53 protein-coding genes and 2 pseudogenes (2 of these 55 running past the window's edge) are annotated in these 56,182 nt (G+C 59.8%); 19 read left to right on the top strand and 36 right to left on the bottom strand.

Annotation, left to right across the window (positions count from 1 at the left end; translation table 11 throughout):
* Positions 1-121 carry the start of a 2-hydroxyacid dehydrogenase gene (locus tag FUU19_RS13055; protein WP_230489900.1) on the bottom strand. It extends 872 nt beyond the left edge of the window, so the window shows 121 of its 993 coding nt (coding positions 1-121); it begins with the start codon at positions 119-121; the stop codon falls past the left edge of the window.
* Between the two features lie 143 nt (positions 122-264).
* A complete protein-coding gene (locus FUU19_RS13050) occupies positions 265-555 on the bottom strand; it encodes a putative quinol monooxygenase (protein ID WP_197834425.1) in 291 nt (96 codons plus the stop codon).
* A 139-nt stretch (positions 556-694) separates the two neighbouring features.
* Between FUU19_RS13050 and FUU19_RS13045 the strand changes: the two genes are divergently transcribed.
* The 4 genes from FUU19_RS13045 (at position 695) to FUU19_RS13030 (ending at position 4,982) form a co-directional block, all read left to right on the top strand.
* Positions 695-1,519 (top strand): LysR family transcriptional regulator, encoded by an 825-nt coding sequence (locus tag FUU19_RS13045; protein ID WP_197834426.1) that lies wholly within the window; start codon positions 695-697, stop codon positions 1,517-1,519.
* 324 nt (positions 1,520-1,843) lie between these two features.
* A complete protein-coding gene (locus FUU19_RS13040; RefSeq protein WP_197834427.1) occupies positions 1,844-4,456 on the top strand; it encodes a YdbH family protein in 2,613 nt (870 codons plus the stop codon).
* Positions 4,453-4,650, top strand: coding sequence for a YnbE family lipoprotein (locus FUU19_RS13035; RefSeq protein ID WP_025302979.1), 198 nt, complete (start codon positions 4,453-4,455; stop codon positions 4,648-4,650). Before FUU19_RS13040 ends, FUU19_RS13035 begins: the two co-directional genes overlap by 4 nt.
* An 8-nt stretch (positions 4,651-4,658) precedes the next feature.
* A complete protein-coding gene (locus FUU19_RS13030; RefSeq protein ID WP_197834428.1) occupies positions 4,659-4,982 on the top strand; it encodes a YdbL family probable chaperone protein in 324 nt (107 codons plus the stop codon).
* A gap of 118 nt (positions 4,983-5,100) precedes the next feature.
* On the opposite strand, the gene azoR is transcribed toward FUU19_RS13030, so the two are convergent.
* Positions 5,101-5,706 (bottom strand): FMN-dependent NADH-azoreductase, encoded by a 606-nt coding sequence (gene azoR, locus FUU19_RS13025; RefSeq protein ID WP_141968576.1) that lies wholly within the window; start codon positions 5,704-5,706, stop codon positions 5,101-5,103.
* A gap of 269 nt (positions 5,707-5,975) precedes the next feature.
* Between azoR and hrpA the strand changes: the two genes are divergently transcribed.
* Positions 5,976-9,863, top strand: coding sequence for an ATP-dependent RNA helicase HrpA (gene hrpA, locus FUU19_RS13020; RefSeq protein WP_230489898.1), 3,888 nt, complete (start codon positions 5,976-5,978; stop codon positions 9,861-9,863).
* Here hrpA and FUU19_RS13015 read toward each other — a convergent pair.
* Complete coding sequence (locus FUU19_RS13015; protein ID WP_230489897.1) at positions 9,841-10,998, bottom strand: MFS transporter; 1,158 nt, start codon at positions 10,996-10,998, stop codon at positions 9,841-9,843. The two genes, hrpA and FUU19_RS13015, sit on opposite strands and share 23 nt — an antisense overlap.
* A gap of 101 nt (positions 10,999-11,099) precedes the next feature.
* Between FUU19_RS13015 and FUU19_RS13010 the strand changes: the two genes are divergently transcribed.
* On the top strand, positions 11,100-11,876 hold the full coding sequence (locus tag FUU19_RS13010) for an AraC family transcriptional regulator (protein ID WP_230489895.1): 777 nt from the start codon (positions 11,100-11,102) through the stop codon (positions 11,874-11,876).
* Positions 11,877-11,914: 38 nt separating this feature from the next.
* On the opposite strand, the gene FUU19_RS13005 is transcribed toward FUU19_RS13010, so the two are convergent.
* From FUU19_RS13005 to asr, 3 genes are all read right to left on the bottom strand, one after another.
* Positions 11,915-12,727 (bottom strand): trypsin-like serine peptidase, encoded by an 813-nt coding sequence (locus FUU19_RS13005; RefSeq protein WP_141968584.1) that lies wholly within the window; start codon positions 12,725-12,727, stop codon positions 11,915-11,917.
* 127 nt (positions 12,728-12,854) lie between these two features.
* Positions 12,855-12,935: a small membrane protein YdgU gene (gene ydgU / locus FUU19_RS24810; protein WP_455677416.1), complete on the bottom strand. Its 81-nt coding sequence runs from the start codon at positions 12,933-12,935 to the stop codon at positions 12,855-12,857.
* 86 nt (positions 12,936-13,021) lie between these two features.
* A complete protein-coding gene (gene asr / locus FUU19_RS13000; RefSeq protein WP_025302975.1) occupies positions 13,022-13,297 on the bottom strand; it encodes an acid resistance repetitive basic protein Asr in 276 nt (91 codons plus the stop codon).
* A gap of 185 nt (positions 13,298-13,482) precedes the next feature.
* Between asr and FUU19_RS12995 the strand changes: the two genes are divergently transcribed.
* Positions 13,483-14,388, top strand: coding sequence for an alpha/beta fold hydrolase (locus tag FUU19_RS12995; RefSeq protein ID WP_197834121.1), 906 nt, complete (start codon positions 13,483-13,485; stop codon positions 14,386-14,388).
* Between the two features lie 166 nt (positions 14,389-14,554).
* Here the strand turns inward: FUU19_RS12995 and FUU19_RS12990 are convergent, their stop codons facing one another.
* The 4 genes from FUU19_RS12990 to folM form a co-directional block, all read right to left on the bottom strand.
* Positions 14,555-16,054 carry a carboxypeptidase M32 gene (locus FUU19_RS12990; protein ID WP_202669556.1) on the bottom strand — a complete coding sequence of 500 codons (1,500 nt, stop codon included), beginning with the start codon at positions 16,052-16,054 and terminating at the stop codon, positions 14,555-14,557.
* 35 nt (positions 16,055-16,089) lie between these two features.
* Positions 16,090-17,394: a two-component system sensor histidine kinase RstB gene (gene rstB, locus FUU19_RS12985; RefSeq protein ID WP_230489894.1), complete on the bottom strand. Its 1,305-nt coding sequence runs from the start codon at positions 17,392-17,394 to the stop codon at positions 16,090-16,092.
* The gene (rstA, locus tag FUU19_RS12980; protein ID WP_141968592.1) at positions 17,391-18,116 is read right to left on the bottom strand and encodes a two-component system response regulator RstA; all 726 of its coding nucleotides are present in this window, start codon (positions 18,114-18,116) and stop codon (positions 17,391-17,393) included. The genes rstB and rstA overlap by 4 nt, the downstream gene beginning before the upstream one ends.
* A 75-nt stretch (positions 18,117-18,191) precedes the next feature.
* On the bottom strand, positions 18,192-18,914 hold the full coding sequence (folM, locus tag FUU19_RS12975) for a dihydromonapterin reductase (RefSeq protein WP_141968594.1): 723 nt from the start codon (positions 18,912-18,914) through the stop codon (positions 18,192-18,194).
* Positions 18,915-19,098: 184 nt separating this feature from the next.
* Between folM and FUU19_RS12970 the strand changes: the two genes are divergently transcribed.
* Complete coding sequence (locus FUU19_RS12970) at positions 19,099-19,509, top strand: hypothetical protein (protein ID WP_025302970.1); 411 nt, start codon at positions 19,099-19,101, stop codon at positions 19,507-19,509.
* Positions 19,510-19,610: 101 nt separating this feature from the next.
* Here FUU19_RS12970 and FUU19_RS12965 read toward each other — a convergent pair whose 3' ends face one another.
* The 4 genes from FUU19_RS12965 to ydgH all read right to left on the bottom strand — a co-directional run bounded on the left by FUU19_RS12965 (position 19,611) and on the right by ydgH (position 23,336).
* Complete coding sequence (locus FUU19_RS12965) at positions 19,611-20,006, bottom strand: pyridoxamine 5'-phosphate oxidase family protein (protein WP_141968598.1); 396 nt, start codon at positions 20,004-20,006, stop codon at positions 19,611-19,613.
* A 33-nt stretch (positions 20,007-20,039) separates the two neighbouring features.
* Entirely contained in the window at positions 20,040-20,525 is a 486-nt protein-coding gene (locus tag FUU19_RS12960; RefSeq protein WP_197834123.1) for a DUF2753 family protein, read from the bottom strand.
* 224 nt (positions 20,526-20,749) lie between these two features.
* Positions 20,750-22,141, bottom strand: a complete 1,392-nt coding sequence (locus FUU19_RS12955; protein WP_141968602.1) for an amino acid permease — start codon at positions 22,139-22,141, stop codon at positions 20,750-20,752.
* 244 nt (positions 22,142-22,385) lie between these two features.
* Entirely contained in the window at positions 22,386-23,336 is a 951-nt protein-coding gene (gene ydgH, locus FUU19_RS12950) for a DUF1471 family protein YdgH (RefSeq protein ID WP_147823852.1), read from the bottom strand.
* 537 nt (positions 23,337-23,873) lie between these two features.
* Here ydgH and pntA point away from each other — a divergent pair.
* Both pntA and pntB read left to right on the top strand, forming a co-directional pair.
* On the top strand, positions 23,874-25,403 hold the full coding sequence (pntA, locus tag FUU19_RS12945; RefSeq protein WP_141968606.1) for a Re/Si-specific NAD(P)(+) transhydrogenase subunit alpha: 1,530 nt from the start codon (positions 23,874-23,876) through the stop codon (positions 25,401-25,403).
* 10 nt (positions 25,404-25,413) lie between these two features.
* A complete protein-coding gene (gene pntB / locus FUU19_RS12940; protein WP_025302964.1) occupies positions 25,414-26,808 on the top strand; it encodes a Re/Si-specific NAD(P)(+) transhydrogenase subunit beta in 1,395 nt (464 codons plus the stop codon).
* A gap of 64 nt (positions 26,809-26,872) precedes the next feature.
* Here pntB and uspE read toward each other — a convergent pair whose 3' ends face one another.
* The gene (gene uspE, locus FUU19_RS12935; protein WP_063989987.1) at positions 26,873-27,835 is read right to left on the bottom strand and encodes a universal stress protein UspE; all 963 of its coding nucleotides are present in this window, start codon (positions 27,833-27,835) and stop codon (positions 26,873-26,875) included.
* A gap of 126 nt (positions 27,836-27,961) precedes the next feature.
* On the bottom strand, positions 27,962-28,726 hold the full coding sequence (gene fnr, locus FUU19_RS12930) for a fumarate/nitrate reduction transcriptional regulator Fnr (RefSeq protein WP_004938278.1): 765 nt from the start codon (positions 28,724-28,726) through the stop codon (positions 27,962-27,964).
* 392 nt (positions 28,727-29,118) lie between these two features.
* On the opposite strand from fnr, the gene FUU19_RS12925 reads away from it, so the two are divergent.
* Together FUU19_RS12925 and FUU19_RS12920 are read left to right on the top strand one after the other, a co-directional pair.
* Entirely contained in the window at positions 29,119-29,454 is a 336-nt protein-coding gene (locus tag FUU19_RS12925) for a hypothetical protein (RefSeq protein WP_230489893.1), read from the top strand.
* Positions 29,455-29,470: 16 nt separating this feature from the next.
* Positions 29,471-29,998, top strand: a complete 528-nt coding sequence (locus FUU19_RS12920; RefSeq protein ID WP_230489892.1) for a glycine zipper family protein — start codon at positions 29,471-29,473, stop codon at positions 29,996-29,998.
* Here the strand turns inward: FUU19_RS12920 and ogt are convergent.
* The 11 genes and pseudogenes from ogt to FUU19_RS12865 all read right to left on the bottom strand — a co-directional run bounded on the left by ogt (position 29,995) and on the right by FUU19_RS12865 (position 40,988).
* Positions 29,995-30,525, bottom strand: coding sequence for a methylated-DNA--[protein]-cysteine S-methyltransferase (ogt, locus tag FUU19_RS12915; RefSeq protein ID WP_230489890.1), 531 nt, complete (start codon positions 30,523-30,525; stop codon positions 29,995-29,997). The two genes, FUU19_RS12920 and ogt, sit on opposite strands and share 4 nt — an antisense overlap.
* 219 nt (positions 30,526-30,744) lie before the next feature.
* Positions 30,745-31,056 (bottom strand): hypothetical protein, encoded by a 312-nt coding sequence (locus FUU19_RS12910; RefSeq protein ID WP_141968612.1) that lies wholly within the window; start codon positions 31,054-31,056, stop codon positions 30,745-30,747.
* A gap of 307 nt (positions 31,057-31,363) precedes the next feature.
* Positions 31,364-32,218 (bottom strand): tagatose bisphosphate family class II aldolase, encoded by an 855-nt coding sequence (locus tag FUU19_RS12905; protein ID WP_025302961.1) that lies wholly within the window; start codon positions 32,216-32,218, stop codon positions 31,364-31,366.
* A 9-nt stretch (positions 32,219-32,227) separates the two neighbouring features.
* Positions 32,228-33,394 (bottom strand): SIS domain-containing protein, encoded by a 1,167-nt coding sequence (locus FUU19_RS12900; RefSeq protein ID WP_202669551.1) that lies wholly within the window; start codon positions 33,392-33,394, stop codon positions 32,228-32,230.
* A gap of 26 nt (positions 33,395-33,420) precedes the next feature.
* A complete protein-coding gene (agaR, locus tag FUU19_RS12895) occupies positions 33,421-34,191 on the bottom strand; it encodes a transcriptional repressor AgaR (RefSeq protein ID WP_202669550.1) in 771 nt (256 codons plus the stop codon).
* Positions 34,192-34,523: 332 nt separating this feature from the next.
* Positions 34,524-35,429, bottom strand: coding sequence for an ROK family protein (locus FUU19_RS12890; protein WP_202669993.1), 906 nt, complete (start codon positions 35,427-35,429; stop codon positions 34,524-34,526).
* An 18-nt stretch (positions 35,430-35,447) separates the two neighbouring features.
* Complete coding sequence (locus FUU19_RS12885) at positions 35,448-36,731, bottom strand: Gfo/Idh/MocA family protein (protein ID WP_197834127.1); 1,284 nt, start codon at positions 36,729-36,731, stop codon at positions 35,448-35,450.
* Between the two features lie 19 nt (positions 36,732-36,750).
* Complete coding sequence (locus FUU19_RS12880; RefSeq protein WP_202669549.1) at positions 36,751-37,863, bottom strand: ABC transporter ATP-binding protein; 1,113 nt, start codon at positions 37,861-37,863, stop codon at positions 36,751-36,753.
* Positions 37,864-37,884: 21 nt separating this feature from the next.
* Positions 37,885-38,703, bottom strand: coding sequence for a carbohydrate ABC transporter permease (locus FUU19_RS12875; RefSeq protein WP_004938251.1), 819 nt, complete (start codon positions 38,701-38,703; stop codon positions 37,885-37,887).
* 10 nt (positions 38,704-38,713) lie between these two features.
* On the bottom strand, positions 38,714-39,655 hold the full coding sequence (locus FUU19_RS12870) for a carbohydrate ABC transporter permease (RefSeq protein ID WP_025302955.1): 942 nt from the start codon (positions 39,653-39,655) through the stop codon (positions 38,714-38,716).
* A gap of 78 nt (positions 39,656-39,733) precedes the next feature.
* Positions 39,734-40,988: pseudogene (locus FUU19_RS12865) on the bottom strand (ABC transporter substrate-binding protein).
* A gap of 465 nt (positions 40,989-41,453) precedes the next feature.
* On the opposite strand from FUU19_RS12865, the gene FUU19_RS12860 reads away from it, so the two are divergent.
* The 4 genes and pseudogenes from FUU19_RS12860 to FUU19_RS12845 all read left to right on the top strand — a co-directional run bounded on the left by FUU19_RS12860 (position 41,454) and on the right by FUU19_RS12845 (position 46,675).
* Positions 41,454-43,124 (top strand): DUF4091 domain-containing protein, encoded by a 1,671-nt coding sequence (locus FUU19_RS12860; RefSeq protein WP_230489888.1) that lies wholly within the window; start codon positions 41,454-41,456, stop codon positions 43,122-43,124.
* Positions 43,125-43,279: 155 nt separating this feature from the next.
* Positions 43,280-45,001, top strand: coding sequence for an ornithine lipid synthase OlsF (gene olsF, locus FUU19_RS12855; RefSeq protein ID WP_049295692.1), 1,722 nt, complete (start codon positions 43,280-43,282; stop codon positions 44,999-45,001).
* 101 nt (positions 45,002-45,102) lie between these two features.
* Entirely contained in the window at positions 45,103-45,885 is a 783-nt protein-coding gene (locus FUU19_RS12850) for an N-formylglutamate amidohydrolase (protein ID WP_230489886.1), read from the top strand.
* A 76-nt stretch (positions 45,886-45,961) separates the two neighbouring features.
* Positions 45,962-46,675, top strand: a pseudogene (locus FUU19_RS12845) (flagellar brake protein).
* Between the two features lie 43 nt (positions 46,676-46,718).
* On the opposite strand, the gene pdxY reads toward FUU19_RS12845, so the two are convergent.
* Genes pdxY through FUU19_RS12830 form a run of 3 tightly spaced genes read right to left on the bottom strand, consistent with a single transcriptional unit; the run spans position 46,719 to position 48,532 of the window.
* Positions 46,719-47,561, bottom strand: a complete 843-nt coding sequence (pdxY, locus tag FUU19_RS12840) for a pyridoxal kinase (protein ID WP_230489884.1) — start codon at positions 47,559-47,561, stop codon at positions 46,719-46,721.
* Between the two features lie 3 nt (positions 47,562-47,564).
* Complete coding sequence (locus FUU19_RS12835; protein WP_141968633.1) at positions 47,565-48,281, bottom strand: glutamine amidotransferase; 717 nt, start codon at positions 48,279-48,281, stop codon at positions 47,565-47,567.
* Entirely contained in the window at positions 48,278-48,532 is a 255-nt protein-coding gene (locus tag FUU19_RS12830; protein WP_141968635.1) for a hypothetical protein, read from the bottom strand. The genes FUU19_RS12835 and FUU19_RS12830 overlap by 4 nt, the downstream gene beginning before the upstream one ends.
* A gap of 66 nt (positions 48,533-48,598) precedes the next feature.
* Here FUU19_RS12830 and FUU19_RS12825 point away from each other — a divergent pair, with 66 nt between their 5' ends.
* On the top strand, positions 48,599-49,903 hold the full coding sequence (locus FUU19_RS12825; RefSeq protein WP_230489883.1) for an aminotransferase class I/II-fold pyridoxal phosphate-dependent enzyme: 1,305 nt from the start codon (positions 48,599-48,601) through the stop codon (positions 49,901-49,903).
* Here the strand turns inward: FUU19_RS12825 and FUU19_RS12820 are convergent.
* The 3 genes from FUU19_RS12820 to nudI form a co-directional block, all read right to left on the bottom strand.
* Positions 49,900-50,886 (bottom strand): MsnO8 family LLM class oxidoreductase, encoded by a 987-nt coding sequence (locus FUU19_RS12820; RefSeq protein WP_230489882.1) that lies wholly within the window; start codon positions 50,884-50,886, stop codon positions 49,900-49,902. The genes FUU19_RS12825 and FUU19_RS12820 overlap by 4 nt on opposite strands.
* A 139-nt stretch (positions 50,887-51,025) precedes the next feature.
* Positions 51,026-51,862, bottom strand: coding sequence for a D-alanyl-D-alanine endopeptidase (gene pbpG / locus FUU19_RS12815; RefSeq protein WP_230489881.1), 837 nt, complete (start codon positions 51,860-51,862; stop codon positions 51,026-51,028).
* Positions 51,863-51,955: 93 nt separating this feature from the next.
* A complete protein-coding gene (gene nudI, locus FUU19_RS12810) occupies positions 51,956-52,381 on the bottom strand; it encodes a nucleoside triphosphatase NudI (protein WP_197834134.1) in 426 nt (141 codons plus the stop codon).
* Between the two features lie 230 nt (positions 52,382-52,611).
* On the opposite strand from nudI, the gene FUU19_RS12805 reads away from it, so the two are divergent.
* Positions 52,612-54,042, top strand: a complete 1,431-nt coding sequence (locus FUU19_RS12805) for an SH3 domain-containing protein (protein WP_230489880.1) — start codon at positions 52,612-52,614, stop codon at positions 54,040-54,042.
* Between the two features lie 65 nt (positions 54,043-54,107).
* Here the strand turns inward: FUU19_RS12805 and FUU19_RS12800 are convergent, their stop codons facing one another.
* Positions 54,108-54,860: a hypothetical protein gene (locus tag FUU19_RS12800; RefSeq protein ID WP_230489878.1), complete on the bottom strand. Its 753-nt coding sequence runs from the start codon at positions 54,858-54,860 to the stop codon at positions 54,108-54,110.
* Positions 54,861-55,117: 257 nt separating this feature from the next.
* On the opposite strand from FUU19_RS12800, the gene FUU19_RS12795 reads away from it, so the two are divergent.
* Positions 55,118-56,146: a transporter gene (locus FUU19_RS12795; protein ID WP_197834138.1), complete on the top strand. Its 1,029-nt coding sequence runs from the start codon at positions 55,118-55,120 to the stop codon at positions 56,144-56,146.
* Here the strand turns inward: FUU19_RS12795 and FUU19_RS12790 are convergent, their stop codons facing one another.
* A protein-coding gene (locus tag FUU19_RS12790) for an SRPBCC family protein (RefSeq protein ID WP_202669539.1) crosses the window boundary here: on the bottom strand, positions 56,147-56,182 show its 3' portion. Its footprint extends 498 nt past the window's final position; the window shows 36 of its 534 coding nt (coding positions 499-534); its start codon lies off the right edge, out of view; the stop codon is at positions 56,147-56,149.

Below are 56,182 nucleotides of genomic sequence, written 5' to 3'. Positions count from 1 at the left end.
TTTTGGCGGTTTTTTTGCTGAGTAAAAAGTCGAAGAATTCCAGCTCATAGCCAAATTGCTGATTCACCAGTTCGAGATATTTACGGTCATACTGTTTGGTACTGTATATCGCCAATTTCATCGTGGTTTCTCCACCGTGATTTTGTGATCAATTTAACAGATTTTAGTAAATTCGACAATTGGTTAGCAGTTTGTCCAGCGTGGGGTTTGTTCGATCAGACAGGGGGGATGAAACCGGCCCGTATTGGGCCGGTTCACGCAATGTTAGCGAGCGATTTCCGTGTAATGATGCTCATCGTAGTCATGGGTTAAATACCCGTTGACGGCATCGTTAAAGGCGATCCAATGCGGTGTTTTCTGGTGTGCCGAAAGCGCCGCCTTATCGTCCCAGTTTTCGATCAGCGCGTAGCTGTTTTCATCGTTCTGGCATTGCCAAAGCTGGTAAAAATAGCAGCCGGTTTCTTTATTGGATTCCTGCACCATGGTAGTGAGCAGGCTGAGAAACTCAGGTCGCTTGGCCGGGTTGACCTGAAAAAAGACGTTGAGCGTGATCATGGTTTATTTCCTCGGTCGGTAATGAAACTGGAATTTCCAGGGGACAGCATTGTGCTGACAGCGAGGATTTTACGGGCTTGATGGCTGACTAAAAGTGAAATAAAGTTCGTGAATAATTCACTTTTGGTGAAGGCTTGATATGTTTAAACGTGCCCAGTTAGCCACCTTTTGCATGGTGGTTGAGTCGGAGAGTCTCACGGCAGCGGCGGAGAGGCTGTTTTGCGTGCCCTCTAACGTGACCAAGAAATTAAAAGAGTTGGAAACGGCGTGTGGCGTTACGCTATTCGATCGTGAGCGCAATCGGTTGTCGCTTACGCCGGAAGGCCGGGCGCTTTACCATAAGGCCAAGCGCTTTTTGGCTATCGAAGAGCGGGCGCGCGCGCAGCTTGAACAGGATCCGGTGCAGGGTGAACTGAAGCTTGGCGCGCTGGATATCGCCTTGAGTCATCATCTGCCGCAAAAGTTGGCGCATTACCGTGCGCAGAACCGCCGCGTTCAACTGAGTGTGGTGCAGGGCTATTCGCTGGATCTGGAGTTTCAATTGCAAAAAGGGACTCTGGACGTGGTGTTTTCAGATGGGCCGATAGAACATCCGCAGCTGCAGAGCCGGCGTGCTTTTCAGGAGCGTTTGGTCTTCATTGGCGGGGCGTATCAGCCGGCGTTGTTGGCAAAAAGCGATCTCTATGTCTATTCGCGGCAATGCCACTATCGCCATCTGGTGGACGCCTGGCTGCAGAAGCAGCAAGTCATCCCCGCCGCGCTGCTGGAGGTGGAATGCTATGACGTGATATTCGCCTGCGTAAGCGCGGGGTTGGGGTATGCGTTTGTCCCTGAAAGCCTGGCGCGACAGCGGGAGGTTGCGTATATCGAGTGCGGGAATGAAATGCGCAGCGATATTTACGCTATCTGGCGTAAAGCGAGCGACAGCCGCATAGTACAGGCTTTTATTGAGGCCGTGATTTGAAATTCGCGACAAAAAAATCCCCACGGGGGTGTGGGGAATGGCTTCTCTAGTACACAGTTAGCTAGCAGCTAAACTTTTATTAGAATGCTTGCAAGACTATTAATCATCAATGGTAACGACAATAACAAAAGTCTGAAAACTGTCCCATTTATGTGATGTATATGTAACGAAAATCTACAACCCCGCATACGTTTGCGCCAAAAAGGTGCAAATCGCCTCCGTGACCGCACTCAGCTTCACCCTATCTCAAATTCGTGCCATCATTATTGTCAATTCAGGCATAGACTTAACGAATGCCTAACTCAGGAACGAAGCAATCATTTAATGACCAGGCGATTAAAAGTATTCATAGGGACGGTGGCGGGTTGCGCAATCCTGTTGCTGGCGTTGTGGCAAACCTTGCCGCGCTGGCTGCCGGGGGTGTTATCGCATTGGTTGCCGGCGGGAAGCCGGCTGGAGTTGCAGGGTAAGTTGCATTGGCGCCAGGGCGGCCTGGCGTTGGCGGGGGCGCGTTTCACCGCGCAAGATTGCCTGCTGGCCAACGTCGGTCCGACACGGTTGGCTTATCGCCAGGGCCGCTGGCAGCTCTTGAGCGACAAGGTCAGCGTCGATAGCGCCTGTTTGTCAAAACTGCCGGGCGGCGACGCCAACAGCGCGCCGCTGGCGCTCGATCAACTGCAGCAACAGCTGCCGCCGTTGGACCTCACCATTAATGACCTGACGCTCATTCCCTGGCAGCGCTATGCCGGCAAGCTGCAGCTTTCTTCCGGTTCCGACGGGCAACGCCTGTATTATCAGGGGCCGAATCTCAGTGCCGAGGCGCAGCTGGATGAAAAACAGCAGCTGACGTTGCATAGCCTGACCGTCGTCCCGCCCAACAGCGCGCAACCGCTGCACCTCGCCGGCAAGATAACCATTCCTCTGGATCTGGCCAGCCTGCCGACGCAGGGCGCGCTGCAGGGGGAAATGCAGACCGCCTATCTGGAAAAGCCTGTGTTGCTGGACATGCGCTGGCAACAGCAGCAGGGCGTGTTGACGGTGAGCGAAAAAGGCGACGACCGGCCGCTGGCGGTGCTTCCGTGGGAAGTGACCCCGCAGCGGGTCAGCATCAAGCAGGGCGAGTGGCGTTGGCCATACAGCGGGCAGCCGTTGAACGGCGGCCTGAGCATCGCGCTGCACGACTGGAGCAAAGGGCTGGATGAAGCGGAGATCAGCGCGCGGCTGAACGTGATCACCGCCGGTCACAACGGCAAGGGCAATGCGGTGCTTACCCTCGGGCCGGGCAAGGTGGGGTTGACCGACAGCGATTTGCGTTTCCAACTGACCGGCCAGGCCAATCTGGCCGACTTCTCCACCACCGCGTCGATCCCGGGCGTGCTCGGCGGCAGCATTCTCAACCCGACGCTGGTGCTGCAGCCCGGTTCGCTGCTGCGCCTGTGGGGCAAGGTGACGCCGGAAATGACGCTGGAAGAGGCGCGTTTACCGTTGGCCGGCGTGAAGGTGACGGCCGCCGGTATCACCGGCCACCTGCAGGCGATTTTGAGCGCCAGCGACAGTTATTGGGGGCGCTTCAAGCTGCACCTGGACGGCCAGGCGCAGGATTTCTGGCCGGATAAGGGTGACTGGCAGTGGCGTTACTGGGGCAACGGCCGGTTGCCGCCGCTGCAGGCCGCCTGGGACGTCGCCGGCAGCGGCCGCTGGCAGGACAGCGAGCTGGTGCTCGACAAGCTCTCCACCGGCTTCGACAAATTGAAGTACGGTCTGGTGACGGTCGCCGCGCCGCGCCTGAGCCTCAACCAACCGCTGCGCTGGCAGCGTGATGAACAAAGCCCGCAGCTCAACGGCGAATTCCAGCTGGCGGCGGATAAGGTCAGCTTCAGCGACGGTGGCCATCTGCCGACGCCGGTGCTGGCGCTGCAGGTGAACGGCCGTTCGCCGGACAGTTTCCAGCTGCAGGGCAAACTGCAGGCGCAGCAGATCGGGCCGATCGCGCTGCGCGGCCGCTGGGACGGCGAGCGCCTGCGCGGCGAAGCCTGGTGGCCGAAACAGTCGCTGAAGGTCTTCCAGCCGCTGCTGGCACCGGATCTCAATCTCACGCTGCGCGACGGCGAGTTTTACGCGCAGTCGGCGTTTTCCGCCGCCCGCGAACAAGGATTTGAGGCCGGCGGCCACTGGGTGGTGAAAAATGGCGGCATGTGGCTGAAGGACGGCGAAATGAGCGGCCTGGATTTCATCCTGTCGTACCGGTTCAAGCAGCATCAGTGGCAACTGGGGGCTAAACAGCCGATATCGCTGCGCATCAAGTCCTTTACCAACCTGTTTGAAATGCAGAACATTTCCGCCGATCTGCAGGGCACCTATCCTTACAGCGAAGGGCAGCCGCTGACGTTGAGCAACGTCGGCGTGGACATGCTCAACGGGCATATCAGCCTGTCGGCGCTGCGGTTGCCGCAGCATGACGCCGCGGTGTTGAAGCTGGACAAGGTCGATCTCAGCGCGCTGTTCACCGCCCTGAAACCGAAGCAATTCGCCATGTCCGGCCGGGTCGACGGCGAGCTGCCGCTGTTCCTGAACCACCCGAAATGGCTGGTGCAAAACGGCTGGATCGCCAACGCCGGCACCCTGACGCTGCGGCTGGACAAAGACATGGCCGACGCCATCGGCAGCAACAACCTGGCAACCGGCGCGGCGATCGACTGGCTGCGCTATATGGAAATCAACCGTTCGCACGCCCGGGTCGATCTCGATAACCTGGGCGAGCTGACGCTGAGCGCGCGCATCGACGGCATCAACCCGCAGAAGAGCGCCAAGCGCGAGGTGATCCTGAACTATCGCCATCAGGAAAACGTGTTTCAGCTGTGGCGCAGTTTGCGCTTCGGCGACAATTTACAGGAGTGGCTGGAGCAGGCCCTCTCACAACCTGGGGAACAACAATGAAAATCATGAGTGTGTCGACGCTGGCAGCGGTGCTGTGCGTTTCGCTGCTGAGCGGCTGCGTGCCGCGCATCGAGGTGGCGACGCCGAAGGATCCGATCACCATCAATATGAACGTCAAGATCGAGCATGAAATTCATATCAAGGTAGATAAGGACGTCGAAAACCTGCTGAAAACCCAAAGCGGTCTGTTCTAGGAGCCGACATGAAAAAACGTTATTTGTGGCTGGTCGGTGCCGCCTGGTTGTTCAGCGGCATGGCGATGGCGTTGACGCTGGATGAGGCGAAGCAGCAAGGGCGGGTGGGTGAAACCCTGAGCGGTTATATCGCGCCGGTGAAGCAGGATGCGGAAACGCTGGCGCTGGTGAAGCGCATCAACGCCGGCCGCGCCGATAAATATCAGGAAGTGGCGGACGGCAACCATATCGCCGTCGATGAAGTGGCGCGCATGGCCGGGCAGAAGCTGGTGACGCGGGCGCAGAGCGGCGAGTATGTGCGCGGTATCAACGGCCAGTGGCTGAAGAAATAAAAAAAGCGCGCCGTCTGGCGCGCTAAATGATACGGATAGATGATTATTATGAGGGTAGTGCAGGTTTGACAGGACTTGCCTTTTGTCCGGCAGGGGCTCGGCGCGCCTGCGCAGGGTCTTAGGCAGCAACCACCTGAGACAGGGCCGCCTTGGCGTCTTCCTGTGCTTTGGTCGCCACTTCCGGGCCGTAGGCGATGCCTTCCGCGAAGACAAACTCCACATCGGTGATGCCGATGAAGCCCAGGAACAGACGCAGGTAAGGTTCTACCAGGTCGGTCGGGGTGCCTTTATGGATGCCGCCGCGGCTGGTCAGGATCACGGCGCGTTTGTTTTTCACCAGGCCTTCCGGACCGTTTTCGGTATAGCGGAAGGTCACGCCGGCGCGGGCAACCAGGTCGAAATAGTTTTTCAGCTGGGTCGGAATGTTGAAGTTGTACATCGGTGCGGCAATCACGATGACATCATTGGCCTGCAGCTCGGCGATCAGTTCGTCCGACAGGGCCAGCGCTTCTTTTTGACGCGGGGTCAACGGAGCATCGGAAGGGCGCAGCGCGCCAACCAGTTCGCCATCCAGGACCGGGATTGGCTGCGCGGCCAGATCGCGAATGGTGATGGTATCGCCACTGTGGGCGTTGCTCCATTGCTCTACGAAGAAATCGGCCAGTTGGTTAGACTGAGAGTAGGTCGCCAGGATGCTTGATTTCAGAACCAATACGTTGCTCATCGATAATTCCTTACGTTGTGACAGTGACATCAGGACTCAGCGTCCCTTGCATGAAGTACATGCTATTCACATTCCCCCCACAGTGATAGCGCAATATTTCGAGATCTCCGTTCAATTTTATTGAATGACATGACGACGCTTTACTCGCGGAAGTAGGGGGAGAAAGCCGTTTGTGATAGGCTGTGCGGCTAAAGCAAAAAAATCGCTAAAAAAACATTAAACCGTTGCCAAGCCTGGCCTTGGCGGCGAAGAAACAAGGAACACCGAACGTGAAATCTCCGCTCGAGGCACTGCCGGCCCAACTGGGCGAGCTGATGCTCCGCGATCAACAACGCCTGCGTCGTCGCCTACAGGGCGCACGAAAAATCAAAAATCCCGATGCCCAGCTGGCGGTTGCCGCCGAAGTGGAAAGCGACATCGCGGCGGCGCGGCAAAAAGTTCAGGCGCGCGCCGCGTCTTGTCCGCGCATTACCTATCCGGAAAGCCTGCCGGTCAGCCAAAAAAAGCAGGACATTTTAAACGCCATTCGCGATCACCAGGTGGTGATCGTCGCCGGGGAGACCGGCTCGGGGAAAACCACCCAGTTGCCGAAGATTTGCCTGGAGTTGGGGCGTGGGGTGAAAGGGCTGATCGGCCATACCCAGCCGCGCCGTCTGGCGGCGCGCACCGTCGCCAACCGTATTGCCGACGAGCTGGAAACCTCGCTCGGCGGCAGCGTCGGCTACAAGGTGCGCTTCAACGATCAGGTGGGAGAAAATACCCTGGTCAAACTGATGACCGACGGTATTTTGCTGGCTGAAATTCAGCAGGACCGCCTGCTGATGCAGTACGACACGCTGATCATCGATGAAGCGCACGAGCGCAGCCTCAACATCGACTTTATTCTCGGCTACCTGCGCGAACTGTTGCCGAAGCGCCCGGATCTCAAGGTGATCATCACCTCGGCGACCATTGATCCGCAGCGCTTCTCGCGCCATTTCAACAATGCGCCAATCATCGAGGTTTCCGGCCGCACTTACCCGGTGGAGGTGCGCTACCGCCCGGTGGTCGACGACGGTGACGATACCGATCGCGACCAGCTGCAGGCGATTTTCGATGCGGTGGACGAACTTGGGCGCGAAGGGCCGGGCGACATTCTGATCTTCATGAGTGGCGAGCGCGAGATCCGCGATACCGCCGACGCCCTGAACCGCCTCAATCTGCCGCATACCGAGGTGCTGCCGCTGTACGCGCGCCTGTCGAACAGCGAGCAGAACCGGGTGTTCCAGTCGCACCACGGCCGCCGCATCGTGCTGGCCACCAACGTGGCGGAAACCTCGCTGACGGTGCCGGGCATCAAGTACGTCATCGATCCGGGCACCGCGCGCATCAGCCGCTACAGCTTCCGCACCAAGGTGCAGCGCCTGCCGATCGAACCGGTGTCGCAGGCCTCCGCCAACCAGCGTAAAGGGCGCTGCGGCCGCGTCTCGGAAGGGGTGTGCATCCGTCTGTACTCCGAGCAGGATTTCCTCTCGCGGCCGGCGTTTACCGATCCGGAAATTCTGCGCACCAACCTGGCGTCGGTCATTTTGCAGATGACCTCGCTGGGGCTGGGTGACATCGCCGCGTTTCCGTTCGTCGAGGCGCCGGACAAGCGCAATATTCAGGATGGCGTGCGCCTGTTGGAAGAGCTGGGGGCGATCGCTACCGCCGACAACGGCCACTATCAGCTGACGCCGCAGGGCCGGCAGCTGGCGCAGTTGCCTATCGACCCGCGTCTGGCGCGTATGGTGCTGGAAGCGCAGAAGAGCGGCAGCGTGCGCGAGGTGATGATCATCACCGCCGCGCTGTCGATTCAGGATCCGCGTGAGCGCCCGATGGACAAGCAGCAGGCCTCGGATGAGAAACACCGCCGCTTCGCCGACAAAGACTCGGATTTCCTGGCGTTCGTCAACCTGTGGGATTATCTGCAGGAGCAGCAAAAGGCGAACTCCTCCAGCCAGTTCCGCCGGCTGTGCCGCAACGATTTCCTCAACTACCTGCGGGTGCGCGAGTGGCAGGATATCTATACCCAGCTGCGCCAGGTGGTGAAAGAGCTGGGGCTGCCGATCAACAGCACGCCTTCCGACTACCGCAGCGTGCACACCGCGCTGCTGACCGGCTTGCTGTCGCACATTGGCCAGAAGGATGCGGACAAGCAGGAATTTACCGGCGCGCGCAACGCCCGCTTCTCGATCTTCCCCGGCTCCGGCCTGTTCAAGAAGCCGCCGAAGTGGACCATGGTGGCCGAACTGGTGGAAACCAGCCGCCTGTGGGGACGCATCGCCGCCCGCATCGAACCGGAATGGATCGAGCCGCTGGCTCAGCACCTGGTGAAACACAGCTACAGCGAGCCGCACTGGTCGAAGTCGCAGGGCGCGGTGATGGCCAGCGAAAAGGTCACGCTGTTCGGTCTGCCGATCGTTGCGGCGCGCCAGGTCAACTACGGCTCCATCGATCCGTTGCTGTGCCGCGAGCTGTTTATTCGCCATGCGCTGGTGGAGGGCGACTGGCAGACGCGCCACGCCTTCTTCCGCGAAAACCAAAAGCTGCGCGCCGAAGTGGAGGAGCTGGAGCATAAATCGCGCCGCCGCGACATTCTGGTGGACGACGAAACGCTGTTCGGCTTCTACGATCGCCGCATCCCCAACGACGTGGTTTCCGGCCGTCATTTCGACAGCTGGTGGAAGAACGCGGCCAAACAGCAGCCGGACTTGCTGAACTTCGAAAAAGAGATGCTGATCAAGGACGGCGCCAACAAGATCAGCGCGCTCGACTACCCGAACTTCTGGCATCAGGGCAACCTCAAGCTGCGGCTGAGCTACCAGTTCGAACCGGGCACCGACGCCGACGGGGTGACGGTGCACATTCCGCTGCCGATCCTCAATCAGGTGGAGGAGCAGGGCTTTGAATGGCAGATCCCGGGCATCCGCCGCGAGCTGGTGATTGCGCTGATCAAGTCGCTGCCGAAGCCGGTGCGTCGCAACTTCGTGCCGGCACCGAACTACGCCGAGGCGTTCCTTGGCCGCGTAACGGCGCTGGAATTGCCGCTGCTGGACGCCCTGGAGCGCGAACTGCGGCGCATGACCGGCGTGACCGTGTCACGTGATGACTGGCAGTGGGATCAGGTGCCCGATCATCTGAAGATGACTTTCCGCGTGGTGGGCGAGAAAAACCAGACGCTGCGCGAAGGCAAAGACCTGGCCGCGTTGCGCCTGCAGCTGAAAGAGAAGGTGCAGGAAACGCTGTCGGCGGTGGCCGACGACGGGCTGGAGCAGAGCAATCTGCATGTCTGGAGCTTTGGCCAACTGCCGGCGTTTTACGAGCAGAAGCGCGGCGGCTATTCGATGAAGGCTTACCCGGCGCTGGTGGATGAAAAGGACAGCGTGGCGATCCGCCTGTTCGACAGCGAAAGCGAGCAGCAACAGGCGATGTGGCAGGGCACGCGCCGCCTGCTGCTATTGAATATTCCTTCGCCGATCAAATACCTGCATGAAAAGCTGCCGAACAAGGCCAAGCTGGGGCTCTATTTCAACCCGTACGGCAAGGTGCTGGAGCTGATCGACGATTGCATTTCGTGCGGCATTGACAAGCTGATCGCCGAACACGGCGGCCCGGTCTGGCAAGAGGAAGACTTTGCACGGTTGCAGGAGCAGATCCGCGCCGAGCTGAACGACACGGTCGTTGAGGTGGCCAAGCAGGTTGAGCAGATCCTGACGGCGGTCTTCAACATCAACAAACGGCTGAAGGGCCGGGTGGACATGTCGTTGGCGCTGGCGCTGTCGGACATCAAGACCCAGCTCGGCGGGCTGGTCTACCGCGGCTTCGTGACCGGCAACGGGTGGAAACGCCTGCCGGATACGCTGCGTTACCTGCAGGCGATCGAGCGCCGATTGGAAAAATTGGCTATCGATCCGCACCGCGACCGCGCGCAGATGTTGCGGGTGGAGCAGGTGCAGCAGGCCTGGCAGCAGTGGCTGAACAAGCTGCCGCCGAAGCGACAGCAGGAGGAAGAGGTAAAAGCGGTGCGCTGGATGATCGAAGAGCTGCGCGTCAGCCTGTTCGCACAGCAGCTGGGCACGCCTTACCCGATCTCCGACAAGCGCATTCTGCAAACTATCGAGCAGCTTTCGGGCTAAGCTCAGGCGCGCCGGCCGGCAAGCGGCCGGCGCACCACAGGCTCAACAGGCCGCACAGCAGCAGCGTGGCGGCCAAATCCTGCCCGCGCGCCGCGATCGTCAGCCCCAGACCGATCAGCAGGTAGTACAGCAGCCCAAATAACGCACCGGCGGTGCCGAGTTGCTGCCGGTAGCGGGTCAGCGCCTGGCTCAGCACATTCGGGATAGCCAACCCGAACACCAGCATCACCAGCCCACAGGGAAGCAGCATCCACAGGCTGTGTTGCCACCAGAACAGTGCCACGCCGCTGGCTACCGCCAGCAATCCCCCCAGCAGGATCTGACGTTTGGCGCTGACGCCGCGCGCCAGCAGGTGGCGGTTTAATAGCGCCCCCGCCAGGCTGCCCAGTGCCAGCATCACGCCCGAGTAGCCAAACTGTTGGCTGCTCAATCCCAGCCTTTCGAACATGAATGGCGCCAGGCTGAAGTAGCTGAACACCATGATATTGAAGCTGGCGACCAACAGTGCCGAACACCAGATGTGCCGATCGCGCAGCATCGTCGTCAGGGCAATGCCCGGTGCGGCGTCCGTTGCGATCTGCCGCTGCCGCGTTTCCGGCAACGTGCCGTAGCTCCACAGCAGCAGCGCCAGCGCCCAGGCTGCCTGTGCGATGAAGATCGCAGCGCTGCCGCCCCAGGCGACCAGCGCGCCGCCGGCAAACATCCCCAGCAGCGGGCTGATGGAGAGCGCGATGCCGACCAGCGCGAACATGCGCCCCAGCGCCGGGCCTTGATAGACATCACGCAGCATGGTTTGCGTGACGATTGAACCGACCGCGGCGCCGAAGGCGATCAGCGCACGGGCGGCCAGCAACAGCGTGAAACTGCCGCTCAGCAGCGCAATGCCGGCGCCGACCAGATAGAGCGCCAGGCCGGCCAGCATCGCCGGACGGCGGCCGAAGCGATCGCAGAAGACGCCCCAAAAGGCGACGCCGAGGGCGAAGGCGAAGAAATAGATGGATAACGTCTGCCCGGCCTGCGCGGCGCTGATACCGAAATCGCTGCGGATGGCGGTAAGCGCCGGGCTGTACAGCGTTTCCAGGATCTGCGGCGTCATGATGGCGGTGACGAGCAGCGGTAAAGATAAGCGTTGCATGATGCCCATTCTCCCTAAAAGTTAAGGCGGCCAGTATAGGGAGCGGCGTTTTGTTCGATTACAATCATTAGGACAAAAAACAACAGATATAGGACAATCCGATGGCGCTGATTCAACAGCATCACCCGTTCGACCCGGATCGGCTGCCGGCACCGGTGCTTGGCATCGCGGCCGAACTGGCGGAGCACGACTCCGGGCTGCATTGGCATCAGCGTTCGCAGCTGCTGTATGCGCCGCAGGGGTGCATGACGGTCACGTTGGCGCAGCAGTGGTTGATTTTGCCGCCGACGCGCAGCGTCTGGATACCGGGCGGCATTGCGCATCGGGTGCAGCTGCGCGGCCGCGTCGCTTATCGCTCGCTGTATTTCGATCCGGCGCTGACGGCCGTCATGCCGCCACAGGCTGCGGTGCTGGCGGTGAACCCGCTGTTGGCGGCGATCGTCGAGCGCATCGCGCACTGGCCGCTGGACTATGCGTTGGCGCAGCCCCAGGCGCGCGATTTGCTGGCGGTGTTGATCAATGAGCTGGGCGGGGCGCAGCGAGAGAAGACCCAACTGCGGCTGCCGCAGGACAGGCGTCTTGCCGCCTGGCTGGCCACGCTGCCGGAGAGCGACGAGTTACCAGCGTTGGCGGCGTTGGCGCAGCGCTTGAATCTGCACGCTAAAACGCTAACGCGGCTGTTTCAGCGAGAAACCGGCCTGAGCTATCAGCAGTGGTGCCAGCAGTGGCGTCTGATGCGCGCAATCGAGCTGCTGGCGGCGTTGCCGTCGGTCAGCGCGGTGGCGCAGCGGTTGGGGTTTTCCAGCGACAGCGCGTTTATCGCCTTTTTCCGTCAGTTCACCGGCACCACGCCGCGGCGCTATATGCAAGGGGGCTGATAAAGCACAACGGCGCATAATGCGCCGCTGCGAGAGGATTATTTGCCTGCGGCCAGGGCGTCCAGCGCTTCGCGGATGCCGGGCACCGCCAGGGCGCGGTTATCGGCGCGATAGCGATCTTTCGCCGCCGGCGCCGAACTTTGGATGGCGATCAGCTGCCAGCCGTCGGCGGTTTTCAACAGCAGCGGTGAACCGCTGTCGCCGGGCAGGGTATCGCACTGGTGTGACAGTACGCCTTGCTGGGCCCAGCCGGTGACCTTGCAGTTTTGGTGGCTGTAAAGGTCATCCAGATGATCTTCCGGGTAACCCGCTTGGGTTATCAGCCGTTTGGCCTGTTTCAGGGCCTGAGTCAGCGCCTTGCTGTCGCCTTGCCACAGCGGCAGCGGGGCGATCGGCAGCGGCTTTTTGTCTTTCAGACGGATCAGCGCAAAGTCATAGGCGGCAGCGGCGGGCGGCACGATCCAGCCATCGCCGTCCGGCTTCAGCTTTTTGCCCAGCTTGCTGTCGACCAGGGTCTCGATATTGCCGGTTTGATACTGCCAGGATTTATCGCCTGCCACAAAGCGCAGGGCGATGGCCTTATCCAGTTGCCCGGGCGGTGCCAGCACGCAGTGGCCGGCGGTTAACGCCAGGTGCGGGGAGATCAGCGTGGCGGTACACAGATTGCCGCTGGCGGTTTCGATCTGGCCAATGGCCTGCCACGGTTGGGCGGCGGTATCCGTGACCTTGATTCGTTCATCTTTGCCGAAAAACAGACGCGTTTGCTCGGCCTTGGACGGGCCGTCGGCGCGTGCCGCCTGAGCAGCGATGAGTGGGAGTAAGCACAGCAACGGTAAAACGGATATGCGCATAGATCTCTTGCCTGACAAATACGGATCATCCATAAACACACTGAATGCTAACTATAGACTGATTTAGCAGCCATGTGGATGGGCAATAATTGATTTTTCAATAATTTCCCGCCGGCGACGCGGCAGGCTACAGGTAAAAAAAGACGGCGATCAGTCCACAAAGGATCAGGGCGGTCAGAACGATCTCGAACAGGTAGCGGCGCAGCATCAATGAGAACCCCCCGATGAAAAAACACCCGGCGAACCGGGTGTCGTACACGTCAAGCCTGAAGCGGTGAGGGGACCCTCACGTCATTACGCTTTTTTGTGGCTGGCTTTCTTGTGGTGCTTTTTAGCCGCCTGGGCTTTTTGAGCCGGGGCTTTCTTACCGGCTTTTTTGTGATGCTTTTTGGCCGCCTGAGCTTTCTGAACCGGGGCTTTCTTGCCGTGGTGTTTCACCTGAGCTTTAGCCGGCGCAGCGGTGGCGGTGGTTGCGGTAGCCGCAGGTGCGGTGGTGGCAGCTTCGGCAGCGAAAGCCACGGAAGACAGACCCATTGCAGCGGCAACAACCAGAGCTAATACTTTTTTCATCGCAGAATCCTCAACATGACTTTTGGGTATCAACCCCACTGCGGGGCCGTTGAAATGATAGTAGGCAAATGGCGCCCGGCTTTCCGTGAGTGATTGGTTTCGGCTTGTAACCTAATGTACAGGGCGGCGGCGGCAAAGGGGATTGCTGCTATAATGACCGCCAGGCGCGATAAAAGGGATTTAAAATGAAAGAGATAACGATTCGCTGTGGCGTGACGGAACAGGGCGAGGTGCCGCTGGCCTATGAGGACTGGGGCGATGAGACGCACCCGCCGCTGCTGCTCATCATGGGCATCGGCGCGCAGCTTCTGTTGTGGCCTGACGATTTCTGCCGCGCCCTGGTGGCCAAGGGGTTTCGGGTGATCCGTTATGACAACCGCGACGTCGGTCTTTCCGGCAAAACGCAGGCGCAGCGCGCGCAGCCGCTGTGGCTACTGATGCTGCGCGCCCAGCTCGGTTGGCAAACGGCGGTGCCTTATACCCTGGCGGACATGGCAACGGACGCGGCGCATCTGCTCGATCACCTGCGCATCCCGCAGGCTCACGTACTGGGCGCCTCGATGGGGGGGATGATCGCCCAGGTGCTGGCCGCCGACTATCCGCAGCGCGTCGCTTCATTATGTATCTTGTTCTCCAGCACCAATCAGCCACTGTTACCGCCGCCGGCGCCTTCGCTGCTGTGGCTGTTGGTGCGCCGGCCCGCGGCCGATTTGACGCCGCAGCAGCGCCATGAAGGTATGAAAGCCTTCCTGCGTGCGCTCGGCACCCGGTTTTACCCGCCGGAAGAGGCGGAATTGGATGCGTTGGTGAAGCGGCTGCTGAAGCGGGGCGTGGATCCGGCAGGCATGCAGCGGCAACTTTCCGCGTTGCTCGGCAGCGGCGATCTGCGTCGTTACAGCCGGCGCATCGCTGCACCGACGCTGGTCATTCACGGCGATCGCGATCGGCTGGTGCGTAAGGCGGGCGGAGTGGCGATCGCCCGCGCGGTCGTCAACGCCAAATTGCATATTATGCCGGGCATGGGGCATGACCTGCCGGCCCCGTTGAGGCCGCAGCTGGCGGCGATGATCGCCCGTCACGCACTGGGATGAGAGGCCGGAACGCCGGCGTTTTTACTATTTTAGTTACAACATACTTATGGTGAGTGGCCACCCGCCACTCTGTAGCCAAGGCGTTGCCGGCACAGAACCTGCGTTATGAAGCATTATTCGGTCTTGCAGGCGGGAAAAGGGCGCGGCAGGGCCGCGCCAGGAGAGATTACAGGTAGCGGTTTTCCAAATGCTGACGGAAGTAGCGTGGATTGAGCGCTTCGCCGGTCGCGTTGGCGATCAGCGTCTCGGTCGGGAAGCGGCTACCGTGGCGCCAGATGTTGTGCTGCAGCCAGTGGAACAGCGGCTGCAGATTGCCGGCGGCGATATCCTCGCTCAGCGAAGGCAGGGCCTGGCGCACGCTGTGGAACAGCTGCGCGGCGTACATTGCGCCGAGGGTGTACGTCGGGAAGTAGCCGAACGCGCCGTCGGTCCAGTGGATATCCTGCATGCAGCCGTTGCGATAATTACCGATGGTGTCGAGGCCGAGGTAAGCGTGCATCTTTTCATTCCACAAGGCCGGAATGTCTTCCACTTCGACCTCGCCTTCGATCAACGCTTTTTCAATTTCGTAGCGCAGGATGACGTGGGCAGGATAGCTCACCTCGTCGGCGTCGACGCGGATCAGGCCCGGTTTAACGCGCTGGTTGAGGCGAATGAAGTTGGCTTCTTCCAGCGCCGGCTGTTCGCCAAACTGCGCGGTGACCAGCGGACGCAAGATTTTCAGGAATTCATTGCCGCGCGCCAGCTGCATTTCGAACAGCAGGCTCTGCGATTCGTGGATGGCGGTTGAGCGGGCCAGCGCGACCGGCTGGCCGAGCAGATCGCGCGGCAGGTTCTGCTCGTAGCGGGCGTGGCCGGTCTCGTGCACGATGCCCAGCAGCGCGGTCAAAAACTCCTTCTCGTTGTAACGCGTGGTGATGCGCACATCTTCCGGCACGCCGCCGCAGAATGGGTGAGCGCTGACGTCGACGCGGCCGTTGTCGAAGTTGAAACCGAGCAGTTTCATCACGCTGAGGCTCAGGTGGCGCTGGGTGTCTACATTGAACGGGCCTTGCGGCGTCTGGCAAGGTTCATTGGCCTGTTTGGCCACCACGCGCTGCAACAGGTCCGGCAGCCAGGTCTTCAGATCGCCGAAGATGCGGTCGAGGTCACTGCTGCGCATGCCCGGCTCATACAGGTTGAGCAGGGCGTCGTAACGGCTGGTGCCGGCCGCCTGTGCGCGGATCTGCGCCTCTTCCCGGCTGAGTTTGACCACTTCGCGCAGGTTCTCGGCGAAGCCGTCCCAGTCGTTGGCCGGGCGCTGGGCGCGCCAGGCGTGTTCGCAGCGCGCGCCGGCCAGCGATTTGGCCTCGACCAGCGACGCCGGCAGCAGCACCGCGTCCTCATATTGGCGGCGCATTTCGCGCAGATTGGCGCGGTCGAGCTCGTCCAGCGTCTCTTGCTGCGCGCGATCCAACAGCGCACCGGTGCTTTCCGCCGTTAAAATCTGGTGCTGCAGCACGCTCAGCTCGGCCAGCGCTTCGGAACGCGCCTTGCTGCCGCCCGGCGGCATCATGGTCTGCATGTCCCAACCGGCGATGGCGGACAGGTGGCCGAAACGCGACAGCCGGCTGAACAGAGCGCGCAGGTGATCGTAAGCAGAAGTGTTGGAATGTGCAGATGTCATTATTATTCGGCTCCAATGAGAAGGGTCCGGCGGTATTACGCCAGATCGGCTTTTAAACTGAATGTCGGCTTCACCGGCCAGCAGAAACGGAAGCTGGCGCCGCCGAGCGAACTGCCTTCGACGAACACCTGTCCCTGGTAGGCGACGGCGATGGAATGGACAATGGCCAGCCCCAGCCCGCAGCCACCGGTGGCGCGATCGCGGCTGGGATCGAGGCGGACGAAAGGTTCGAACACCCGTTCGCGCTCTTCCGGCGGGATGCCCGGCCCGTCATCCTCGACCTGCAAGCAGGCGAGGTCGCCGTCAAACCACAGGCCCACGCGCAGGCGCTGCTCGGAATAGCGCAACGCGTTGTTGACCAGGTTGTCGAGCACGCGTTCCATCAGGCGCAGATCGACGCCGCCGAAGTCGCCGACGTGCGGGATATCGAGCTGGATGTCGCGTTCCTGATGAATAAGACGGATATCGTCGACCTTGTCCTCGAGCCACTTTGGCAGATCGATGGGTTCAATGTTTAACGCAACCTGCGGACGGTCCAGACGGGCGTAGGTCAGCAGCTCGTCGATCAGCGACTCCAACTGGCCGATATCGCGGTTCAGCGCCTGCTGCTCGCTGTCGGACAGGTTATCGCTCATTTCGAGCCGATAACGCAGGCGCACCAGCGGCGTCCGCAGCTCGTGGGCGATGCCGTCGATCAGCTGTTTCTTACTGGCGATCAGGGTGTTGACGTTGTCGGCCATCTGGTTGAACGCCACGCCAAGCCGGCTCAGGCTGGAGGTGGGGTCAAAGTGGGTACGCTCATCCAGATGACCGGCGCCGAGGCGCTGGGCGGCGTTTTCCAGCTTGAGCAGGTCTTGCCAGTGCGGCCGCATCCACAGAAACACCGGCAGCGCCAGCGACATGCCGATAAACACCAGCAACACCAGATCCAGCAGGCGCATCTGGTGCAGATAGAACAGATAAGGAATCGGGCCGACCACCAACACATAGTGGCTGCGCGGAATGCGCTGCATAAAGGTGTATTGATCGTCGAGGGCGATGATCTCCCCCAGCCGCAGCCGCTTTTTCAGATCTTCGCTCAGTTCCTGTTTACCGAGCGGCTCGATATGCAGTTTGAACGACAGGTTGAAATCCAGCGTGGCGATGGTCTTGTTCCAGTCCTTCAGCGGGATTTCGCGCAGCTCGCTGCGCATCAGGTACAGCGAGCTTTTCATCAAATCGTCCATCGACTGGCGGCCGGCGCGCTCGGCGGTCACCTTGTACACCAGGCCGACCAGCATCGCCATCACCAGAAAACAGACGAACAGCAACAGGAAGAACTGGACGAAAAGTTTTCTCATTGTTGCACCGATGCCCAGGCGTTAGGGGCGAACAGATAACCTTTATTGCGCACGGTCTTGATGCGGAACGGCTCCAGCGCATTGTCGTACAGTTTGCGGCGCAGGCGCGAGATTGCCACGTCGATGCTGCGATCCATGCCGTCGTAACTCACGCCGCGCAGGTTTTTCAGCAACGCCTCGCGATCCATGATCTGTCCGGCGTGGGTCGCCAGCTCCCACAGCAGATCGAAATCCGAGGTGGACAGAGTGACCGTTTCTTCGCCCAGCGTGACCTGGCGGTTGACCGGATCGATGCACAGCAGCCCAAAATGCAGCGCGTTGTGCTGGGTGAGCGGCTGAACCGACTCTTCTTTCGGCTGCTGGCTGTGTTGGCGCAGGTGCAAACGCAGGCGCGCCAGCAACACCGCCGGCGGCGTGGTTTTCAGGATATAGTCGTTGGCGCCCATCTCCAGCGACAGGATATGGTTCATGTCGCTGTCGAGCGAGGTGAGCAGCACGATCGGGCCGGGGAAGGTGGGGCGCAGATCGCGGCACAGCGTCATGCCGTCTTTGCCGGGCAGCATGATGTCCAGCAGCACCAAATCGGGTTGCTCGCGCTCGATGCGCGCCTGCGCGCTGTCGCCGCGCGGCTCGATCAGCACCTCGATGTCGTGTTTGCCCAGATAGGCGGCGATCAGTTTGCCGACTTCAGGATCGTCTTCCACAAAAACAATTTTATGCATATGCCCGTGTTTTAATAAGAAAAGCGGATTTCAGCATAGCGCGGCCTGCGAGGATGCGCCATGCGGATCTTTGCGTCAGCGCAGCGGCCGCCCGCCGTCGACGCCGTGGGTGCGGCCGGTCACGTAGCGGCTTTCCAGCAGATAGTTCACCAGATTGACCACCTCGCTCTCGCCCGGCGCGACCTTCATCAGCGACTTCGCCAGCGCCTGTTGGCGATAGGCTTCATCGTCGCCCGCATTGAAGATGATCAGCGCCGGCGCGATGGCGTTGACCTTGACCTCTGGCGCCAGCTTACGGGCGAACGATCGGGTCATATTGTCCAGCGCGGCCTTGCTGGCGGCGTAGGCGATGTGTTTGTCGCTGCCTTTTTCCACCACGTAGTCGGTCAGATGGATAATGTCCGCGCCTGCCTGGCCCTGGCCGGTCAGGCAGGATTCGAGCAGCTGGTTGAGCAAATAGGGCGTATAGACGTGAATTTGCAGCATCGCCGCCATTACCTGCTCCGGCGGCACCTCCGGCGACTCGGCTTGCCAGGCGCTGGCATTGTGTATCACCGCGCGCAGTTTGGGTGCCACTTGCCGTACCCGATCGGCGAAACGGTAGATGCCTTCGTGCGTGGAAAAATCGCCCTGAATGCAGCAGGCGCCCAAGGCTTTCAACTCGGCCATCGCCGGATATTCGCTGCGATAGGCGATGATGACGGGAACGCCGCGCTCGAGAAACGCTTTGGCGAGCGCCAGCCCGATGCGCCGCGCGCCGCCGGTAATCAGCACCGGGGCAGAGTTGGGGTGTTCCATTGATTAAAGCTCCTGGACAGACTGGCAAACAATAGGGGAATTATGCCATTATACGGCGGAAAGTCGTTAAAGCTTCGCATGATTATCCATTTCTGGATGTAAGATCCCCAATGCATTTCAGGTTGTCGCCCGGCGGCGGCTTGAAAGACCACGGGTTAACACTGGCCATGAGAGGAATGAGGGGATGAACAGCAATCACCTTGCATCCATCGCGCGCAGTGAGAAAATCTGTTTCGACTACATGGATTTTCTGTCCGCATCGTGCAGGAAGCACTGGCGCTTTGTTGATGCTATTTATGGTGTGATGCCGATCTTCGGCATGGTGTTGAAATCGCGCGTGACCACGTCACAAACGCGCAAAGAGCAGTTGAAAGAGCTGGCGCTGCAGGTGGTGTCAACGCAGGTTAGCGATGAAACCAATATCGTGCGCCTGATTGACCTGGCGCAGCAGCAGGGCCTGACGGTATTTGATATTCAGTTGCCCTATGCGCTGGAGGCGCAACAGCTGGCGGCCATTCAGAAAGAGTGCGCGGAAGGCATCGCGATTGCCCTGGTGGGTGAGCGCATGACCGTCACCATTCCCCCTAAAAGCTGACCGGGTGCATCGACCCGGCCGCCCGTTCATGGTTAGGCAATTGACTGACCGCGATGGCCTAACCATGAACGTGAAACCCCATGCCGCGCAACGCTTGCCGTCTAAAGTCGGGTCCCGGCATTAGGACCGGAGCGCAGGGTATAAATACTGTCTATATGAATAAGCACCGCGTATTTCGGCGGTTTCATTCCATTTTTTTCTGCAAATGCCAGCGCCTCGTCAAACGGTTTGCCCGCCAGAAACAGTTCGGGCGTGCCGATGAAGCGGTAACCGTCCAGCGCCTCGCGATCGATGACCACAACGGCCATTTTCGATCCTTCCCTGATATTTTGCAGCGTCTGGCCACCGGTATTTTCGTTGTAAATCAGGGTACGGTCATCATAAAGGCGCAGAGAACGCTTGGGGCCGATATCGGGCACGCCATCCGGGCTGCTGGTTGCCTGCACAGGCAGCTGTTTGGCCAGCATTTTCTTCATGTCGTCATTCAATTCATTCATTGGCAGATTACCCCTCAGGTCGTGATGTCGTTGTTAATGCACGGTGGCGGAATGGTTTGCCGCAGGTGCGCAGACGCCGGTTTCCGGCAGTTTATGTTCGCGCAGCACCTGCAGCGTCTCTATTCGGAAACGCAGCAGGTGCCGTTCGGCGATCTGCTGCATCTGTTCGCACAGCGAGGTATCGTCCATCACTTGCTCAATGGCGAGCCGGGCCTGATGCACGTGCGGCTCAACGCCGCGCAGGGGCTTTTGCCGCAGGCGTAGATGGGTCATGTTGTTGAACGTGACGATCAGCGCGGCAAGGGCTGATTCGAAAATATTCAGCGCTTCAAATCTGGCGGCATAGTCCGCATTCAGCCAGGGTTTCTCGGCGAGGATCGCCTGAGCGAGTTCCAGCGCCTGCTGATAGTGCGTCATTGCCAGGCGATCGCGTTGCTGATTGAACGCCGTGTTGCCTTCGGCGATCGACGTTTCCCAGGCGGCAAACAAGGGTAATGCGTGCAGCAGTTTTTCAGCCATGAAATGCCTTCCATTTTCAGTCTGTCCTAACAAGACCTCCTGATGTTTCCCATCGGAGGCCTCATCCACGTCCTGCCGGTGATGCTATAAATGATAATGATAATTAATTGCATTTGAAATCGCAAGCGTGGCAATTGACCGATCAACCGCGGGGGGGAGAGGTAAAAAAGGGGAAAGAGGGGTAACGAAATGCGGCTGACGGGCAGCCGCATTAGCAGGCTATTTTAGTGCAACATAAACCAGCCGGCAGGCAGCGTGGCCACCAGCAGCAAGAAGATACTGCCTTTTTCCAGGCGATTCAGCAGATTGATATCCCGATGGCCATGGCGGGCGTACATGAACACCAACAGGCCCGGCGCATATAGCAGCACCGACATCAGCAGGTGCATCAGCCCGGAAGCGTACAGCAGCCACAGGCCATAGACGCAGGCGCCGGTTGCGGCAAAGATCAAGCGTTTGTCGCGGCGGCGGTATGCCACCTTAAACAGAAATGCGCCGACCAGGAAGTAAGGCACCAGGATCATTTCTGATGCGATGGTCAACAGCGAGTTGTAGTTGCTGCCGGTCAACCAGATCAGTACCAGCGCCAGCTGCACCGCGATGTTGGTCAGCCACAGCGAAGATGCTGGGGCGTGATGGCGATTCTGCTTGCCGAACACGCGCGGAAACGCGCCGTGCTGTGCGGCCAGCAGCGGCACTTCCGCCGCCATGATGGTCCAGCTCAGGTAGGCGCCGCAGACGGAAATGATCAGACCGGCGGCGATGATCACGTCCCCCCACGGGCCGATCAGTTCCACCATCAGTACCGCCATCGACGGGTTGCGCATGTCGGCCAATTCGCTGCGCGGCACCACGCCCAGCGACAGCAGCGTGACCATCAGGTACACCGCCAGCGCCGACAGCACCGCCAGCATGGTGGCGCGGCCCACGTCTTTTTTATTGCGGGCGCGGGCGGAAACCACCACGGCGCCTTCCACGCCGATAAACACCCACAGGGTGATCAGCATAGTGTCCTTGACCTGTTCCCACACCGGCTTGCCGAGGGCGATACCCTTGAAATCCAGCGTGAACACGTCCATTTTGAAGGCGATCGCCGCCAAAACGGCGAACATCCCCAGCGGCAGCAGCTTGGCCAGGGTGGCGGCCAGATTGATGCTGGCCGCGGTTTGTACGCCCCGCAGCACCAGCGCATGCACGATCCACAGCAGGGCGGATTCGGCGATCAGCGCCTGCCAGGTATTGCCGTCACCGAGAATCACGTTGCCGCCGCGATCGGTGAAAATACTCAGCGCCGCGAACACGATCACCAGATACGAAACGTTGGCGATAACGGCGCACAGCCAGTAACCCCAGGCGGAGCAGAACCCCATCAGTTCGCCGAATCCCTCTTTGGCGTAGGTGAAGATGCCGCCGTCCAAATCCGGGCGCAGGCGCGTAAGCAGCAGCATGGCGAAGGCCAAAAACAGAATGCCGACGCCGGTGATCCCCCAACCCAGCAGCAACGCGGCGGGGCTGGCGACCTGCGCCATGTTTTGCGGCAGACTGAACACGCCGGCGCCCAGCATCGAGCTGAGCACCAAAGCGGTTAGCGCGGTAAGACCGAGTTTTTTTTCCAATGACGGATCCTGAACGCAGAATAAACAACTGGAAGGGAACTGCTTGGCGGCAACAATGTATTAACAACCACTGCGCGAATAGACAATAGCCCTAAAAATTGGCGCAAATTTTACGGAGGGATGATTAGAGATGCAATGATTGAATATGCGGAATTTACAAAAAACTATTCAACGTGCGATGAAAAAAGCGGCAATAAAAACGGGCAGCTCAAGGGCTGCCCAATGGTAAACCGAAAAGAGGGTTTTATTTGAACAGATCGGCGCTGACGGTCAGGTTGCCGCCGCTCTTGTTCTGCCACTGACGGGTAACGTGGTAGTACTTGGCGCCTTTCTCGGCCGCGCGTTTCGCCACTTCGGTGGAGACATCGGTCATGCTGTTGAAGTGGCCGGTGAAGGTGACGGAATCGAACGGCACCATCTGCGCGGCGGTCACGTTGTTCACTTCCTGGATCTTGGTGCCGTTAGGCAGCGTGACGGTATAGCGTTGGCCGGTAGAGGACTGGGTTTCGAAGAAACGGCCTACGTCGCGGCTTGGCGAACCGGAAGACGCGACGCCAGGGATTTCGACTTTCGCGGCAGCGGCGCCACCGGCGGCCAGCGCGGCGCGGCCGGCGTCAGAATCGGCCGGAATGGCATCCGGGCTCTGCACGCGGCGTTTTGGCGCATCGGCCTTATAGATGTAGGCGGTGACGAACTGGTTACCGCCGGAGTTGGCGTCAACCTGGCGCACGATGAAGAAGGATGCAGCGCCTTTTTTCTTCGCTTCTTTGGAGATGGCGTCGTTGATGTCCGGCTGGCTGCGGTAGAAACCGCTGACGCTCACGGTATCGTAAGGCTCCAGCAGATAGGCTTCCTCTTTAGGCAGTTCGTTCACGCCGTTAAATACGCGGTATTTTGGTGTTTTGCTCACTTCTGGCGCATCTTTATGATAAAGGTCTGCGGTGACGCGCCAGTTGCCGCCGTTGTTGCTGTTGTTGCTGTCCTGGATATAGAAGGAATCGGCACCCAGTTTGTCTGCACGGCGGGATACGGCGTCGACGGCTTCATTGATGGCATTGAAGCGGCCGGTAATCGTGATGCGATCAAACGGCTTCAGCGCCGCTGCTTTCTCAGGAGTTAACTCTTGCGCCGCATGAGCAGACAGCGCGGTGAGTGATAACAAGGCTGACGCGATGATCGTGGTCTTCAGCTTCATAAAAAATCCTTTCGCCTAGCGCATTAACGTTTATAACGTACTGAACTGTTTAAGTGTAATTCAGCCGTCGATTATTACATGTAATTCTGAAAACTGTCTCAGCATTTTATGTTATCCCGTGCGACAAATCGGTGACGGTGACGCGGGTCGCACGGATGGCGCCACCGTCATAAGTTTCCATAATAACGGCCTTGGTGTCATTAATGTTAATTATTCACAAAATGATAACTTTTATGCTTTTCCGCCGCGCGTGGCAATAATTCGTTACGCCGGGCGTAAACCTCTTGCCACGCAGAATACGCTGTTCTGTATGGGTTTTTTCACAGTAAATTGCGATTTGTCATATTACGCGCGGCGTTTTTATGTAAAAACAGAGCTGAATGCGTAAGCAATTATGGATCATCGACCTTATTTTCAGTAGGTTATAGTTGGCGTCTGAAATCAGTGCGGGCAAGTTAACGCCTGGCTCGCCGCTGGCGCCGTGCTATGGGCAGGAAAATAATAAACATCATCCAAGACAGGTGAGAAGGGAACATTATGCGTATTGGTGTACCAAGAGAGCGGTTGGCCAATGAAGCCCGGGTCGCAGCCACGCCGAAAACGGTGGAACAACTGCTGAAGCTGGGTTTTACCGTCGCGATTGAACGCGGGGCGGGCAAACTGGCCAGTTTTGAGGACGTCGCCTACGAAGCCGCCGGTGCGGCGCTGGTCGACGAAAGCGAAGTGTGGCAGTCGGATCTGATCCTGAAAGTCAACGCGCCGCAAGACGACGAGATCGCCTTGATGCGCGAAGGCAGCACGCTGGTCAGCTTTATCTGGCCGGCACAAAACCCCGAATTGATGGCCAAGCTGGCGGCGCGCAACGTCACCGCGCTGGCGATGGACTCGGTGCCGCGCATCTCGCGCGCCCAGTCGATGGATGCGCTGAGCTCGATGGCCAACATCGCCGGCTACCGCGCGATCGTCGAAGCGGCGCATGAGTTTGGCCGCTTCTTCACCGGCCAGATCACCGCCGCTGGCAAAGTGCCGCCGGCCAAGGTGATGATCATCGGTGCCGGCGTGGCCGGCCTGGCGGCGATCGGCGCCGCGGGCAGCCTCGGTGCCATCGTGCGCGCCTTCGACACCCGCCCGGAAGTGAAAGAGCAGGTGCAGAGCATGGGCGCGGAATTCCTCGAGCTGGATTTTGAAGAGGAAGCGGGCAGCGGCGACGGCTACGCCAAAGTGATGTCCGAAGCCTTTATCAAGGCCGAGATGGCGCTTTTCGCCGCGCAGGCGGCAGAGGTCGATATCATCGTCACCACCGCACTGATCCCGGGTAAACCGGCGCCGAAGCTCATCACCAAAGAGATGGTGGCGTCGATGAAGCCGGGCAGCGTGATCGTCGATCTGGCGGCGCAAACCGGCGGCAACTGCGAGCTGACCGTGGCGGACACCATTACCGTGACCGACAACGGCGTGAAAATCATCGGCTATACCGACCTGCCGAGCCGCTTGCCGACCCAATCTTCGCAGCTGTACGGCACCAATCTGGTCAACCTGCTGAAGCTGCTGTCGAAAGAGAAAAACGGCGAGATCGATATCGATTTCGACGATACGGTGATCCGCGGCGTTACCGTAGTGCGCAGCGGTGAAGTCACCTGGCCGGCGCCGCCGATCCAGGTCTCCGCCCAGCCGAAAGCGGCGCCTGCCGCCGCACCGGTGGCCAAACCCGAAGCCAAGCCGACCTCACCGTGGCTGAAGTACGGCCTGATGGCCCTGGCGATCCTGCTGTTCGGCTGGCTGGCGGACGCGGCGCCGAAAGAGTTCCTGTCGCACTTTACCGTGTTCGCGCTGGCCTGCGTGGTCGGTTACTACGTGGTCTGGAACGTCAGCCATGCGCTGCATACCCCGTTGATGTCGGTCACCAACGCGATCTCAGGGATTATCGTGGTCGGTGCGCTGTTGCAGATCGGCCATGGCGGCTGGGTGAGTTTCCTCTCCTTTATCGCCGTGCTGATCGCCAGCATCAATATTTTCGGTGGGTTCACCGTCACTCAGCGCATGCTGAAGATGTTCCGCAAGAACTAAGGGGTAGCAAATGTCTGGAGGATTGGTTACAGCTGCATACATTGTTGCCGCTATTTTGTTTATTTTCAGCCTGGCGGGCCTGTCGCGTCATGAAACGTCGAAGCAGGGCAACCTGTTCGGCGTCGCCGGTATGGCGATCGCGCTGATCGCCACCATTCTGGGGCCGGATTCCGGCAACGTCGGCTGGATCATCATTGCCATGATCATCGGCGGCTCGATCGGCGTCTATCTGGCCAAGAAGGTCGAGATGACCGAAATGCCGGAGCTGGTGGCGGTGCTGCACAGCTTCGTTGGCCTGGCTGCGGTGCTGGTCGGTTTCAACAGCTACCTGGATCACGGCGCGCCGATGGAACCGGTGATGGCGAATATCCATCTGACCGAAGTGTTCCTCGGCATCTTTATCGGTGCGGTGACTTTCACCGGGTCGATCGTCGCCTTCGGTAAGCTGCGCGGCATCATCTCTTCCAAGCCGCTGATGCTGCCGAACCGCCACAAGCTGAATCTGGCGGCGCTGGTGATCTCGTTCCTGCTGCTGGTCGCGTTCGTGCGCGCCGACAGCGTGGGCTGGCAGGTGGTGACGCTGCTGCTGATGACGGCGATCGCACTGGCGTTCGGCTGGCATCTGGTGGCTTCGATCGGCGGCGCCGACATGCCGGTGGTGGTGTCGATGCTCAACTCCTATTCGGGGTGGGCGGCGGCCGCGGCGGGCTTCATGCTGAGCAACGATCTGCTGATCGTCACCGGCGCGCTGGTGGGCTCGTCGGGGGCGATCCTGTCTTACATTATGTGTAAGGCAATGAACCGCTCGTTTATCAGCGTGATCGCCGGCGGTTTCGGCAGTGACGGTTCGTCTACCGGCGATGCCGAAGAGATGGGAGAATACCGTGAAACCACGGCGGAAGAGGTGGCCGAGCAGCTGAAGAACTCCACCTCGGTGATCATCACCCCGGGTTACGGCATGGCGGTGGCGCAGGCGCAATATCCGGTAGCGGAAATCACCGAGAAACTGCGGGCGCGCGGCGTGAAGGTGCGCTTCGGCATTCACCCGGTCGCGGGGCGTTTGCCGGGCCACATGAACGTGCTGCTGGCGGAGGCTAAAGTGCCGTACGATGTGGTGCTGGAGATGGATGAAATCAACGAAGATTTCCCGGATACCGACACCGTGCTGGTGATCGGCGCCAACGACACGGTGAACCCGGCGGCACTGGAAGATCCGCGCAGCCCGATCGCCGGCATGCCGGTATTGGAAGTGTGGAAGGCGCAGAACGTGATCGCATTCAAACGCTCGATGAACACCGGCTACGCCGGCGTGCAGAACCCACTGTTCTTCAAGGAGAATACCCAAATGCTGTTTGGCGATGCCAAAGACAGCGTGGAGGCGATTCTGCGGGCGTTGCAGAAGTAGTTGAGCAACCAAAAAAAAAAAAAACGGGCCGCTTATTAGCGGCCCGTTTTTTTATGCGTGAAGGCTAATCTTCGTCGTCGTGCTCATCGTCTTCATCCGCCTCGATCGGGCAGTTGAAGTTTTCCGGTTTAATCACCAGCAGATCGCATTTCAGATGGTCGATCACATGTTCCGCAGTGTTGCCGATAAAGGCCGCTGAAATGCCGGTGCGGCCCAACGTGCCCAGAACCACCACGCCGGCCTGCAGGTGTTCGGCCAGATCGGGGATCACCTCCTCCGGCAGGCCTTTTTCTACGTGGGTGAACTCTTCCTTAATGCAGAATTTCTGTCGCAGCGCCTTCATGGCGATCAGGTGCTGGCCGCGAATGGCGTCATTGTAGACGCTTGGGTCAAAGTCGGGCAATTCGATGGCAATGTTGATCGGGGTAACGGGGTAGGCCCCAACCAGGTGAACCTCGGTCTGGTTGACGTTTTCTGCCAGTTCAACGGTTTCTTGCACCAGTTTGATATTGAGCGGGTCGTGATAGGGTTCTTCGCTGGCCAGGTTGACCGCCACCAGCGCTTTGCCGCCTTCCGGCCAAGGCTGGTCTTTCACCATCCATACCGGGCAAGGGCATTTGCGCAGCAGGTGCCAGTCGGTGGGAGTGAAGATCACCGATTCCAGCCGGTCATGCTGGTGCGCCATTTTCAGCAGCAGGTCATGTTGGCCGGACAGCACTTCCTGAATAATGGCTTCGAAGGGACGGTTATGCCAGACCACTTTGATTTCGATCGGCACGCCGTCGTTGAGATAGAAACGACACTGCTCGTTGATCCAGGCGGCGCGTTGGCTGATCACACCTTGCCGCATCGCCGTTCTTTCATCCGGAGAGAGCAGGGTCGTCATTTCGTAAGAGAAGTCATAAATGGGCAGGAAGGCTTTGATGCGCCCGCCGTTCCGTTTTACCAGGTACACGGCGCGGCGCAATGCCGGCTGATCGTCCTGATTGGGGTCAATAGCCACCAGAAGATTCTGATACTTCGCCATAGGGCCTCCTTACAGCTGAAATCAACAGTCTGTTAATTTACAGAGTAACCCAACATTGAAAAACAGAACAACAACAGAAGCGTGCCGGATCAACAATTTCGGGGAAATGTTGATCCGGCAGGGGGATCAGGCGTTGACGGTCACGTTGATGCGCGGCGTGCCGGCCAGCACCGACAGGGCGTCGGCGTTTTCGATGGTGATGTATTTGCCTTTCACGCTGAGGATTTCGCTTTTCTGGAAGCGGCCCAGCAGACGGCTGATGGTTTCCACCGTCAGGCCGAGGTAGTTGCCGATGTCGCCGCGGGTCATGGTCAAACGGAACTCGCGTGGTGAGAAACCGCGCTCCGCGAAGCGGCGCGACAGGTTGTAAACGAACGCCGCCAGGCGCTCTTCGGCGTTTTTCTTCGACAGTAGCAGGATCATGTCCTGATCGCCTTTGATCTCGCCGCTCATCAGCCGCATGATCTGCTGACGCAGGTTAGGCATTTTGCCGGACAGATCGTCGAGGGTCTCGAACGGGATCTCGCACACCATCGAGGTTTCCAGCGCCTGGGCGAAGCTCGGGTGCTTCAGGCCGCCGATGGCATCGAAGCCCACCAGGTCACCCGCCAGGTGGAAACCGGTGATTTGCTCGTCGCCTTGCTCGGTGATGGTGTAGCTTTTGATGGTCCCGGAACGGATCGCGTACAGCGATTTCAGCTCGTCGCCGGCCTTGAACAGGGTCTGGCCTTTCTGGATGGGCTTTTTCCTCTCGATAATGTTGTCGAGCTGGTCCAGCTCGTGAGCATTAAGGGTGAAAGGAATGCACAGCTGGCTGATGCTGCAGTCCTGGCAATGGATCGCACAACCACCAGACTGGATACGACGAATCACGCGTTTTTCCGGGATCATAGATTACGCTCATTCAATAATTGATATGAGTCAATTTTAACATCTTTTGCTGCAGCTGATAAGGGTGGCATTAGCATGAATAGGGGTATTGTGTGCGAATTTTGCGCACACATGCCGCCGATTATTCTGTATTGCGCTGAAGTCGCTAGATTTATTTGGCACTTATGGGCAACGTGCGATTGTCTTCGCGGCGGCGCGAGCCGGGCAATCGCCGCGAGCGGCCTTTGCGGCGTGCATCGGCAAATTTTAGCGACGTGAATCAATCATCCTTTGACACATCTGCTGGCGAAAGCTTGTCGCATTCATCTGAATCCTCACCGCAAAGCCGCGCGGCGTCGGCGTTAAGCTGAAGGTCAGAAAGGCAGCTGAACAATCCTGTTTGGGAGTGGATGATGAAAAAGAGCATATTGTTGATGGCGGTTGCCGGGGTGTTGATGACGGCCAGCGCCGCCGCCTTCGCCCACGGCTATTACGGCCACGGCTACTACCGGCATGGCTATTACTATGGTGGGCCGCGCGTGGTGATCGGCGTGCCCTGGGGGCCGCCGCCGCTCTATTATCCGCCGCCACCGGTGGTGTATGTCACACCGCCGCCGCCGCAGACCTATATTGAAAAGCCGCCGAGCTACGCCTACTACTGCCGCCGTCCGGCGGGCTATTACCCGCAGGTACCGCGTTGTCCCGACGGTTGGATGAAAGTGGTGCCAGACGGTCCGTTCTCCCGGTGATTAAAGGCGGTGCGTGATGAGACACTCTTTTGCTTTCCCGCTAGTGGCGCTGGCCGGGCTGTTGGCCGGCTGCGTCTCTGCGCCTTCCGGGCCGGGGGTCACTGCGCTACCCGGTACGGGGAAAAGTTACGAACAATTCAATCGCGATGAGGCCATATGCCGCGGCTATGCGCAAAACAGCCTCGGCGGCGGCGCGCAAACGGCGGCCAATTCGGCGACGGGGACGGCGGTGGCGGGAACGGCCGTCGGCGCGGCGGCCGGGGCGTTGATCGGCGCGGCATCCGGTCATGCCGGCCCCGGCGCGCTGATCGGCGCGGGCGGCGGGTTGCTGGTCGGCAGCGCGATGGCCAATAACTCAGCCTGGCGCAGCAGCGATGACCTGCAAGACCGCTACGATACCGTGTATACGCAGTGCATGTACGCCAAAGGCAACAAGGTGCCGGTGGCCTACGGTTATGGTGAGGCCACCTCATCGCCGGTGCCGCCGGACTACTATCCCGCCGCCCCGGCGGAGGGCGTACCGCCTGACTATGTGCCGCGTTAGCGCGAGAGCAGATCCTGCGGCAGGTAGCCTTCGTGCTGCAGCAGCCACTGTTTGCGCTGTACGCCGCCGGCATAGCCGGTCAGCGCGCCCTGTGAACCGATCACCCGGTGGCAGGGCACCACGATGCTGATCGGATTTGAACCGTTGGCCATGCCGACCGCGCGCGAGGCGGTCGGACGGCCGATGCGTTGCGCCAGTTGGCCGTAGGTCAGGATCTTGCCGCAGGGGATTTGGCGCAGCTGTTGCCACACGGTTCGTTGGAACTCGGTGCCGGCGGTCATCACCGGCAACCGATCGATAATGCCCAGTTCCCCGGCGAAATAGCGTTGCATGGCGTCGGTCAGCCCGCTGGGATCGCGCTGTTCGCGCAGGGTGAAGCGATCGGCGCGGTAGTGGGTATTCAGCAGCTTCATCAGGCGCGCTTCGTGATCGGTCCAGTCAATCGCCCGCAGGCGCCCCTGTTCATCGGCAATCAGCACCAGTTCTCCCACCGGCGTAGCGGTACGATCAATCAAAAAAGTCTGCATCTGGATCACTCCTCGGTTTAGTAAAGCGATTATCGCATGAAACGGAGGGAGACGATGGCGGATTTCGGACATGCTGATGGGCAACCGCAGGGTTGCCCGAATAGCCGGCGCACGGTAAGGCAGATCGTCATTGTTCGTTAAATCTATAAATTAAATTTATAAGTTACCGATACAAGTTATGTCTTGTTTATTATTTCATCAAGCATTAACGCTTTGGGGTTACTTATAGTTGATGGTTACGCGTTTTAAATGTGGGTCGTTATTCACTATTTCGCTGGTGACGGTAGAGACTAATTCTTTTGGCATCTCTTTTAACGGCGTTGAAATATAACCATTCCGGTTTTCCGTCACTTTACCGAAGCAGTTTGAGATGAGCTGGTCGTTTTGGTGTTTGATGGTGCAGGCCGGCGTGGTAATGGTGCCGGTAAAACGCACGACGCCAGAGGCAACCTGGCTGCCGGAAAGCGGTTTTGCTTGCAGAGCGAAGGGCAGAATGACCAATGCGCTTAATACGGCTAAGTAATGGTTCATACGCTGTTCCTCTCAGAGTAAAAACACTGCCAATTAAAAAACAAGCGTGCTTGCTTTCATCAAATAAGCTATTTCGTCTGGCGAAATAAAAAACGAATGGGCAAGAATCCTACTGCCTGCATCCAATGAATTTGATAATAGGGAGGTAGGATGAGTAAAACCATGATTTGGATCATAGTGAAGGCCAGTTAATGATTTCCGGCGCGGGTGGGGTAAAAGGCTGTGATCGTTCTCTCAGGAAAGTCGGGAGTGGCGGGCAGTTTTCGCCCCCGTTGAGCCGTTGCCGTCTCCGGGGGCGAGCGCGGGATTACAGCATGCCGCTGCTGCCGCAGATGCGGATCTTTTCCGCTACCACTTCTTTCATCGCCAGCTTGCCGGGGACGATGTATTTGCGCGGATCGTTAGCATCCGGGTGCTGTGAAAAGTAGCTTTTCACCGCATCGGCGAAGGCGATTTTCAATTCGGTGGCGACGTTGACCTTGCAGACGCCGAGCGAAATCGCGCGCTTGACCATCGCTTCCGGAATGCCGGAGGCGCCGTGCAGCACCAGGGGCACGTCCACCTGTTCGCGGATCAGCGCCAGGCGCTCAAAGTCCAGCTTCGGCTCGCCGTGATACAGGCCGTGGGCGGAACCGATCGCCACCGCCAGCGAATCGATGCCGGTGGCGGCGACAAACTCGCGTGCCGCCATCGGGTCGGTATAGAAGCTGTCCGCGGTATCGACGATCAGATCGTCTTCCTGCCCGCCCAGGCGGCCCAGCTCCGCCTCCACGCTGGCGCCGTAGCGGTGGCACAGGGCCACTGCGGCAGCCACCTTGGCGATGTTCTGCTCGAACGGCAGATGGGAACCGTCGATCATCACCGAGCGGATACCGCTTTTCACCTTGTGCTCGATGTCGTCCAGCTCTTCGTGATGATCCAGATGCAGCGCCAGCGGCAAATCGTAGCGGTGCGCGGCCGATTGGCAAATGCCGATCAGGTAGTCGGTGCCGGCGTAGCTGAAGGTGCCGGGCGTGCCGGCCATGATCACCGGTGAGCGCAGCTCGGCGGCGGTCTCCGCCACCACCTGCACGGTTTCCAGATTGTGGACGTTAAACGCCGGAACGGCGTAACCCTGGCGCTGTGCCTTGAGCAGCATTTCTCGATTGGCTATCAGATACATGGGATCTCCTTACAACTCAGGGGAGGGAAAACGGTAAATCGTCACGCCTTTCACCACCCGGTTGACCTCGCCGGTCGGGCAAGGGTTGTCCGGGGTCAGCCCCAGCGCCAGTGAACTCTCGAAGGCCAGCATCTGGGTGAACAGCAGATACGGGAACAGCAGCCAGATATCGTCAGCCGCATCGTGAATATGCAGCAGGGCGTCGGACAGAGGTTGGCGTTCGCCGGTCAATCCGACCAACTGCATCGCCAGCCCGTCGCGCTGCAGCTCGTTCCACAGATCGCGGTCATACTGGCGGGCGTAGTCGTCGTGGGAGAACATCAGCACCACCAACGTCTGGCCGTCGACCATGAATTTCGGGCCGTGGCGCAGGCCGAGCGGCGAGTCGTAGCGTGTAACGATGCGGCCGGCGGTCAGCTCCAGCATCTTGAGCGAGGCCTCTTCGGCGAGGCCGATAAAGCAGCTGCCGCCGAGGGTGATGTAGCGGCGGAAGCCGCTGGCGGCCAGCGCTTTCACCTGCGCCTGCAGCGTTTCACGCAGTTCTCGGCAGCGCTGTACCATGGCACTCAGCGGTGCCTGGGCGGCCTCGAGCGACGTTGGGCCGAGCAGCAGCGCGGCGCTCAGCATCATGCAGCTGAAGCTGGAGGTCATGGCGAAGCTCTGATCGTTGGAGCCTTGCGGCATCACCAGCGAACAGACGTTGTCACGCCGATGCGCGTACTGCGCCAGCCGGCTGTCCGGGTTGCACACCAGCATCAGGTGATAGCTTTCCGGCAGCAGTTGGTCGGCCAACTCCACCGTCGCCACGCTTTCCGGGCTGTTGCCCGAACGGGCGAAGGAAACCAGCAGCGTCGGCCGCTCAGGGTCGAGATACTGCCGCGGGTTGGCGACGATATCGGTGGTGCCGTAGGCCACCACGTCGCGGCCGGTGCGTTCGCGCAGCCAGGGCGCCAGGGCGCGGCCGGCGAACGCCGAACTGCCGGCGCCGCACAGCACGATCTGCAGGCGCGGATCGGCCAGCAGCGGCGCCAGGAACGGCTGCCACTGCGCTTGTTGATCCTGCAGCTGCCGGTGCAGCATCGCCCACAGGTCCGGCTGTTGCCAAATCTCGGCGGCGGTGTGCCAGGCGTTGCGCTGCTTCAGCCAATCCGCCTCGTAAGAGAAATACGCGTTCATGATGACAGCTCCTTAAAAAGCCTCGGTTAACGGTCGGCGATAATCACGTCGATCCCTAAATGGTGCAGCGCCTGCAGGTAGTGCTCCGGAATGCGGCTGTCGGTGACCAGGCGGTGGATCTGGCCGATTTCGCGGATCATGCAAAAACTGGTGCGGCCAAATTTGCTGGCGTCGGCGATGGCGATCACTTCACGCGCCACCTCGCACATCACGCGGTTCAGCTGCGCTTCGCCCGGATCCGGCGTGGTGATGCCGCTCGCGAGATCGAAACCGTCGACGCCGAGAAACAGCTTGTCGAACCGGTACTGGCGCAGTTGCTGTTCGGCGGCGGGGCCGTACAGCGACCAGGCCTTGCGGCGCACGCTGCCCCCGACCACCATCAGATCGATCTGCTCGTTGTTGGCCAGCTCGAAGGCGATGTTCAGCGCGTTGGTCATTACCACCAGATCCTTTTTGCCCGCCAGCTGCGGCGCCATCTGGCTGGTGGTGGAGCCGGAGTCGAGGATGACCGCGTCGCCGTCTTCGATCAGCGCCGCCGCCGCGCAGGCGATGGCGTGTTTCACGTCGCGATTGATACGGCCCTTGTCCTGCAGCGGGCGGTCGAAGGCGAACTGTTTGTTCAACATGGCGCCGCCGTAAGCGCGTACCGCGCAGCCGTGCTTTTCCAACTGGCGCAGATCGCTGCGGATGGTGACGCTGGACACCGAAAACTGCTGGCTGAGCTGCTCCACGCGCACCGTGCCCTCGCGGCACAGCTGGTCGATAATTAATTCCCGGCGTTTTGCGGTATTGATCATTAACGCAGACTCCTGATTTACCTGTAGCCGTGCCCGACCGCGGCTTAATAAGCCGCAGCGAGACCGACCGGAGCGCTTTCAGTTGTTCGTGGCGAATTACAGCAAACGAAACACTGAAATGCAATCGATTAATTTTAAAATATCTATATCTATCAGGTGTTTATATTTAATTTTGCTTTCAGTTTAATGCCAACCGAAAGCGGTATTAACGCAAAGTGAAAACGGCAAATTCGTTATTTTTCAGTCGACAATTCTCGCTATGACCTCATTCGGCCCCGCGACGGCGAAAGCCGCAGCGATCATTCGACAACCGCCGGGCTTTCACTGTTTTTTTATGCCGCCGTTTGTAATAGCGCCGCGCCGCGCACGCCGCTGCTGTCACCGTGCACCGGCGGGAATACCGCTGCCGGTTCCACGCCCGGCAGCAGCCAGCGCCGCATTGCCGTCGGCAACAGCGGATACAGCTCGCCGACGTTGGACAAGCCACCGCCCAGCACGAAGGCATCAACGTCCAACAGCAGTTGCAAACCGGCCAGCGCGCTGGCCAGGATGTCGACGTACACGGTCATTAGCCACTGTGCGTGCGCATTCCCCGCGCGGTAGCTGGCGACCAGCGCCGGCACGTCGGCGGCCGGATGGGCAAAATGGCGGCTCAGCGCCAGCAGCCCGCTGCCGGAGACGTAGCGTTCAAAACAGCCGGTCAACCCGCAGTTGCAGCGGAACAGCGGCAGATCGTAACGCTGCGCCAGCTGGGCCGAGATCGGCATATGGCCCCATTCGCCTGCCAGTCCGTTGCGCCCCTTGTGCAGTTGCCGGTTCACCACCAGGCCACCGCCGGCGCCGGTGCCGATGATGGCGCCGAACACCAGCGGCAGGTGTGCGGTTTGCGGCGTACTGGCTTCCGACAGCGCGAAACAGCGGCAATCATTCTCGATGGCGATCGGCCGCGCCAGCGCCTGCGTCAAATCATCCGCTAGGCAATGCCCGGTCAGGCAGGGCACGTTGACCGCCAGCTGGCGGCGGCTGACGGGATCGGTGATCCCCGGCAGGCCGATGCCAATGCTGCCGCGTGTGTGCAGCTCGCGATCTGCCTGCTCGACCAGCCCGGTGATGCAGGCCACGAATTCGCCGTAATCGCTGGTAGGGGTGCGCACCCGCTGGATCAGCACCTGATTGAGTCGGCGATCGTAAGCGGCCATTTCAATCTTGGTGCCGCCGATGTCGAAGCCGTAACGCATCTCTGTTGTGGCCATGCTTCAGGCTCCGTTCAGAGCGATCACCGCCGCTTCACGGCGTGCGCGTTCGGCGGCGAACACCATCAGGTGGCTCTCCAGCGCTTCGGCCGGGCCGGCCAGCACCTGGCTCGGATCGTTGGCGCGAATGGCCGCGATAAAGTGCTGCATCAGGTAGTAGTCGCCGCCGCCGTGGCCGGCCATGGCGTGCAGATCCTGGCCGGCGTCGGTGTCGTAATGCGTTTCGCCGTCGTCGAGGAACGAGGTGATGCGGATATGGCGGCCGTCGCCTTCCAGGCAGCCGCGGCTGCCGAAAATGCGGGTGTGGCGATCTTCGTGGCGAGTGAAGGCCGTCATGGTGAACGACGCAGTGCGGCCGCCGGCGAACTGCATGTTGACCACTTGATGGTCGACCACGTTATTGTCGCAGCGGTAAACGCAGCGGCCGTAGGGCCCGTCGCGCAGCGCCGCCCGCAGCGTCGTCTGGTCGGGTTCCGGCGTCAGCACCCGCAGAAAGCCGGGCGTGGCCTTGTGGTCGTCGCCCAGATAGATGCGTTTGGCGGAATAGGGGCAGGACGCCTCCACCGCGCAATCCAGGCAGTTGTCCGCCGCGCCGGCCGGTTGGTTTTCCCGGCGGAAGTGGCGCAAGTTGCCGAAGGAGCTGACCTGTTCGCAGGGCTGCTCCATCACGTAGCGGATCCAATCGATGTCGTGGCAGGATTTCTGCAGCAGCATAAACGCGGCCTGCCTATCGTTGCGCCAGTTGCCGCGCACGAAGGAGTGCGCCTGATGCCAGTAGCCGACCGGCTCCAGGTGTTGCAGGCTGACGATGTCGCCGATCGCGCCGTCGCGCAGCAGCTGTTTGAGCTTTTGGGTATAGCGGGTATAGCGCAGCACGTGGCCGACCGAGAAGATCAGCTTTTGGCGCACGACCTCGGCGACGATGGCCCGGCACTCGTCGGCGTCCGGCGACAGCGGTTTTTCCAGCAGCATGGCGTAGCCCTGACGGGCGAAGGCCAGCGCCGGCTCCAGGTGCATCTGATCCTGAGTGCAGATCAGCACCGCGTCGGCCAGCTTGCCGGCGTCGGCGGCCTGGCGCCAGTCGGTGAAGACGTTTCCCGGCGCGATGGCATGCTGCGCCACGAACGGCTCGCGGTAGGCATCGCGCGGTTCCGCCACCGCCACCACCTGCATCAAATCGGGGTGCGCCAGCGCATAGCGCGAGTAGATTTCACCGCGCGCACCGGCGCCGACCACCAGCACCCGCACCGGGCGCTGGGCAACGTTGTTGGGTTGTGTTGACGACATTGCTGATACTCCGCTGTTGTTATTTGAGGTTTTGGCCGCTGAGCTCGTCGAACAAATGCGCGCGCGTCAGATCGAATGCCAGATGAATGCTTTCGCCGAGGCGCGGCTCCCAGTCCGGCAGCGACGCCATGCGCAACACGAAGCGCAGGTCGGCCAGTTCGCAGTGCAGCAACTCTTCGTTGCCCATGCGCTCGATGGTGACGATCTGCGCCGGGAAACAGTTGGCGCTACCGGGTGCGCACAGCCGCAGGGACTCCGGCCGGATGCCGAGACACACCCGCGCATGCGGGTAGTCCGCCAACTGCCGTTGCAGCGCCGCCGGCAGATCGAGCTGGTGCTGCAGGCCGATGCGCAGTCGCACCGTTTGGTCGTCGCGCACGATCGCCAGATCGTGCAAATTCATCGACGGGCTGCCGATAAACTCGGCGACGAAACGGTTGGCGGGGTGGTGGTACAGGTTGATCGGTTTATCCACCTGCATGATGGCGCCGCGGTTCATTACGCAAATGCGATCGCCCATGGTCATCGCTTCGACCTGATCGTGGGTGACGTACACCATGGTGGCGGCGGCGCCTTCCTGCTTCAGCTGATTGTGCAGTTCGATCAGCTGCACGCGCATCGACACCCGCAGCTTGGCGTCGAGGTTGGACAGCGGCTCATCGAACAGGAACACCTTGGGCTTGCGCACGATGGCGCGGCCGACCGCCACCCGCTGGCACTGGCCGCCGGAGAGCTGGCCCGGCTTGCGCTGCAGCAGGTTGGTGATCTCCAGTTTTTCCGCCGCGTCGCGCACCCGGCGGTCGATCTCGGCCTTGCTCTCTTTGCCGATCAGGCCGAACGCCATGTTCTTGTACACCGTCATGTGCGGGTACAGCGCATAGTTCTGGAACACCATGGCGACGCCGCGATCCTTCGGCATGCTGTCGTTGACGCAGCGATCGTGGATCAGGATCTGCCCCTCGCTGACGCTCTCCAGTCCGGCGATCATCCGCAGCAGGGTGGATTTGGCGCAGCCGGACGGGCCGACGAACACCATAAATTCCCCGTCCTCAATTTCCAGGTTGACGCCGTGCAGCGCGTGGAAACCGTTGGGGTAGACTTTTTTAACGCTGTTTAACTGAATTCCGGCCATGTCGTTTACCTTGTCTGCGCGTTAGCCTTTCACCCCGGCGCTGGCGATGCCCTGGATGAAATAGCGTTGGAAAATAATGAACAGCATCAGCATCGGGATCACCGCCATCAGCGCCCCGGCCATCAGCAACGGGTATTCCACCCCGGCGCGGCTGGAGAGCGAGGCGAGGCCAACCGGCAGCGTCAGCTTCTCGGTGGTGGTATTGACGATCAGCGGCCACATCAGGTTGTTCCAGCTCCACAGGCCGTTGATGATGACGCAGGCGATAATGCCCGGCCGGATCAGCGGCAGCATGATGCGCCAGAAGATGGCGAAGTAGCTGTAGCCGTCGATCAAGGCCGCTTCTTCCATCTCCTTCGGCACCGCCAGAAAGAACTGGCGCAGCAGGAAGGTGGCGTAGACGCTGAAAATGCCCGGCAGCACCAACCCGGTGATGCTGTTGACCAGCCCCAGCTTCTGGACCACCAGGAATTGCGGGATCAGAAACGCCTGGCCGGGCACCATCAGGATCGACACGCACACCAGGAACACCGCGTCGCGGCCGCGAAAATGCAGGCGCGAGAAGCCATAGGCGGCCAGGGTGGCGATCGCCATCTGCAGAGTGACGGTGAAGAAGGTCGCCAGCAGCGAGTTGAGATAAAAACCGGCGAACGGGATTTCGTGCATCACCCGGCCGTAGGCCTGCAGGCTGGGGTGCGCCGGCAGCAGCGTCAGCGGGATCTGAATGCTCTCGGCCTGAGTTTTCAACGAGGTCACCAGCATCCAGATAAAGGGTACGACCGAGGCCAGCGCCGCCAGCCCCATAAACAGGTACACCAGCGTTTTCTTGCTTGCGTTCATGTGCAGCTCCTCAGCTGACTTTCAGGCGCTTGCCGATCGCCATTTGAATCAGGGTTATCACCAGCGTGACGGCGAACAGCACCACGGTGATGGCGGAGGCGTAGCCTTTTTCCTGCAGGTAAAACGCGTACTTGTAGAACAGGTTGGTGACGGTCATCACGTCGTTTTCCACCAGCGCGCGGTCGAACATCAGGAACACCACGTCGAAGATTTGCAGGATCTCGATAAAGCTCATCACCGACACGAAGAACAGCGTCGGCACCATCATCGGCAGCGTGATGCAGAAGAAGCGCCGCAGGGTGCCGATGCCGTCGATATCCGCCGCCTCGTACAGCTGGCGCGGAATGCTCTGCAGCCCGGCCAGCAAAATGATGATCTTCAGCGCCAGCGACGACCAGATGATGATGATGGACACGCTGATGCGCACCACGTCCGGATCGGACAGCCAGGCGACCGGCGCAATGTGCAGCAGGCCCAGCGCCTGGTTGATCAGGCCGAAGTCCTTGTTGAACAGCCATTGCCACACCATGGCCACCGCCGCAGGCATGGTGACCGCCGGCAGGAACAGCAGGGTGCGCAGCAGGCCTTTGCCACGGATGTTCTGATTGAGGCCGATCGCCAGCAGCAGCGACAGGCTCAGGCTGATCGGCACGCACACCACCACGTAGAACAAGGTGTTGGCGGCGGCGGTGTAGAAGTCGTCGTCTTCGAACAGGTTGAGATAGTTATCGACGCTGATGCTGCTCCAGCGCATGAACTGGTTCAGATCGGTAAAGCTGTAAAAAATGTTTTGCAAAAAGGGGATCAGGTAAAACACCGTCACCCCCAACAACAGCGGCAGGATCATCACCCAGCCCCAGAAGCGTTCGGCGCGTTCGAGCCGATTGAGCGCGGGGCGGGCGGTGCGCCGGGATGGTTTCAGGGTGACCGTAGCCGTTTCTGCCAGCGACATGTTGCCATTCCTCACCTATGACGTTCAGCGTGGGTCCACCGCGGCGCGCGCTCGGGGCAGCGCGCCGCGGTGGGGCGATTACTGCTCCATGACGCGCGCGATCTTCTTGACCGATTTGTCCATTTCCTGCTTAGCGTCCGCGCCCATAAAGATCTTCTTCAGGCTGGCTATCCACATGTTCTGCCACTTCGGCGTATTGGTGCCGGCGGTGGGGTAAGCTTGGGTCACTTCAAGGGTCTGGATATAAGGCGAAACGTCGACTTTCTGAATCTGCTGCGCCCAGACCTTGGCCGCCGTCTTGTTGGCCGGGATCACCACCTTGGCCAGCTCCGCCTGCGAGGCTTCGCTGCTCATGAAGGCGATATATTTCCAGGCGGCCTGCTTATGGGCGCTTTTGGCCGACATGGCGAAGGCCAGGCTGTGCGCCACGCCGGACTGGCGTTCAATTTTCGGCATCATCACCACGCCGATGTGGTCGTTGATCAGCGGGTTATTGGCGAACGGTGCCGCCAGCCAGGAGCCGGCATAGACCATCGCGGCGCGGTTGGACTGGAAGATGTTCTCGGTTTTGACTTCGCTCATCTGCTGGGCGCTCGGCATCAGGCCGTCTTTCATCATGCCCTGCAGCTGCTGGTAGACCCAGATGGATTTGTCGTTGGCAATGTCGGTGGGCTGGCCGTCTTTCGGCACGATGTGATTGCCGTTTTGGAACAGCAGGTTCATGTAGCTGTCCTGGCCGTCGATGCTGAGATCCATCACCAGCGGGAAGGCGGCGCCTTTCAGCCCGCTTTTCAGGGCGGTGGCTTTGTTTTTCAGATCGTCCCAGCTCCAGTCGCTGGTGGGGTAGCTGACGCCGGCCTGATCGAACAGTTTTTTGTTGTACCACACGGCGATGGAGTCGACGTCGCGCGGAATGGCCATCTGTTGGCCGTCATATTGGTAGGCTTTCACCGAGCTGGCGACCACGTCATCCAGCTTAAGGGCCGCTGTCCTTAATATAAGGCACCAGCGGCTCCATAATGCCGTTTTTGGCATATTGCACAAAATAAGGCATATTGATCCAGAATATATCCGGCGCCACGCCGCCGGCAGCAGCGGAATCCAATTTAACGAAATATTGTGCAGAGGGCGTTAATTCTATTTCTATTTTTATATCCGGATTGGCTTGTTCAAAGCGTTTGGCGATCTCCTGTTCGGCGGGTAATTGGTTTCTGTCCCAAACGGCATAGCGCAATGTTATTTTATCTGCGGCGTGGAGCAGGGTGGGTAATAATAATGCGCTGGCAAGAATAGAGTGCGCCAGCAGGCGGCCGGTATTTTTTATCGGTGACATTGCTTTCCCCTCGGTGAGCGACGAATAACGTTTTTCGCAACGTAAATTCTTTCTATCCCTTAACTTTCAATGTGTCAATACACCCCCGGACGCCCAAAAATGGGGCGTGAATGTTTCGTTGTTGTTAAAATCGAAAGGCTTTCACGGCCAAGTGAAAGGTAGGTTTGTTCACATTTCGTTAACGTATTGATGGGCTTTCTCCCTGCTGTCGCGGCATTTAGCGGCCCTCGCAGGCATAGGAATAACTGATAACCCCTGCACCATAATGGGGATTAAAAACATTTTTATTGTGCAAGCATCAGCTTCTTTCATTTTTGTGATGTAAATAAACAAAAAAATCGGCTTGCGGTAGTCAAAGAAGGGCGTGGGAACGATTTTTATTACCGGCTATTGTCTGTGGCGATAAAAGGCGCTAGCCTGAATTTCACCGTGTTTATTCATTAAAAATAAAGAGGGCCGAACATCATGCGCCTGTCTCTGGTATTTACCCATTGCCTGGAGAAAGTATTTCATCGCCACAGCGTGCCACCTATTTCCGTGGAGGAACGGCTGAGCGGGTTAAATAACGAGGTGCTTTCCTGGCAGGCGGTGTACTGTTTGCAAACGCCGGGTAACGAAACCCGCCATGAGTTGTGTTATCAACTCGACGGGCCGCTGGCGGAGTATATCAGCGTGCGCCAGGTGCAATCGGTGCCGAGCGGTTTTCCCTGTTATCGCGAGACCGACGAGAATTACCTGACGACCGAGCCGGGGTTATTTCCCGATCCGCTGATACCGCTGCCGCAACGGCGTTTTTTCGCCGCCTGCCGCTATTATGGCAGCCTGTGGCTGACCCTGACGCCGCCGGCCGACGCACAGCTGGCCGGCGACTTTCCGTTGACCCTGCGGCTGCTGGATGCGCAAACCGGAGAAGCGCTGGCCGAGGCCACGCTGACGCTGCATCTGGTGCCGGCGGCGTTGCCGCCGCAAACGCTGTTGCATACCGAGTGGCTGCATACCGACTGCCTGGCGGATTACTATCGCCTGGCGGTGTTCAGCCCGGATTACTGGCGCGCGGTGCGCAACTTTGTGCGCTGCGCGGTGCATGCCGGCGTCAATATGCTGCTGACGCCGCTGTTTACGCCACCGCTGGATACCGCCGTCGGCGGCGAACGCACCACGGTGCAGCTGGTCGGGGTGACGCGTTCGGCGCAGGGGTATGGCTTCGATTTCAGCCGCCTGGCGCAGTGGGTGGCGTTGGCGCAGGAAGAGGGCATCGAGCACTTCGAAATCGCGCCGCTGTTTACCCAATGGGGCGCGGCGCATGCGCCGAAGATCGTGGTGGAGGAGCAGGGCGAGGCGCGACCGCTTTTCGGCTGGCACACCGATGCGCAGGGCGAGGCGTATCAGCGTTTCCTGCAGGCGCTGCTGCCGGCGTTGACCGCCTGGTTCCGCGAACGGGGGCTGGAACGGCAGGTGTGGTTCCATGTTTCCGATGAGCCGACGCTGGACAACCTGGCGGCCTACCGGCGCGCCAGCGCCGCGCTGCGGCCGCTGCTGGACGGCTTCCGCACCTTCGACGCGCTGTCGGATTTCGCTTTCTATCAGCAAGGCCTGGTGGAGACCCCGGTCGCCGCCACCGATCATATCGAGCCCTTTATCGAACACCGGGTGCCTGGCCTGTGGGCTTATTATTGTTGCGTGCAGAAGACCGAGGTCGCCAACCGGTTCTTCGCCCAGCCTTCGGCGCGCAATCGCATATTGGGTGTGCAGCTGTATCTGTATCGCATCGCCGGCTTCCTGCATTGGGGATTCAACTTCTATAACAGCGCCCATTCGCGCGAACGCATCAACCCTTATGCCGTGACCGACAGCGGCCATGCGTTTCCTTCCGGCGACCCGTTCGTGGTCTATCCGGGCGAGGATCTGCAGCCGGTGGAGTCGCTGCGTCTGCGGGTGCTGCACCAGGGGCTGCAGGATATGCGCGCGCTGCAGCTGTTGGAGAGTTTGACCGACAGGGCGACGGTGGAGGGGCTGATCGAACGCGAACTGGGCATGCGCATCACCTTCAAGCGTTATCCGCACCAGGCCGAGCCGCTGTTGCGCCTGCGAGAAGCGGTAAACCGCCGCATTGAAGCGTTGCTGGCCCCGAGGTGAGGTCAAATGGGGGCGAAAATGCGTCTTTCGCTCCCAAATCGCCATTACTTTGCTATACCTGATAGTCGATGGATTCATTTTATTGTCATGTAACTGACACGTCAGAGTCACGGCTCTGGCTTAAGTTTGCAGCGACTACGTCAGGAGATAACGCGATGTTCAGCCTGGATTCTCTGTTGCAAGATGCATTTCCACACCGCAATACCCCTGCCTGGCAGCGCAGCCTGCTAAGAACCCTTCTCTTCGAAAAAGAATTCAAACAGTTCGCCGCCGACTATCCCCACCTGAAAGGGCTCGATCTGATCGAGCAGGTGGTGGACTACTTCAACCTCAGCTGCGAGCTGGTGGACGGCGATCTGGAAAATATCCCGAGCCAGGGGCCGGTGGTGCTCGTGGCCAATCACCCGATCGGGTCGCTCGACGGCCTGGTGCTGCTGCGTGCCGTCGCGGCGGTACGTCCGGATGTGAAAGTGGTGGCCAGCCAGCTGCTGACCTACATCGAGCCGCTGCGCAACCTGTTCGTGCCGGTGGATAACGTCGCTTATAAGACCAGCCGCAAACAGATTGAAGGCATGCAGCAGCAGTTGGACAATCAGGGCGCGCTGATCCTGTTCCCGGCCGGCGAAGTGTCGCGCATGAGCCCGAAAGGCATCCGCGACGGCCACTGGCATACCGGTTTTCTGCGTCTGGCCGCCAAGGCGCGCGCGCCGATCGTGCCTATTCATATCAGCGCGCGCAACAGCAACCTGTTCTACTTTACGTCGCTGGTCTACCGTCCGCTGTCGACGCTGCTGCTGGTGCGCGAAATGTTCCAGCAGCGGGGCGGGCGCATCAAGATCCGTGTCGGCGGCCGCGTGCCGTTCGCCAACTGGCACGACGGCCACACCAGCGCCAAGGATCTGGCGGAGCGTTTTCGCCGCCACGTCTATCGCCTGGGCCAGGGTAAGCCGGGGCTGTTCGCCAGCGAATCGCCGATCGCGCTGCCGGAAGAGCGTCTGGAGCTGAAAAAGGCGTTGGCGAACTGCGAACGGCTGGGGGTCACGCCGGACGGCAAAACCATCTACCTCTATCGTCGCCACGATGAAGCACGCACGCCGATCCTGCGTGAGCTGGGGCGCCTGCGCGAGATCGCTTTCCGCGCGGTGGGGGAAGGTTCCGGCCGCCGCCGCGATCTGGACAGCTACGACGACGATTACTACCACCTGGTGCTGTGGGATGAGGAGGAGCTGGAGATCGTCGGCGCCTACCGTTTTATCCCCACCGCCGAACAAATCGAACGCAAAGGGCTGGAAAGCATCTACAGCAACAGCCTGTTCCACTACGACCGCGATATGGAACCGATCCTGGCGCAGGGCATCGAGCTGGGGCGCAGCTTCATTCAGCCGGCCTATTGGGGCAAACGCGGGCTGGACTATTTGTGGCTGGGCATCGGCGCCTATCTGTCGAAATACCCGCAGTACCGCTATCTGTTCGGCCCGGTGTCGATCTCCGGCGGCATGCCGCTGGCGGCGCGCGATTTGCTGATTGCCTTCTACCGGCTTTATTTCTCGCCGGATCACGCCTTCGCACAGTCGCGTCGGCCTTATCCGGCGTCGCTGCCGCAGGTGCTGGCGCAGTTTGCCGGGGACAACTACCAGGAAGACCTGGTGCGGTTAAAGAGCCTGCTCAGCAACATCGGCTGCTCGATCCCGACGCTGTACAAACAGTACACCGAGCTGTGCGAACCGGGTGGGGTGCAGTTTATCGACTTCGGCACCGATCCGGCGTTCAACAACTGCATCGATGGGCTGGTGCTGGTGGATACCACGCGGCTCAAGCCGTCGCGCTATCAGCGTTATATCGCGGTGCACCAGCCACAGCCAGCCGAGACGGCATGATCGGCGTCTGACTCATGCCTTTTTGATCTAAGTACGACCTTGGGGCCGGCGACGGGATGGCGTTACGATAACCGTTTTGCTTTCCACCGCCGGAGCCTGTCATGCCTCACTCGTTTATCCCGCCGCTATTGTCCGCCGATGAACCGCCTGCCGCCGCCGTTGAAATCCCGCATGGCAAGGCGCCATTTTTGCTGCTGTGCGATCACGCCGGCAAGACGATACCGCGATCCCTCGGCGATCTCGGTTTGCCGCCGGGGGAGATCGAACGCCACATCGGTTGGGATATCGGCGCGCTGAGCGTGTCGCGCCATCTGAGCCGCCAGTTGGACGCCACGCTGATTCATCAGCGTTACTCACGGCTGGTGATCGACTGCAACCGGGCGCCTGGCATCGCCAGCTCGATCCCGCCTTTGTCCGAACTGACGCCAATCCCCGGCAATATCGGTATCGACGCCGAGCACGCGCTGGCGCGCGAACGCGAGGTGTTTTTGCCGTATCACCACGCCATCGACGATCATCTGGGGCAATGCCAACTGCGTGAATTGCCGACGGCGGTGATCGCCATGCACAGCTTTACGCCGGTGTTTAAAGGGGCATCGCGCCCCTGGCAGGTGGGGCTGCTGTTTAATCGCTACCCGGAATTTGCCCATCTGCTGGCCGAACTGCTGCGCGAAGAAGGGGATTTGCAGGTGGGTATTAACGAACCTTATGCGATGACGGACGCCACCGATTACACGTTGCCGGTTCATGCGGAACGCCGCGGTTTGCCTTACGTCGGCATCGAAATTCGCCAGGATCTGATCGCCGATGAACGCGGGCAGCAGGCGTGGGCGAAACGTTTCGCACGCCTGTTGCCGCAGGCCTGGCAACGCTGGCAAATTTGACTTTAGGAATATTCCCAGAGATGATAACCGTAAGGAATACGTAAGACGTCATTAGAAAAAAAGTCAGGAGAGACGTGTGGAGCACAGCGATAACGGACTGTTTATCAAACGGGAGCGTTTTGAAGTTCTGGCGATTCTGCGTGAAATTTGCAAACAACGCACGCCGCTGCGCGTAGAAAATCAGCAGCACCGGTTTCAAAGTCTGTTATTGAGCGTCGGGCCGGACAATATCGTGTTTAGCGGTGAGGAAGCCTCGAGCGCCATCGACGGCGCCTGCACCATCGTGATTGAAAGCCACGACGCTAAAATCTAGTTTTCCGTCGGCCAGGCGGAGCTGACCGAACATCAGGGCGTCCAGGCCTGCTCGACCCGTTTGCCGCAGGAGCTGGTCTATATACAGCGCCGTCGCCAATTCCGCATCACTACGCCGCACTGGCGCCAATTTTTCTGCACCGGCGAATACCCGGACGGTACGCCTTATGAGCTGCGGATCCACGATCTGTCCGCCGGCGGCGTCGGTTTGCGCTTCGACGGCCCGCTGCCGGATTTCTTCCAGCCGGGCTTGCAGTTCAAGAAAGCGGAGCTGGATCTGGGCAGCTACGGCAGCTTTAAGGTCAACATGGAGCTGGTGGTGGTCAACGACGATCAGGAAACTGACGACAACGACCAGGTGGTACACTTCTCGCGCCTGTCATGCCGCTTCCTCAAGCTGGGGCTGGCGATGGAGCGCAAAATCCAGAGCGCGGTGTTCGCCTTCGAGCTGGATTTCAACAAAAAGAAAAAACGCTGATAGTTATCAGGGGCGGCACGCTGCCCCTGACTCTCCACCGGCCTTACGGCTTTAACGCCCGCAGGCTGCCGATCTCTTCCCAACCGAAATGCGCCGCTTCGGCCAGGACGTCGCACACTTCGCCGCCGGCGGCAATCACTGCCGCGTCGAGTGCGGCGCCGTGCAGCAGATGGCTCACCAGCAGTGCGGTGAACAGATCGCCGGTGCCTTTGACCGCCGATTTGACCTTCGGATGGGTAAAGCACTGCGCTTCCTGCCGGGTGACCAGCATTAAGCCGACTTCGTCTTGGTGTTGCGCCACGCCCGGCGCGCTGGTGACCAGCACCCATTCAGTGGTGTCGTTCAACAGCGCCTGCGCAGCGTGTTGCGTCTGCTCTCGGCTGCTCAGAGCGCGCCCGCACAGCTGCTCCAGTTCGAAACCGTTCGGCGTCAGGCCGTTGGCCAGCCGCAGGAACGGCGAGCGATAGCAGTTGACGATGCGCTCATCCACATAGATCCCTTCACCGTAGTCGCCCATCACCGGATCGATATAGATCTTTATCTGCGGATTGAGGGCGCGCACCCGCTGCAGCCAGTTGGCCAGAATATGGCACTGCATCACGTCGCCCAGGTAACCGACGATCACCGCCCGGGTGCGTTTCATCACGCCGCGGGCGATCAGATCGTCGAGAAAGCCGCCGAACCACTCGCCAGAGATGACGCCGCCGTGCGGTTTGCCGTAATAGGGCGGGCAGCCGAACAGCACGCTGGGCACCTGCAGCGCTTCCAGCCCCTTTTTCAGCAGGGCGCGGTAGGCGATGCCGTTGCCGACGCTGCCGTAGACCACCTGAGATTGAATGCTGATCACATCGATGGACGGTGACCGCAAGGGGGAAGCTTGTTGCATGAGTTACATCCTTGGTTCGTTGTTATCCAGCCAGCGTGCGAACACCTGGCGCGCACGCTGTTCCAGCGGTGCACCGTGGCGCGCCGCCTGTTCACGCAGGGTCTGAGGCGCGATGCCGGCCAGTTCCAGCTCGCAGGCATGGCCAATCAGCCAGCGTTCGATATCGCGATGATCCGCCTCCAGATGGAACTGCAGGCCGAGTGCGAAACCCTGATAGTCGAAGGCCTGATGCGGGCAAAGCGCCGTGCCGGCGAGACAACGGGCGCCGTCCGGGATCATGAACATATCCCCGTGCCAATGCAGAACCGGCGTGTCGGCCAGCGGCGCCAGCACCGAATCCTCTTCCATCGCCGGCATGGTCAGCGGGGCGAAGCCTATCTCTTTCACGCCGAGCGAGATAACCTCAGCGCCCAGCGCCTGAGCGATCACCTGTGCTCCGAGACACACCCCGAGGGTCGGCCGCCGCTGCGCCAGGCGCTGTTTGACCAGCGCCAATTCATGGTCGAGAAAATCATAGCGCTGCTCACCGGAAAAGTGCTGGGCGGCGCTGATCGGCCCACCGAGTACCACCAACAGATCGGTCTCTTCATTATTGATAGCACGAATATCATCGCGACCGGCATCGTAATAGTCGATCTGATAGCCGCGCAGCGAGAGCAGGGAACCGAGGATGCCCAGATTTTCAAAATTGACGTGCCGAATGGCGACGGCTTTTTTCATTGTTTAACCTCGCTCGCGTGAGTGAAAGGGGCCAGCGCCAGCGATTCGCCCAGCACGGTGATGCCCTGCGCGCCGCTCTGGTAGATGATGCGGCGTTCGCTGACCTGGCTGAGCTGGACCTGATAACCCTGCGCGGACGGGAACAGCGCGCACGCCTGCTCCAGCTGATCGGCTGCCCAGGGGGTGAACAGCTGCAGGCGGGCAAAGGCTTTTCCTGCATACTGAATGTCGAGCACGTAATGTTTATCCATGGAACCCCTTACTTTTGGCCGCAGAAGCTGCTAATCTTATTTGAACTAGTACAAAAGGATTTATGTATGAATTCATTGTATGCAAAAGGTGGCGGCGCTGTCCAGATAGCCGAGCAGATCGTCGCGCGCATCAAAGACGGCGCGCTGCGGCCGGGCGAGCTGTTGCCGCCGGTACGCCAGCTGGCGGCGGAGCTGGAGGTCAACCCAAATACCGTCGCCAGCGCATACGCCCGATTGCGCGATGCCGGTCTGGTGGCGACGCGTGGGCGGGCGGGAACGGTGGTGCTGGAGCCGCCGCTGGCGGCGGTGAGTGCGGCCTATACGCCGCGTCAGGTGCCGGCGGGGATGTGCGATCTGGCCAGCGGCAACCTGGATGCCGCCCTGTTGCCGGCGTTGGCGCTGGGCGCGGCGGAGGTGTTTCCGCAACAAAACGGCTATGACATCAGCGGCGATCTGCCGGTCTTGACCAGCCTGGGGCGTGAGTGGCTCGGCCGCCAGGGCGTTACCTTGGGGGAACCTGCGGTGTTCTCCGGCGCGCTGGACGCGATGGAAAAGGCGCTGCGCAGTCATGCCCAGCCGGGGGCGGCGGTGTGGGTGGAAGATCCCTGCTGGCCGCCGCTATTGACGCTGCTGCGCCACCTGCGTCTGCGGCCGCTGCCGCTGGCGGTGGATGAACAGGGCTGTCGGTTGCCGGAAAGCGGGGTGGCCGGGGCGGTGATCCTGACGCCGCGTGCCCATAATCCGACCGGCGCCTCGCTATCCGCGCAGCGTGCGCAGCAGTGGCGAGGTTTTCTGCGCGACAACCCGCAGTGTCTGGCGATCGTCGACGACTTCTGGGGGCCGCTGTCGCAGCAGCCGCTGCATCTGCCGTTCGACGGCGATCGCGGTTTGTACGTGCTGTCGCTCAGCAAGTTTCTCAGCCCGGATCTGCGCATCGCGCTGGCCAGCGGCTGCCCGACATTGCTGCAGGCGATGCGCGCCGATCAGTACATCAGCGAGCGCTGGGTCAGCCATATCTTGCAGCAGATTGCCGCCAGACTGTGGGAACAGGCGTTGCAGGAAGGGCAATTGCAGCGGGCGCAGCAGGCGTATCAGGCCAGGCGTGATGAGCTGGTGCGGCGTCTCAACGCATTGAACCACACGGCGCTGGCGGTGGGTGAAGGGCTGCACCTGTGGTTGCCGGTGCAGTCAGAAACCGCCGCCGCGCAGCTGATGGCGCAGCGGGGATGGTTGGTGCAAGGGGGGGAACCTTTCCGCCTGAAGTGTGGCCCGGCGCTCCGCGTCAGCCTGGCTAACGTCATGCCGGCGCAGTTGGCGCCGCTGGCGCAGGATCTGGCCGACGCCATGCGGGCCAGTGCGGCGATTAACTAGGCCGGCGTCAGGCTCTCCTCCGCCAGCAGCTGCAGTGAGGTGAGCCGGGCGATCGGTTCGCCGATCGGCGTGTCGATGATGAACTCGTCCACGCCGTACCGCTGCTGCAGCTGCGCCAGCTGTTGATGCACCTGCCGCGCGGTGCCGAGCAGGATATGGCTTTCCCGCGGCTCGATGCGGTAGTCGGTGGCGCCGGCCTGCTGCACGAAGCTCTCTGCCTGCGCCAGACTGCCGACGGTCACGCTCTGCTCACCGGCCACGTGCACGCGGTATTGTCGAATATCGGCCGCCAGCGCCTCAGCCTGTCCCGCGCTTGGGGCCACGATCGCGGCCACCGCCAGCAGCGCCTTGCGGCCGCCGCTCAGTGCGGTGTAGTGCGCCAGCGCCTCGCGGATATCTTGCGGATTGCCGTTCAGGTGCGCGGCAAACACGAAGGCCCAGCCGGATTCAGCCGCCAGCGTCGCGCTCTCTTTACTGGCGCCGAGCAGAAAACGCTGGGCGGCGTGCGGCGGCAGCGGTGTGGCGCTCAGGCCCGGTTCGGCGTCGTCGTTCAGGTAGGCGGTCAGCTGCGACAGCTGCTGCGGGAATGCCGGTTTGTTTTGTCGGTCATGGGCGGCCTGCAGCGCCTGGGTGGCGAGCGGCAGCCCGCCGGGCGCTTTGCCCACCCCGAGATCGACGCGCCCCGGCGCCAGCGCCGCCAGCAGGTTAAAGTTTTCGGCCACCTTGTAGGCGCTGTAGTGTTGCAGCATCACGCCGCCGGAGCCGATGCGAATGCGCGACGTCTGGCCGAGCAGGTAGCCGATCAATATTTCCGGCGACGGGCAGGCGAGCTGCGGCGTGTTGTGGTGCTCAGCCAGCCAGAAACGCCGATAGCCCCAGCGTTCCGCCTGTTGCGCCAGATGCAGCGTGCGCGCCAGCGCCTGGGCGGCGCTTTCTCCGTCGGCGATCGGACTCTTTTCCAATATGCTCAAGGCATAAGCCATTTTTCCCGCTCCTTTCCTCATCAGATATACCTGACAAATACCATGCGGGCGGCGTGCGCCTTAATACTGATTGGCGATAGGATATTCCATTGATCCAAAACGAATTTGGATATGCGCATAACGGTAAAGCGCTGCGATGTTATCCCTCGAGCCAGGCCTTCAGACGAATGGCGTCACGGTAGTGGCCGTAGCGCGGCTGCGCGCCGAGCAGGATCATCACCACCGGCTGCCCTTTGATGGTGGTGCGCATCACCAGGCAGTGGCCGGCCTCGTCGGTAAAGCCGGTTTTCTGCAGCTGAATCTGCCAGGCCGGGTTATTGATTAAGCCATTGGAGCTGCGGTAGACCAGCTGGCCGCGGCCAGGGCGCACGATCTGCTGCTTGTCGGTGCTGAAGTGGCGGATCGACTGATAGCGATAGGCGTGATTGACCATCTTCAGCAGGTCGTTGGCGGTCGCCACATTGCGCGGCGTCAGCCCGGTCGGATCGTAGAAGCGGCTGCGTTTCATGCCGATGGCGCGCGCTTTCTGGTTCATTTTCGCCACGAAGGCCTTGCGCCCGCCGGGATAGCTGCGGCTCAGCGCCGCAGCGGCGCGGTTCTCCGAAGACATCAGGGCGATGTGCAGCATGTCGCGGCGGCTGAGTACCGAGCCGATGGTCAGGCGCGAATGGGTTTTCTTCAGCAGATCGCGATCGGCGGCGGTGACTTTGAGCTTGCCGCCCATCGGGCGTTTGCTGTCCAGGGCGACCATGGCGGTCATCAGCTTGGTGATCGAGGCGATCGGCAGCACACGGTTCGGCTGCTTTTGATAAAGCGTTTTTCCGGTACGCTGATTGACGACCAGCACCGATTTGGCATTCAACACCAACGGCGGCGGGGCAGCATGGACGGGCGCCAACACGAATAGCAGGCTGAACAGAAGAGCGGCGCCGAAGCGCCGGGCGGGCAGACGGAGAAAAGCGTGAGATAAAAGCATAGCGACGGCAATAATGACCCTAAGTGATTAAAAAATATCAAAAGAGTCTGCCCGGCAAATGTGAAGGAAATAGGGCGATAATCGCTCAAACTGTTACAACAATCCCTTTTGCCGCAGCGTGAAGCGGGTGGCCTCGTTCAGATCGTAGTCCGCCAAGCGCTCGCGCGGCACCCAGGCGTAGTCGTCAAACTCGTCGTTGATCGTCACGTCGCGGTTGGCGGCATGGCAGTCGAAAATCAGGTAAATCATGTAGATTTGCTCCTGGCTGCCGTCGGCGTAGGTTTTGATACGCACGTCGTCGCGGAAGGTCCAGGGCGTGATGCTGTCGAGGATCAGCGCGGTGCCCAGCTCTTCGCGCACTTCGCGCCGCAGCGCCTGTTCTATCTGTTCACCCGGCTCGACGCCGCCGCCGGACAGCGCCCACTGGCCGGGGAACACGCCCTTGTGCGCGGTCATTTTACACAGTAGGAAGGCGTTCTCGTTTTCAATCAGCGGGCAGACAATGATGCGTTGACGCATGGAAGACTCCTGTCAAAAAAACCAAGCCGCAGGGTAGCAGATTTGGTGGCGCGGGGCAGCGAGGAAGGTCGCGTTCTGCGCGGCGGCAGGAAATCCCATTGGCGCTTGCTATGCCACCGGCTTTGTCTTCTTCAACGGGAAATCAATCGCCGATGTGATTAAGTATCAATTAGTATGATTTCTCTTCAGGATAAAGAACGGACTTTAACCTGTCACGGAGTGGATAACACATGCTTAATGGAATAAAACCGCTGTGCCTGACTCTCTTGCTGTTGCTGTCGGCCTGCCACAGCGGGCCGGTCAGACAGCCACCTCACGACGCCACGGCGTCTGCCCCTATCGATCCAACCAAGTCGCTTTTTCCGTTGGACAATTATTCGCAGTCTGTCGATAAATGGCTGCCTCCCGGCCCACAGCGGCAGGTTGCCGTGCTGGATCCTGCCGCCCAGCAACGTCATTTTTCTGCCCTCAAATCCCACTATTTTGGCATGGGGCCGAATGATGCATCCCCCTGGAATCCGCATTACATCGCTTCCGTCTTGAGCCGTGAAGCGGAAAGCCACCGTGATGCCGCCATGGATAAATATCTTGGCAATGAAAGTGTCTCCTGGGGTGAAAACTTCAGAACTCACGCTGACCGCTGGAAACAGCAGGTCAGGAATAATGCGTCTGTCGGCATTGACAAGGCTTATCATTCTTCGGCCAGGGGTATTGCGATTAGGGAAACGCTGGTCAGGATCTTGCCGACAGACGATCCGGCTTATGACGATCCGCGTCTGGCAGGGCAAGGTTATCCCTTTGATAATTTGCAGGACTCTTCTATCCGCCCCGGAACACCGGTATACGTTGTGGCGGAAAGCCGCGATAAACGCTGGAACTACGTCATATCGCCTACGGTGATCGGCTGGGTGCATAGCGAAGATATCGCGGCGGCGGATCGGCGGTTTGTCAGCGAATGGCTGGCGCTGGCAGGGAAAAATTTGGGAGCATTCATTCAGCAGCCAGTATCTGTACAAGAAGGGGAACTGTTTTATTTTACGGCGCGCCACGGCACGATTCTGCCATTTTACCGTCACCGGCAGGGTGTTTTTAAGGTTGCCGTGCCGGTACGCCGGGAGGATGGCCGCGCGCAGATTCGCCGGATCGGTGTAGCGGAGGAGGTGTTTACCGCCATGCCGTGGAAAATGACGCCAGACCATCTTGCCACGTTGATGCGTTCGATGAGCGGCAGGCCCTACGGCTGGGGGAATTATAACTTCAATAATGACTGCTCGGCCGAACTGCGCAGCCTGTTGATGCCTTTCGGGGTGTTTCTTCCCAGGAATTCCGCCGCGCAGATACAGGCGGCAAGCCGGGTGATCGATCTCAGTCAAGCGAGCACGGATGAACGGCTGCGCTATCTCAAGGAACATGGCAAACCGTTCACCACGCTGGTCTACATTCCGGGCCATATCATGCTGTATATCGGCAACGCGACCATTAACGGCCAGAATGTCCCGATGACGTACCAGAATATCTGGGGCCTGCGCCCGGCAGATTCAAAAAGCCGCAGCATTATCGGCGGCGCAGTCTTTTTCCCGCTTCTGGCGACCTATCCGGAGGAGCCTGAACTGACCTCGCTGGCGGGCAAGGCGCAGTTTAAACTGGGTTTTATTGAGTAACGTCTGCATGCCTATCAAGTGGCCGTTTTGGCGGTCTCTTGATAGGCGATGGCAAGCGGGGTGTGTTAATTGCCTAGCCTGTCTTTGATGATTTTATCATGTTGATCCATCAGATTGGCGTAATTCCAAATAAACAATCCGCCAAGATTAAAATCCAGAACCTGATCGATAAAGTAATTTAAATTCCAGTCGGTCAATCCCCGCGTCGTCAGGGCCAAAATGCATTTTTTATTCTCGGCGCCGTTGGCCAACGATTGTTTTAATGCCGGGATGACATTAGCGAGAATATCGTCATTGCTCCACATCGCTGCGGCATAGCAGTAATGAATAAAGCGATCGCACTGGCCTGACAGAATGATTTTTCTGACTTTCTCGTTGAGCTTTTTACCATTTTCCGTATTGGGATGATTGTACGAATAGCCGGCAATAAAACCCAAGCTGGTCTCTTTACGGGCCTCTTTTAGTCGTTTCATGGTTTCGATGACGAGTTCGGTGTTCATGTTGCATTCGTCATCAAAATCGACACCGTCCCAGCCCCGATCTACCGTGGCTTTGACGATCCTCAACACTTCATCCTCATTTGTCGGCTTTTGCTGTGGGGAGCACCCGCCACCGCCATAAACCCAGAGCGTCTTTCCTTTAAAACCGGGGAGAGTATCGGGTTTGTTTTGCTTTTCCGGGCTCCATCCTGGATGCGCTGATGTGCCCGTGGTCAATCCATCAAGGTTGGTGATCATGCCATACATCATGACATCGAACTCTTTGAGGGGCTGGCTAGCCAGAGACTGGCTCCATCCGCCTGTAATAAACGTATTCATTGTCGTTATCTCCTTATTGGTCGTGTTCCTTAAATAAATATGTCTTGCGTGATGGAGGGTACCAGTCTTTATATTCATGTTGCCATTGTGCGGTCGCTGAGCGGGCAAGGGATGAAAACGATGTTGAATGACGATGACGTTTTTATGACGAAAATATTAATCATCGGGAACGCTGAAAATCATTAACGCCGATAGATAAAGATTGCTATAACTGCGGGGACGATCTGGGTTAACGGCGAGAGGCAGGGTAAGGCGTTATGGTGCAACGGTTAGCGGAAAAGATGCACAAGCTGGATTTCGATGATGAAGTGACCGGGCTGATCTACGGCTATGCGTTTCGTTCCGGTGAGCCGCCGGCGCGCCTGAACTCGCAGCAGGTTTGCCAGGCCTACCAGGCGTTGCCGCCCGGCGACGGTTTTATCTGGCTGCACCTCAATCTCAACCACGCGGCGGCGGAGAAGTGGCTGAAAAACCATTTCGCCATTTCCGATTTTTTCTTTCACGAGATTCGCCACGGCTCCCACACCACGCGCATCGAGCGCCAGGGCGACGATCTGTTCGCCGTACTCAACGACGTGATTTTCCACCCCGAGGACAGCAACCCGGAGACGGCGACGCTGTGGCTCTATTGCTGCCGTGGGCTGGTGGTCACGGTGCGTCACAAACCGGTGCGATTGATTGAACGGCTGCTCGGCCGCCTGACGGTGCTGCAGCTGGCCTCGTCCACCGAACTGCTGGCGCACCTGCTGGAAGAGCAGGAAGACGTACTGGAGCAGGTGGTGCGGCAGGCCAACCAGTATGTCGATACCATTGAGGACCGCTTGTTGACCAGCCGCGTCAAACGCAACCGCGCCGAGCTGGGGCGCATGCGCCGCATGTTATTGCGCTTTCAGCGTCTGCTGGCGCCGGAGCCGGCCGCGCTATTTCGCCTGTTGAACCGGCCGCCGACCTGGCTGAGCCGCGAGGTGGTGCAGGATCTGCGGCAGTTTACCGAAGAGTTCACCGTGGTGTTGAACGATCTGGCCAGTTTGACCGAACGCATCCGGCTGCTGCAGGAGGAGCTGGGCGCCAAGCTGATGGAGCAGAACAACCGCACGCTCTATACGCTGACGGTGATCACCGTGCTGGCGCTGCCGATCAATATCGTCGCCGGTTTCTTCGGCATGAACGTAGGGGGGATCCCGCTGGCCAGCAATCACCACGGTTTTATCCTGCTGGTGTTGCTGGTCGGCAGTTTTACGCTGATCGCCGGTTATCTGGCGTTCAGACGCAGGGACGAGACGTAATTACAGGCGGGCGCGGTACTCTTCTTCCAGCCGGGC

Source organism: Serratia montpellierensis (assembly GCF_020858655.1).
GTDB classification, from domain to species: domain Bacteria; phylum Pseudomonadota; class Gammaproteobacteria; order Enterobacterales; family Enterobacteriaceae; genus Serratia; species Serratia montpellierensis.
The sequence above is the reverse complement of the archived record's forward strand: the minus strand, read 5'-3'. Positions and strand labels throughout refer to the sequence as shown.

Bases quoted from the DNA above. Each gene is read 5' to 3' on its own strand.
- FUU19_RS13050 (WP_197834425.1), bottom strand. From the start codon at position 555: ATGATCACGCTCAACGTCTTTTTTCAGGTCAACCCGGCCAAGCGACCT.
- FUU19_RS13045 (WP_197834426.1), top strand. From the start codon at position 695: ATGTTTAAACGTGCCCAGTTAGCCACCTTTTGCATGGTGGTTGAGTCG.
- FUU19_RS13040 (WP_197834427.1), top strand. From the start codon at position 1,844: ATGACCAGGCGATTAAAAGTATTCATAGGGACGGTGGCGGGTTGCGCA.
- FUU19_RS13035 (WP_025302979.1), top strand. From the start codon at position 4,453: ATGAAAATCATGAGTGTGTCGACGCTGGCAGCGGTGCTGTGCGTTTCG.
- FUU19_RS13030 (WP_197834428.1), top strand. From the start codon at position 4,659: ATGAAAAAACGTTATTTGTGGCTGGTCGGTGCCGCCTGGTTGTTCAGC.
- azoR (WP_141968576.1), bottom strand. From the start codon at position 5,706: ATGAGCAACGTATTGGTTCTGAAATCAAGCATCCTGGCGACCTACTCT.
- FUU19_RS13015 (WP_230489897.1), bottom strand. From the start codon at position 10,998: ATGCAACGCTTATCTTTACCGCTGCTCGTCACCGCCATCATGACGCCG.
- FUU19_RS13010 (WP_230489895.1), top strand. From the start codon at position 11,100: ATGGCGCTGATTCAACAGCATCACCCGTTCGACCCGGATCGGCTGCCG.
- FUU19_RS13005 (WP_141968584.1), bottom strand. From the start codon at position 12,727: ATGCGCATATCCGTTTTACCGTTGCTGTGCTTACTCCCACTCATCGCT.
- ydgU (WP_455677416.1), bottom strand. From the start codon at position 12,935: ATGCTGCGCCGCTACCTGTTCGAGATCGTTCTGACCGCCCTGATCCTT.
- asr (WP_025302975.1), bottom strand. From the start codon at position 13,297: ATGAAAAAAGTATTAGCTCTGGTTGTTGCCGCTGCAATGGGTCTGTCT.
- FUU19_RS12995 (WP_197834121.1), top strand. From the start codon at position 13,483: ATGAAAGAGATAACGATTCGCTGTGGCGTGACGGAACAGGGCGAGGTG.
- FUU19_RS12990 (WP_202669556.1), bottom strand. From the start codon at position 16,054: ATGACATCTGCACATTCCAACACTTCTGCTTACGATCACCTGCGCGCT.
- rstB (WP_230489894.1), bottom strand. From the start codon at position 17,394: ATGAGAAAACTTTTCGTCCAGTTCTTCCTGTTGCTGTTCGTCTGTTTT.
- rstA (WP_141968592.1), bottom strand. From the start codon at position 18,116: ATGCATAAAATTGTTTTTGTGGAAGACGATCCTGAAGTCGGCAAACTG.
- folM (WP_141968594.1), bottom strand. From the start codon at position 18,914: ATGGAACACCCCAACTCTGCCCCGGTGCTGATTACCGGCGGCGCGCGG.
- FUU19_RS12970 (WP_025302970.1), top strand. From the start codon at position 19,099: ATGAACAGCAATCACCTTGCATCCATCGCGCGCAGTGAGAAAATCTGT.
- FUU19_RS12965 (WP_141968598.1), bottom strand. From the start codon at position 20,006: ATGAATGAATTGAATGACGACATGAAGAAAATGCTGGCCAAACAGCTG.
- FUU19_RS12960 (WP_197834123.1), bottom strand. From the start codon at position 20,525: ATGGCTGAAAAACTGCTGCACGCATTACCCTTGTTTGCCGCCTGGGAA.
- ydgH (WP_147823852.1), bottom strand. From the start codon at position 23,336: ATGAAGCTGAAGACCACGATCATCGCGTCAGCCTTGTTATCACTCACC.
- pntA (WP_141968606.1), top strand. From the start codon at position 23,874: ATGCGTATTGGTGTACCAAGAGAGCGGTTGGCCAATGAAGCCCGGGTC.
- pntB (WP_025302964.1), top strand. From the start codon at position 25,414: ATGTCTGGAGGATTGGTTACAGCTGCATACATTGTTGCCGCTATTTTG.
- uspE (WP_063989987.1), bottom strand. From the start codon at position 27,835: ATGGCGAAGTATCAGAATCTTCTGGTGGCTATTGACCCCAATCAGGAC.
- fnr (WP_004938278.1), bottom strand. From the start codon at position 28,726: ATGATCCCGGAAAAACGCGTGATTCGTCGTATCCAGTCTGGTGGTTGT.
- FUU19_RS12925 (WP_230489893.1), top strand. From the start codon at position 29,119: ATGAAAAAGAGCATATTGTTGATGGCGGTTGCCGGGGTGTTGATGACG.
- FUU19_RS12920 (WP_230489892.1), top strand. From the start codon at position 29,471: ATGAGACACTCTTTTGCTTTCCCGCTAGTGGCGCTGGCCGGGCTGTTG.
- ogt (WP_230489890.1), bottom strand. From the start codon at position 30,525: ATGCAGACTTTTTTGATTGATCGTACCGCTACGCCGGTGGGAGAACTG.
- FUU19_RS12910 (WP_141968612.1), bottom strand. From the start codon at position 31,056: ATGAACCATTACTTAGCCGTATTAAGCGCATTGGTCATTCTGCCCTTC.
- FUU19_RS12905 (WP_025302961.1), bottom strand. From the start codon at position 32,218: ATGTATCTGATAGCCAATCGAGAAATGCTGCTCAAGGCACAGCGCCAG.
- FUU19_RS12900 (WP_202669551.1), bottom strand. From the start codon at position 33,394: ATGAACGCGTATTTCTCTTACGAGGCGGATTGGCTGAAGCAGCGCAAC.
- agaR (WP_202669550.1), bottom strand. From the start codon at position 34,191: ATGATCAATACCGCAAAACGCCGGGAATTAATTATCGACCAGCTGTGC.
- FUU19_RS12890 (WP_202669993.1), bottom strand. From the start codon at position 35,429: ATGCGTTACGGCTTCGACATCGGCGGCACCAAGATTGAAATGGCCGCT.
- FUU19_RS12885 (WP_197834127.1), bottom strand. From the start codon at position 36,731: ATGTCGTCAACACAACCCAACAACGTTGCCCAGCGCCCGGTGCGGGTG.
- FUU19_RS12880 (WP_202669549.1), bottom strand. From the start codon at position 37,863: ATGGCCGGAATTCAGTTAAACAGCGTTAAAAAAGTCTACCCCAACGGT.
- FUU19_RS12875 (WP_004938251.1), bottom strand. From the start codon at position 38,703: ATGAACGCAAGCAAGAAAACGCTGGTGTACCTGTTTATGGGGCTGGCG.
- FUU19_RS12870 (WP_025302955.1), bottom strand. From the start codon at position 39,655: ATGTCGCTGGCAGAAACGGCTACGGTCACCCTGAAACCATCCCGGCGC.
- FUU19_RS12860 (WP_230489888.1), top strand. From the start codon at position 41,454: ATGCGCCTGTCTCTGGTATTTACCCATTGCCTGGAGAAAGTATTTCAT.
- olsF (WP_049295692.1), top strand. From the start codon at position 43,280: ATGTTCAGCCTGGATTCTCTGTTGCAAGATGCATTTCCACACCGCAAT.
- FUU19_RS12850 (WP_230489886.1), top strand. From the start codon at position 45,103: ATGCCTCACTCGTTTATCCCGCCGCTATTGTCCGCCGATGAACCGCCT.
- pdxY (WP_230489884.1), bottom strand. From the start codon at position 47,561: ATGCAACAAGCTTCCCCCTTGCGGTCACCGTCCATCGATGTGATCAGC.
- FUU19_RS12835 (WP_141968633.1), bottom strand. From the start codon at position 48,281: ATGAAAAAAGCCGTCGCCATTCGGCACGTCAATTTTGAAAATCTGGGC.
- FUU19_RS12830 (WP_141968635.1), bottom strand. From the start codon at position 48,532: ATGGATAAACATTACGTGCTCGACATTCAGTATGCAGGAAAAGCCTTT.
- FUU19_RS12825 (WP_230489883.1), top strand. From the start codon at position 48,599: ATGAATTCATTGTATGCAAAAGGTGGCGGCGCTGTCCAGATAGCCGAG.
- FUU19_RS12820 (WP_230489882.1), bottom strand. From the start codon at position 50,886: ATGGCTTATGCCTTGAGCATATTGGAAAAGAGTCCGATCGCCGACGGA.
- pbpG (WP_230489881.1), bottom strand. From the start codon at position 51,862: ATGCTTTTATCTCACGCTTTTCTCCGTCTGCCCGCCCGGCGCTTCGGC.
- nudI (WP_197834134.1), bottom strand. From the start codon at position 52,381: ATGCGTCAACGCATCATTGTCTGCCCGCTGATTGAAAACGAGAACGCC.
- FUU19_RS12805 (WP_230489880.1), top strand. From the start codon at position 52,612: ATGCTTAATGGAATAAAACCGCTGTGCCTGACTCTCTTGCTGTTGCTG.
- FUU19_RS12800 (WP_230489878.1), bottom strand. From the start codon at position 54,860: ATGAATACGTTTATTACAGGCGGATGGAGCCAGTCTCTGGCTAGCCAG.
- FUU19_RS12795 (WP_197834138.1), top strand. From the start codon at position 55,118: ATGGTGCAACGGTTAGCGGAAAAGATGCACAAGCTGGATTTCGATGAT.